Consider the following 57,671-nt stretch of genomic DNA (forward strand, 5'->3'; position numbering starts at 1 on the left):
AGCAGGTTTGGTATTTTATTTAAAAAAGCTGGAATTTTGGCTGCGACATCTGCAATACCAATCAGATCGGGTTGGTTCATCTGGCTCATGATCTTCCTATTTATTTTTCGTATCCACTACATGTGATTTATATGCAATAAACGCTTAACTATTATCTTTTAACGTTTAAAGTCTAGTGCAATCAACCTATTCTGACTAAATTTAGCAAAAAAAACCTAGTCACCGAAATGACTAGGTTTTTTTATCTTCCTACAATTGGGCGAATTATGACTCCGTTGCAGGATTTGCTTTTTTAGGTGGACGGCCACGTGGACGGCGTGGACGAGCAGCCTGCTTGTCGGCTTTCTCCGCCTCTGCTGCTTCAGTCGCTGTTTGATCTGCGGCAGGTGAATCCGCAGTTTCAGTGATAGGCGCTTTCTGTTCAGCTTGAGGCTTTTCTTCACGAGCTTCGCTGACTTCGGCCACTTCTGCAGCTGCTGGCGTGTCCGTCACTTCTTCAGCTGTTACGGCTTCTTCGGGCACTGACTCGACTGCTGTGTTTTCCGGGACTTCAGCAGTTACAGTCGCACTTGTTGGCGCTTTCGCCACATCGGCCTGAACTGTCTCAGCGCTGGTCACTTCAGCTTGCTCTGCTTTTACTGCCTCAGCCTCTTCAACAGATGCATCAGCCAGTTTTTTTGCCGACCCGGCCTGAGCTTGCTGCTTCGCCTGCTGTAAGGCTTGCTCTGCTGCAAGTTTAGCTAAACGACGGCGCTCTCGCGGGTCATTGGCTACACGCGCGGTTGGCGTAGGCGCTGGCGGTGTTAAATCCAGAACTGGTGCAGGCTCTGCTTCAGGCTGTGCCTTGGCAACTTCTACATCCCGGGTGACAGGCTTTTTCTCAGGCTCAGGCGCTGCTGCTTTGGCTACAGTCGCATTATATTCCTGCGTAAACTTCAGCAAGGCACGGTTAAAGGTGGGTAATAGACCAAACTGTTCAATCAGCACAGAACAGTCTTCACCATATACATGGCGAATCAGGCTGCCCACTGTAAACTGACCCAGAGTCGGAATTTGCGACGCAGTCAATTGTGGTGTTTTGGCCTGGTGAGATCGACCTTCACGCTGTTGACGACGGCGCTGACGCGGATCATTGCTGGCACGTGGCTTGGTCGACTGAGCTTCAGCCTTGACTTGTGGTTCTTCTGCTTCAGTTGTCTTCACCTCAGCCAAGAACTCTTTAGCCGGTGGAGCCTCTACAGGTGCATCAGCTGGCGCAGTCACTTCAGGAGCTGGTGTTGCAACCGGTGCTGCTGTGCCGTTTAATGCGACAATTTCACTGCTTGCCTGGTCAATATTCACCACCATAGCTGTCGGCATAATGTCCTGACGCGGTGCATCTATCATCTCAACCTGAGGCTGTTTCTGGTTGATAGCTGCTGCTTCAGGCACTACCGGTGTTTCCACTGCTGGTTCTTCATTCAGCACGCTTGGATCGCGGTGACGATTCGGGCGTTCCGGACGTTGCTGGTTGCGGCGGTCACGACGTGGCACATTCTGTTGCTGCTCATTGTTCTGAGCATCATGGCTCTGTGCAGTGTCGTTATGATGCTGACGGCGAGAATGACGTTTATGTTCACGTGCTTCTTGACGTTGCTCTTGACGTGATACCTGCACTACTTCTTCCACCACCTGATGAGAGGTGTTGGCGTGAGATGTCGATACAGTAGAATTTTCAGACTGAGTGTGTTCACGTGTGTCTTTATGACGGCTAGGGCGCTGCTTTTTATGCGGACGCTGTGATTTTTCTTCACGCTCTACCAGTTTTTCAGTCTGCTCAGGCTCTTGCTTGTGTGCCACGGTAGAGGGCGCAAGATACACATTACTTGATGTTGCTGGTGCCACGCTGGCTACTGGTTGCGCCGGAGCTGCTGCATTGACCCGGCCAAACTGACCACGGCTAACCGCACCGCCATTTACCATTTGCTCAATCGCGGCAGCAGCATTATTTGCTGTACGGGACTGATCTACAGTGGCTGCCTGTTTTTGTACAAACAGGTTTTCTAACCATGCACATGGGCTGCTTGATGCTACAGGAGCTGCTGCCTGAACAGGGGCCTGCTGTGCAACTTGCGGTTGAGCCGGCTGGTTTTGCTGATTACGACGTTTATTGTGATTGCGGCCGTTGTTTTGTTGTGGCTGTGCAGGCGCTGGTGCAGCATGTTGCGCATGCTGTTCTTCTTCTAGATGCCATTCAGAAGACTCATAACCTAACTCTTTCTCACTTGAACGAGTGGCTTCCGTACGCTCATAGCTGGTCGGCGCAAAGCCTTCAGCATTATACGTGATTTCATAATGCGGAGTTTCCAGGTGGGGGTGCGGCAGCACAGTCACCCGTACATTGGAGGTTTGTTCCAGATAAACTAGGCTGTGACGCTTTTCATTCAGCATGAAAGCCGCGATTTCAACCGGAACTTCAACCTGTACTTCACCATGACGTTCACGTAGGGCAATTTCTTCGACTTTACGCATGATTGACAGGGAAAGTGAGCGTAAATCACGTACCATACCGGTGCCATGACAGCGAGGGCAAACATAGCCAGTCGCTTCTTCCAAAGACGGACGCAAACGCTGACGGCTCATTTCCATCAGGCCGAAACGGGATAATTGACCGAACTGGATACGTGCGCGGTCACTTTGGGTCGCTTCGCGCAGTTTGGCTTCGACCATACGCTGGTTGCGGTCTTTGGTCATGTCGATAAAGTCGATCACGACTAAGCCGCCAATATCACGTAAACGTAATTGACGTGCGATTTCTTCAGCGGCTTCCAAGTTGGTGTTGAGTGCGGTGTCTTCAACGTCCTGACCACGGGTCGACTTTGCCGAGTTGATGTCAATTGACACCAGGGCTTCAGTCTGGTCAATCACGATTGAACCACCAGACGGAAGTTTGACTTCACGCTCATAAGCGGTCTGAATTTGGCTTTCAACACCGAAATGGGCAAATAAAGGCTCATTTAAGGTATAGGTTTTCAGCTTGTCAATTTGACGCGGCATGACGGCTTTTACAAAATTATAAGCTTCGTTATAGGCCTGCTCTGAGTCAATCAGGATTTCAGCAACATCATCACGTAAATAGTCACGAATGGCACGGGTTACGACACCAGCTTCTTGGTGCACCAGCATTGGGGATGGACCAGAATTGGCTGTGCTCTGGATTTGAGCCCAAAGATCCATCAAGTGTTGCAGATCAAGTTGTAACTCTTCCTGAGAACGGCCAATACCGGCAGTACGAACAATCACGCTCATACCACGCGGCACGTTCAGGGAAGCCAGCATTTCTTTGAGTTCTTCACGTACTGCACCTGAAATCTGACGGCTGATACCGCCACCTTTCGGGTTATTTGGCATCAGCACCAGATAACGACCCGCCAGTGAAATAAACGTAGAAAGGGCAGCGCCTTTATTGCCACGTTCTTCTTTTTCCACCTGAACCAGAAGTTCGGTGCCTTCAGTGATCAGTTCGCGGATGTTTGACGTTTGGCGAGGATCGGCTTTGTAATAAGAATTGGCGATTTCACGCATCGACAGGAAGCCTTGGCGACCTGCACCGTATTCAACGAATACAGCTTCTAAAGAAGGTTCAACGCGAGTCACGTGACCTTTATAGATATTAGATTTTTTTTGTTCACGGGTACGGTTTTCTAAGTCGAAATCGTAAAGACGCTGACCAGTGACAAGTGCAACGCGAATTTCCTCGGCATGTGTTGCATTAATCAACATACGTTTCATGGGTGTAACACCTTATAGTGATACACAGCAAAAAATCGCTAGACACGTAGCGAACATCACACATCACGGATCAACGGCCCAGATACTAAATGTAAAGACATTGTGGTCTGAGTCTTTTTTTACCGGCTGCTACCTGTATAGATCAGCTTCGGCTTTGATTCACGTATTGAGGATGACAATACGGCTTCAATCTTTAAATGATTAAAGTCACCTGAACGCTTCACTGGCGGACGAGCGGTGCATTGGATGTGAGTAACTTTCACTGTCACGTTGTTCGAAGATCAACCCTTCTCTGTAGATAGGGGGTCTTGATACGGAATTATCATCGTATCTTTACAAACGGTGCAGATCCAATGCATCAAACACTGTAGCCTGAAGTCGTTTCCAGGGTGCGACTAATCTGATGTGTATCAGTTTACGTTTAAAAACCAACTAGGTTGGCGACATATTTTTTCAGACAAACTGATTTATGTACCTGAGGTACAATTAAACGCAACAGTTTGCTTTGTTTGCCGATATAATAAGCCTTCGGCGTCGGCATAATTCTTTGGGGACCTTCCCGTATCATGTGAGTCTTTAATTGAATAATCAAATTCAGAAAAAAATCTGAAATGCTTCAATTTTTATTCACAAACGATGGTTTCCGTGCGCTGACTATATCAAACCTTGCATCATCTGCCTATGGGCTAAGCTTATGTTTCTTGTGTAAAGCATAATCTAAATGATCATTTTTTATTCAATTTAAGTCAATTTCAGGTCACAGTAACTGTATGAATTCTACGCAACAATGGCAAAGTGTCACTTGGTTTGAAGTGGATGAGCACCAGGATGGTCAGCGAATCGATAATTTCCTGTTTAGTCGTCTGAAAGGCGTGCCCAAAAGCCGTATCTATCGCTTGATTCGGGAAGGCCAGGTTCGTGTGAATAAAAAACGGATTAAGGCAGAAACCAAACTTTCGATTGGGGATCAAATTCGTGTAGCACCGATCCGTTATGAGCAGAAAGATGAAACTGCAGCGCCCGTCTCCGACAAGGTCGCTCAAGGTCTGTTGGCCCGTGTGATTTATGAAGATGAAGGCTTAATGGTGGTGAACAAGCCTTCCGGTATTGCCGTACATGGCGGTAGTGGTGTGGCCTATGGCCTGATAGAGGGGTTACGTGCTGCAACCGGGAAAAAATATCTGGAGCTGATTCATCGTATTGACCGTGACACTTCCGGCTTGGTGATGATTTCTAAAAAACGGAGCACTTTAAAAACCCTGCAAGACCTGCTGCGAGAACATAAAATTCACAAGACCTATGCTGCGGTGGTCAAAGGCCAGGTGAGTCTGGACAAGCAGTTGATTGATGCCCCTTTGTATCGTTATGAGCTGCCAAATGGCGAACGTCGCGTGCGGGTGTCTAAAGAAGGCAAAGAGTCCAAAACCCAGTGGAATGTGCAAGAGCGCTTTATGCATGCCACATTGGTCTATGCCTCTCCGCTGTCGGGGCGTACCCACCAGATCCGTGTGCATGGTTTTAGTATTGGTCATCCTTTGGTGGGGGATGAAAAATATGGTCACGAAACCGAATATAGAGGACCTAAACCACGCCGTTTGTGCTTGCATGCCATGCGTCTGGATATTCCAGGCTATCCGACAATTGAGGCGCCCTTGCCTGAAGATATGCAAAGTCTGGTGGCGCAGCTCAGAGTGCAGAAGGCGGATAAGCTGGTCACACTTGCCGAAGATGAAGAGTAATCTTTAGCTTTTTAATGAGTCTTCCTGATTTTGCTTTATTTGAGTGAGGAAAATTCCCTTCTTTATTAAAGGTAGAGATGATTCAAGACAATTTCTAAATCAATGAAGGGCGACATGGATGTCGCCGTTACTCTGTGGTACAAGGACGTGCCATCAGAGTAACAAAGGATTTTTGCTACTTTTCATCCTTGAAAAGTAGATAATACCTATACGAAAACAGCTGCTCACTGACATTAATTGTGGTAGTGAATTAAATTTAACTAACCTCTCCCAAACCCTCTCCTAGAAGGAGAGGGCTTAAAGATACTGAATCAAATATTAGGACCTTATATGAACTCACCTGTAAAACTGGTTATTTTTGATTGGGATGGCACCTTATTCGATTCAGTCGGTCAGATTGTGGCAAGTCTCCAGTTTGCAGCCCAGCAATTTAATCAGCCGCTGACCGATGCCGATGCCAAAAGTATTATCGGTCTGGGTTTGCCTGAAGTTGCCCAGCGTCTGTTTCCGACAGTGCCAGAATTACATAGCGATATTTTACAGGCTTATTCTGAACATTATGTGGCGAACTCTACTGAAGATTGCTGGTTCGCTGGTGTGGCGGAGATGTTACAAGAGCTGGCAGAGCAGGGCGTAAAACTGGCGGTCGCGACCGGAAAAAGCCGTAAAGGGCTGGATCGGGTCCTAAAGCAAACCGAGAGTGTCGAGCTGTTTGCAGTTACCCGCGCGGCCAGTGAAACCCGCTCCAAACCTGATCCGCTGATGCTGGCTGAGATTCTGTCTGAAACTGGTGTGGCGTCGCATGAGGCGATTATGGTGGGAGATACCTCCTATGACCTGGAGATGGCACAGAAGATTGCGATGCCGAGTGTGGGGGTGAGTTATGGCGTGCATACGCCTGAAACGCTGGCACAGTTTAATCCCTTGACCATCGTGCATGATATTCGCAGCCTGAATAGCTTTTTATTGGCTAAAGTTCAATGGAAAGAAGCGATTTAATCGCTTATCTTGAGATCGGTAAACTTGCAGGCACTCGGTTTGAAAAGAGTGCCTGTAAATGCACTCAACTGCCGGATATGTTCTTATCTTTTAGTCTAAAGCTGCAAACTTGATCAATTTAAGCGTAGAGCAATGTTGATGAATTTGCTGTGGATTTAGTCGAATTCATAACTTAAGTCGCTGTTTTATTTAAAATAATATTGGATTTATTAATAGTTAATAGCTATAGCGAAAAATAAAATAACTATTGGCATTCATCTCTTAATTTTCAGATTCTTAGATTGTATATGTTTATGTCTTATTCAGGACGGCCAATCCCAGCTCATTGTCAGGTCGTTTCCAGCTTGCTGAACGACTTCTTCTGGATGTAGGCATAAACTTCATTTTTGCAGTTTAAGGAAACACTGATGTCGAATTCTGCTGTTGTTGAATCAGTTGCACACGCCCTTCGTCGCGCTGAATTATCACAAACTGCGATCGCACCGATTCGCCCTGAACTTGGTGGTGAAAGTGCGGACGTGGATATTGCCTATGCCGTTCAAGAAGTCAATACAGCGCGTGCGTTGTCTGAAGGCCGCCGTCTGGTGGGTCGTAAAATCGGGCTGACATCTAAAGTGGTTCAGACACAACTCGGCGTAGATCAGCCTGACTTTGGCATGTTGTTTGCAGACATGGCCTATGGCGATGGTGAAGCAATTCCTGCCGGTCTGTTGATTCAGCCTAAAGTTGAAGCGGAAATTGCATTGGTGATCAAAGAAGATTTAACCAAAGAAAAACACACCTATGCAGACATTATCAGTGCAACTGATTATGCACTTCCTGCAGTTGAAGTGGTCGATAGCCGTATCGAGAACTGGAAAATCAGCCTGATTGATACCGTGGCAGATAATGCCTCTTCGGCTGCATTCGTTTTGGGTTCACGTCCGGTGAAGCTCGACAACCTTGACCTGGTGAACTGCAAGATGGTCATGACTCGCGGTGCTGAAGTGGTCTCACAAGGGGTGGGTAAAGCATGTTTGGCCAATCCTTTAAATGCAGCGGTCTGGCTTGCAGATGAGATGGTACGCCGTGGTCGCCCATTGCTTAAAGGTGACATCATTCTGACCGGTGCTTTAGGCCCAATGGTGGTTGCTCAGCCAGGCGATGAGTTCAAGGTTGAGATTGAAGGCTTTGGTTCAGTAACAGCTGCTTTTGCTGCTGAATAATGGAATTTTGAGAGTACATTCATGAAAAAGATTAAATGTGCAATGATCGGTCCCGGCAACATTGGTACGGACTTGCTTTATAAATTACAGCGTAGCGAATGGTTGGAGCCAGTGTGGATGGTGGGCATTGACCCAACGTCTGAAGGTCTGGCACGTGCAGCGAAAATGGGTTTAAAAACCACGGCTGAAGGGGTAAACGGTCTGCTGCCGCATGTTCTGGAAGATGACATCAAAATTGCCTTTGATGCGACTTCTGCATACGTTCACGCAGAAAACAGCCGCAAGCTGAATGAGCTGGGCGTATTGATGATTGATTTGACACCTGCAGCGATTGGTCCGTTCTGTGTGCCGCCTGTAAACTTAGAAGCGTTATTGGCTGCTGGCGAAGTGCCGAACGTAAACATGGTAACGTGTGGTGGTCAGGCGACCATTCCGATGGTCGCTGCGGTTTCCCGTGTTCAACCGGTTGAATATGGTGAGATCATTGCAACCGTATCCACCAAGTCGGTGGGTCCGGGTACACGTAAGAATATTGACGAATTTACCCGTACCACTGCCGGTGCAATCGAAAAAGTCGGTGGTGCAAAACAAGGCAAGGCGATCATCATCATTAACCCGGCTGAACCACCTTTAATGATGCGCGATACCGTACATTGCTTGGTTGAAGGTGAGCCGGATCAGGCGGCAATCACTGAATCAGTGCATGCCATGATCAAAGAAGTCCAAAAATATGTACCGGGCTACAAGCTGGTCAATGGTCCTGTGTTTGATGGCAACCGTGTGTCGATCTTCATGGAAGTCGAAGGTCTGGGTGACTTCTTGCCAAAATATGCGGGTAACCTGGACATCATGACTGCGGCGGCTGCACGTACTGCAGAAATGTTTGCTGAACACGTATTTGCAAAAGAACAGGCTTAAGGAGCAACCACATGTCTAAGATTATTGTTCATGATATGACTTTGCGTGATGGTATGCATCCACAGCGCCATCAAACCACTGTCGAGCAGATGATTGCGATTTCAACTGCACTTGATGAGGCGGGCGTACCGTTAATCGAGGTGACACATGGTGACGGGCTGGGTGGCTCATCAGTAAACTATGGTTTTGCTGCGGCAACAGATGAAGAATACCTGTCTGCTGTAGTGCCACGCATGAAGAATGCCAAAGTATCTGCATTGCTTTTGCCGGGTATCGGAACAGTTGACCATCTAAAAATGGCCCATGAGATTGGTGTATCAACCATCCGTGTGGCAACGCACTGTACGGAAGCGGATTGTTCTGAACAGCACATCACGGCTGCGCGTAAGCTGGAGATGGATACTGTAGGCTTCCTGATGCTGGCCCATATGGCAACTCCGGCTCAACTGCTTGAAGAAGCGAAGAAGATGGTGTCGTATGGTGCAAACTGTATCTATGTAACGGATTCTGCAGGTTATATGCTTCCTCATGATGTAACCGATCGCGTTGCATGCTTGCGTGATGCGCTTGATCCAAGTATTGAACTAGGTTTCCACGGTCATCACAACTTAGGCATGGGCGTGGCAAACACGGTTGCTGCGGTGGATGCCGGTGCAGTGCGTGTCGATTTGGCCTCTGCCGGTTTGGGCGCAGGTGCAGGAAATACACCTCTTGAACTGTTCATTGCCGTTGCCAACCGTATGGGGATGGACACCGGGGTTGACCTGTTTAAAGTACAAGACGTGGCAGAAGACCTAGTAATTCCAATGATGCACAACCCGATCCGTGCAGACCGCGATGCGGCAACACTGGGCTATGCAGGCGTTTACTCATCATTCCTATTGTTTGCGAAACGTGCAGAAGCCAAATATGGCGTATCTGCACGCGAAATTCTGCTGGAACTGGGCCGCCGTGGCACAGTCGGTGGTCAGGAAGACATGATTGAAGATCTGGCATTGACCATGTCCAAAGCCAAAGAAGCCGAAGCTTAATGTGTTTTTAACTGTCTAGCCTTTAAACCGCTGCGCAGTTATTTTCAGATCAACGTCCGATGTAGGTCATCGGGCGTTTTGTATTTTAAGAAGAGGAGCGCGAAGTAGAAGCGTTACTTGCTTAAATTTAAATTATAGCTAAAGCATATCGGGTTATAGCTGAAGTATATTAATATAATCAATTGCTTAGAAGAATTAATATGGGGATTTAAACTTAAAAGCGCTTAATTTTCTTGTTTTATATTTAAAAAACTAAAATTTTGTTAAAAATAAATGACAGAACAAGGGTTTAGAAAAAACCCCACGAATATCGAGCAAAATATCTTATTGTTTAAAGCTCTTAACCTGAGCGGAGGGTGAGTCAGGAAAAAACAAAAATAGGGTGCATGACTTAAATCTTAATACTCTGGTCGGATTCCGTTTCTGGCCATTGTTCAGCATGATGGCGCCCTAGCTTTATTTGATTATTGGGAATAAGTCATGCGTCGTCAAAATTTATGGATAGCAATGCTGGCTGCAACAGCAACTTTAGGAACCACTGCAACTCAGGCAGATTTTATTGACGACAGTCAGGTCCAGCTCAAATTTAAAAATTTTTACCTAGACCGCCAGATTAAAGACGATTCCGCTAAAAACTGGGGTTCGTGGTCTCAGGGGGTGATGCTGGATGCCAAATCTGGCTATCACGATATTGGCGGCGGTATTCAGGTTGGTGCAGACCTGTTGGTGCAGCATGCCTTTAAGCTGAATGGCCGTGACAGAAATCCAGACTTTATTTTGCCGCATGATGGTAAAGAGTCGAAAGACAATTTTGGTAAAGTCGGTGCCACCTTAAAAGCCAAAGTATCGCAAACTGAATTGAAAGTGGGTGAATTATTGCCGGTTTCTCCAGTCTTAGTGTTTGATCCATCGCGTCAGTTACTTACCACGTTTAGCGGTGCATGGTTAGAATCTAAGGACCTGAAAGATACCAAGTTAACGCTGGCCTATATTGACGGCATTAACAACCGTTATGACAACCAGTTTCGTGACTTGACCTTGTTTGCACCTGGGAAAACTTTACCGGATCAAACAAAAGGGCACTTTGATCAGGGCCCTACATCTGACGGAATGTGGATTGCAGGAGTAGACCATCAATTTACTCAGGAACTGGGTGCAAGCTATTGGTACGCAGATGTACAAGACATCTATCAGCAACATTTTGTGGGTTTAAACCATACTGCTGCTTTAGGTGAAAAAAGCAAACTGACCAGCCATGTACGTTACTTCGATAACTCGGATTCAGGTAACAAACTCTATGGTGAGATTGATAACCAGGCTTTATCAGTAGGCACTAAACTTAATCATGGTGCGCATACGGTTGGTTTGGGCTATCAGCAAATGCTGGGCGATTCAGCATTCCCGACATTAGGGGGATGGGTGCCACAGCCTTATCTGGTCAACTGGGGAGTTGCGACTTTTACCAATCCTGATGAAAAATCATTGGGTTTAACCTATGGTTATGATTTCTCTGAACTGGGTGCCAAGGGCTTGAATGCCACCGCCGTATATATGCTCGGGAAGGATGCAACTTACGGCACCAAAAAAGATCAGGATTCAGACGAGTTGAACCTGATTGTGAATTACACAGTGCCAGAGGGCAAATTAAAAGGCTTAGGCGTCCAGGCCATGTATATCGATGCTGATTTTGATTATAAGTCAGATTTGCAGGAATACCGTGTGGCGACCACCTATACCTATAAATTCTAAGCATTCAGCAGATTTAAACCGGCGATGCAACAGCATCGCCTTTTTAAGCCCTAAAGTCTGAGAAAACCTAAGGAATTAAAATAAAATATTTATGTAAAACAAATATTTAAATTATATTTTTTTTATAGCATACAATCGTAATTTTGTATCAGTTGACTCGGCTGCAGCGGTTAAGATAAGGGTGTAAAGAAGTCATTGTTAATGAGTCAACTTGGCGTTGACCTCTGTTATCAGATGGACACGCAAGCTAAAAACTGTAAGAGGAATCAACATGAGCACTGTTCAAATCCCAGAATACAAAACAGATCCATTTTTTGGTTTAGAAGACAAATGGATTGAAACGGCAGAAGGTGAGTTGACGCACTATCACGAGATTGGTGAAGGTACACCAATTCTGTTCCTGCACGGTTCAGGTACTGGTGTATCTGCGGCGGCAAACTGGTGGTTAAACCTTCCAGCCATTGGTGAGCAGGCACGTTGTATCGCCATTGATACCATTGGTTATGGTCAGACTGTGGTAGCGCCTGGTACGGCTTATGGTATTCGTGCCTGGGTTGATCATGCGGTGCGTACTTTAGATGCACTGGGTATTGAAAAAACCTGGTTGGTCGGTAACTCACTGGGTGGCTGGTTGGCTTTCCAGATGGCACTTGACTATCCAGAACGTGTTCTTGGTATTGTTTCTATGGGGACCGGCGGTGCGAAACAAACTGCTGCATTGAAGGCGCATGCAAATCCGGTGCTTACTGAAGAAGGGATCAAGAAAACTCTGTCGATGTTTGTCGTAAACAAAGACCTGATTACTGATGAACTGGTAAAAGTACGTTTTGCGTCTGCTGCAAATGACTATGCATCAAATCGTTTGATGGATGTGGTGGGTGCACGTGACCGTGACCGTTTTGAATTCCCACTTGATTTTGAAAAAATGAAAGAGATCACAGTTCCTGTGCTGTTGATCCACGGTACGCAAGACGTGGTAATTCCTGTATCACGGACCTGGGATATTCTGAATATTGTGCCAAATGCCGATGCCCACATTTTCAGCCAGTGCGGCCACTGGTCCCAGGTGGAAAAAGCAGAAGAGTTTAATACCATTATCAAAAACTACCTGCTGGCACACGGCGTAAAATAAGCCCGAGTAAAAATATAAAAAAAGGATGCCTTGCATCCTTTTTTTATGGCTAAACGATTTTATGGGGACAGCTAAAGCAGTCACCTTTCTCGTGTAGCAAGTTTGATAGTAAGCATCCGGCTAACACAGCCTTACCAAGCGATCCTATAAGCCTTAATTTAGTTCCCACCTAAAAACAAGTGGGGACTTAATCCATGAACATGGATATATATTCAGCAACACCTCCTGTTGCTAAAAAACGCAGAACATACAGCAAAGAATTCAAACTCAGTATTGTCAATGCCTGCAAAAATCCTAATACCTCGATCGCTTCGGTCGCACTGCAACATAGTATTAATGCCAACCTTGTCAGTCGTTGGATCAGGATCTTCAGCCATCATGAGGGTGCCGTGCAGGATCCTACTCATGTGAATCCAGCATTTATTGCTTTGCCTTACACTGCTGCAATCAGCCAACCTATTGATGAGAGGATCACGTTGTGTATCACCGTGCCTCATACGAATAATGATATTCAGCTAAAATGGCAGACATCAGAAATACCTGCCTTGGCAGAATTACTCAAGGCACTTGCAACATGATCCGCATTGATGAAATCTGGTTGTCTACTCAGCCCATGGACATGCGTGCAGGTATGGATACGACCATGGCTCAGGTGGTGAGAGCCTTTGGCTACATCAAACCGCATTGTGCTTACCTGTTCTGTAATAAACGTGGCCATCGCATGAAAGTACTGGTACATGATGGATTGGGCATCTGGCTGTGTGCCAGGCGGCTGGAACAGGGCAAATTTCACTGGGCTCAAGTTCACCAAGGTGAAAGCGTGGCCCTCAGCCCGGAACAGTTACAGGCACTGATCCAAGGTTTGCCCTGGCAGCGCATTGGACGACAGCAGGTGGTGACGATGCTTTAAACCAGGCTGTTCCATTCTGCTATTCTCCAAACGTTCTATTTCATTCTTCTCATGACCTCAGGCATACTGCGGTCATGAATACGCTGCCTGACTTAAGCCAACTGACCCATGAACAACTGCTGGAATTCACCAGGCAGTTGGCGCTGCAGCATCAGTCTCTAGCACAATCAAACCAGCAATTAGATGCCAGAGTTCAACATCTTGAAGTCACCAATCAGCAATTAGATTCTAAAGTTCAACATCTTTCTATTCTCAATCAAAAATACGAGCATGAACTCGCACTATTTAAACAGCACAAATTCGGCAGTAAAAACGAACATCTCACTGCAAAACAAATCCATCTTTGGGATGAAGCGGTCGAAGAAGATATTGCAGCCGTTGATCTGGAACTGGAACGGCTGAATGCAGATAAAACCGATGCAGCGACACACAAAGCCAAAGCAAATAAACCTAAACGTCGACTGCTGCCCGATCATCTACACACCATCCGTATTGAGCATGAACCTGCATCAACCCAATGCAGTTGTGGCTGCCAGTTACGTCGTATCGGCGAAGATATCAGTGAAAAACTGCATTTCAGACCGGCACAGTTCTACAAGGAACAGCATGTCCGTGGCAAATGGGTCTGTGATCAGTGTGACACCCTGACTCAGCAAGCGATGCCTGCCTATGTGATTGATAAAGGCATTGCTTCACCTGAACTGCTCAGCCATGTGCTGGTATCGAAGTATGCCGATCATTTACCGCTGTACCGTCAGCGTCTGATCTATCAGCGGGCGGGAATCGAGCTTTCTAGATCAACGTTATCTGACTGGATAGGTCGCTGCGGTGTAGAACTGGAGCCTCTGGCCAATGCCTTAAAAGAGGTGGTACTACAACAGCAGGTGCTGCATGCAGATGAAACACCGGTCACCATCATGCGGATGGGTGAGAATGATAAAAAACCGAAGAAAGGTTATGTCTGGGCCTATGCCACTACACAGTACAATCCAGTTCAGGCGGTGATCTATGACTTTCAGGATAGTCGTTCAGGCCAGCATGCTGCAGAGTTCTTGAAAGGCTGGCAGGGTTATCTAGTCTGTGATGATTACAGTGGTTATAAAGCACGCTTTAAATCAGGCCAGGTCATTGAGGTGGGCTGCATGGCCCATGCACGTCGTAAATTCCATGAACTGCATGTAACTGGGAAAAGTCAGGTCGCTGAACAGGCATTAGTGCTGATTCAGAAACTGTATGCGATAGAAGCAGAGCTCAGGAAAAAGACCGATGGTACAGCGGAAGACCGCCGCGAATACCGACAACAGCATAGTCAACCAGTGATGCAACAACTATATGAATGGCTCAACCAACATCATCTGACGGTGCCATCGAGTTCTCCCACCGCCAAGGCCATCAATTACACTCTGAAGCGTTGGCCAGCTTTAAGCCGCTATTTGGATGATGGCAATCTACCGATTTGCAATAATTGGGTAGAGAATCAAATGCGACCTTGGGCCTTAGGGCGCAAGAACTGGCTGTTTGCTGGCTCGCTGCGCAGCGGCCAGCGAGCGGCGAATATCATGACTTTAATCCAGTCAGCAAAGCTGAATGGCTTGGATCCGTATGCCTATTTAAGTGATGTGCTGAAAAGGCTGCCGACACATAAAGTGACCCAGATTGAAGAGTTACTGCCACACTGCTGGAAACCTAAATCGAATTAAAAATTGGTATGGGATTCAGCGGACGCTTACGTTTGATAGATATTTTTAATCTGTTTTAAGTCTAGATTGAGGCTTTTTTAGAAGAAAAAACACTTAAATTTTCATTAGACTTAAGTTGTAAAGCAGATGATTTTTGAGCGGCAGTTCCTCATCTGTAGCCCAGGTTGAGGCTGATTTTGAGGCACCAAAAAGCTGGTCGTTATGAAAAAACCAGAATACAAAGCGGGTTTTAATAAGAAAATAATAAAAGCAAATAGCACAGGTATGTATGGCGCAACCTGTGCTGTCAAAAAAGGGGGAAATTTATTTTTGTTCGTCGCGATTGATATTGAGATAGAACACGTGGGTCAGTAACTCCAGGAACTTGTCCACGGCCATTGAATTTCCAGCTTTGCGGTAACTCACGTATAAATCCAGATAAGGCAGTTCAACGTCAAGCGGACGAATGACCGTATTATTCATGGTCAACGGGGCAATATAGCCCGGTAAAATCGTGCAACCTAAGCCCATACCAATCGAGTTGATGTTGAACAGGATATTGTCAGCTTTTTGCACAATGTTGAATTCAAGATTGTTGGCCTTGGCAAAGTCTAAAATCGCATTGTGCAGGGTCAGTGACTGTTCGGCAGCAGGAATAATAAAGTCTATGCCATTCAACTCTTTAACCGGAATTCGTTCATGTTTGGCCAGTGGATGATCTTTAGGCAAAATAAAGATTAGCGGCTCACGCAGGACAAACTGGCTTTCAATTTCGTCGCTATGGAAGTTGTGACGGGTAAAGGTGAGATCTAGATCGCCTTTTTTCAGTAATCTCATTTGCTCGGTATTGTTCAGGCTGAGCAGTTCAATTTTCAGATCCGGGTTTTGGACACGCAGGTTGGGCAGAATATACGGAAAAATCTTCATTTCGGCCACCGGCACAAAGCCGATGCGCAGCATCTGCTGCTTGGCCTGCGACACCTGACGCGCCATGGCAACCGCTTTATCGGCCTGAGCTAGGGTCAGACGGGCCTGTTCCAGAAATACAGCACCTTCTTCTGTCAGCTCGACCTTGCGTTTGGTACGGTACAGCAGTTGTACGCCGACATCTTCTTCCAGATCCTTAATCTGCTGGCTGAGAGAGGGTTGCGCTGTATAAAGTTTGAGTGCTGCCTTACTAAAGTTCAGTTCTTCAGCAACAGTGATAAAGTAGCGAAGGTGTCTTAATTCCATGTCATCAGCCCAAAGAGTAATCCAAAAAATGTCTTACTATAATTTGATAGGAGTATAGTCCATAAACAACTATGTCGTGAAGATGATTTTGTCATTTAGGAACTAAATACCTTAGAGGGGTTGATTGGTGTTTTAATATAAAAATAAGCGTGGTCAATAATTGCTTAAACCTATTAATTAAAACAAAAAAAATATTTCCCCAAAATCCTGCAAAAATCCATTATCCATTCGAGTTGAGTCTATTTATTGTGTGTCCATAGTGGCCACAGGAGAGCTTTTCATGAGTGGAAAAATTGATGTGCGCGAAATCGACGCTTTGGTCGATGCACAAAATGGACGTATCACGCCATCGATCTATACTGATCCTGACATTTACGAATTAGAACTTGAACGTGTCTTCGGTCGTACATGGTTATTTCTATGCCATGAAAGCCAAATTCCTAAGGCTGGTGATTTCTTCAATACCTATATGGGTGAAGATCCAATTATTGTGGCACGCCAAAAAGACGGCTCAATCAAAGCATTTTTAAACCAGTGCCGTCACCGTTCGATGCGGGTCAGCTTCGCAGACTGCGGTAATACCCGTGCATTTACTTGCCCATACCACGGCTGGTCATACGGTATTGATGGTTCACTCAAAGATATCCCGCTTGAAGAACGTGCTTATCCACATGGGGCATGTAAAGAACAATGGGGTCTGGTTGAAGTCAATCGTGTGAAGTCTTACAAAGGCTTAGTCTTCGGTTGCTGGGATGAAACCACACCTGATTTAGAAGAATACATGGGCGACATCGCCTGGTATCTGGATGGTGTGGTAGATCGTCGTCCGGGCGGGACAGAAATCATCGGTGGTGTACACAAATGGGAAATCGACTGTAACTGGAAATTTGCAGCGGAACAGTTTGCTTCTGACCAATACCATGCTTTGTTCTCTCACGCTTCTGCGATTCAAGTTCTGGGGGCAAAACCGGATGATGAATCCTCGAAGAAACTCGGTGCTGCGCAAACAGCGCGTCCGGTGTGGGAAACCGCCAAAGACGCGATTCAATATGGTTCACGCGGTCATGGTTCAGGCTTCTTCTTTACTGAAAAGCCGGATGCCAACGTATGGGTGGATGGTGAGGTAGCGAACTATTTCCGTGAAACTTATGAAGAAGTCAAAGAGCGTTTAGGTGAAGTGCGTGCGCTGCGTCTTGCAGGTCACAACACCATGTTCCCGACATTATCTTGGTTAAACGGTACGGCAACACTGCGCGTATGGCACCCACGTGGTCCAAACAAAACTGAAGTTTGGGCATTCTGTATTGCGGATGCTGAAGCGTCGCAGGAAGTAAAAGAAGCTTTTGAACGTTCGGCAACGCGTGCCTTCGGTCCGGCCGGTTTCCTTGAGCAGGATGACTCGGAAAACTGGATCGAAATCCAGAAAGTGCTTCGGGGTTATAAAGCGCGTCAAAACCGCCTGATCATGGAAATGGGTAAAGGCAATGAGAAAGTTCGTGAAGATGATATTCCGGGCATTACCAACTACATTTTCTCAGAAACTGCAGCACGTGGCATGTACCGTCGCTGGGCAGATTTATTGATCCATGAAAAATGGGAAGACGTGGAAAAAGCCGCTGACGAATACGAGAAGGAGCTTGTGAAATGAGTCAAATCAGCTTAGAACTGCATCACCAGATCAGTCAGTTCCTGTATCGCGAAGCAAAATTGCTGGACGACTGGAAGTTCCGCGAATGGCTGGATGTATTGGCAGAAGATATTTCGTATACGCTGCGTACGACACCGAATGCGCAAACCCGTGACCGTCGCCGTTCGATTGAGCCGCCAACGACCTGGGTATTTAACGATTCTAAAGACCTGCTGGAACGCCGCGTTGCCCGTTTGGAAACCGGTATGGCCTGGGCGGAAGAACCTCCTTCACGTACTACACATATGGTGTCTAACATTATTGTGGAGCCGACTGAAGTTGACGGTGAATACGACGTGTATGTCACTTACCTGTTGTACCGCACCCAGAAAGAAAAAGATGTCACCATCTACTGCGGTAAGCGTCACGACAAAATCCGTCAGGTCGATTCCGAGCAAGGCTTCCAGATCTTCAACCGTAAGATCACACTGGACCAGGCGACTTATAATTCACACAACCTGAGCGTGTTCTTCTAATGAATAAGATTTTTGTTTGCCAAGTTGACGAACTGGACGAAGGCGAAGCGTTAAAAGTAGATTGTGGCGTAAACGGTATTGAAGCGCTGGCAGTATTCAATAACGGTGGTGAGTTTTTCGCCATGAATGACCGCTGTTCACATGGTAATGCCTCAATGTCTGAAGGTTATCTGGAAGATGACGGCACGGTGGAATGTCCACTTCATTCAGCGCGTTTCTGTCTAAAAACTGGTACAGCACTCTGCTTGCCAGCAACTGATCCGATTCAGACTTTCCCGGTAATTGTGGAAGATGGTCAGTTATTTGTTGAGATGGCAGGAGAGTAAGCATGGGTTGGCTACAAGGCGAAGTTGCACTGATCACGGGTGGCGGTTCAGGTCTCGGTTGGGCTCTGGTCGAACGTTTTCTGGAAGAGGGCGCACAAGTGGCGGTTCTTCAGCGCTCCCAGTCAAAAGTCGATGCGCTGAAAGCACACTTCGGAGATCGCGTGCTCGCAATCGCAGGTGATGTGGCCAGCTATGAAGACAACGTCCGTGCGGTGAATGCAACCGTAGCGCATTACGGAAAACTCGACTGTTTCGTGGGCAATGCCGGGATCTGGGATCATTATGCCGATATCGTCAATACTTCGGGCGAGCAGCTGGAAAAAGCCTTTGACGAAATCATGGGTATTAATACCAAATCTTTAATCCTAGGAGCGAAGGCTGCGCTGGATGCATTGATCGCTTCTGAAGGTTCTATCATATTTACTTTGTCTAATTCAGCACTGTACTCCGCTGGCGGAGGCCCTGTATATACTGCATCCAAGCATGCCGGTGTCGGGGTGATGAAGGAACTGGCTTATGAGCTTGCGCCTAAAGTACGAGTGAATGCGGTTGCACCCTCAGGTATGAATGTGAATATCAAAGGCGCGGCATCCTTGGGTCAGGATAATCTGGGCCTGCTGGATGCTCGCGACCCTGAGAAAATCGCACGTGGTATGCCACTGAATTTCTTGCCTGAACCGGAAGACATGACCGGTTCATACGTGCTCTTGGCATCGCGTCAAAATAACCGTCCACTGACCGGTGTTCTGATTAATGCAGAATGTGGTTTGGGAATTCGTGGCTTACGCCAGCCACGCGCCGGTTTCTTTGACGACTAAAAATCTAGTCTAGTCGAATGGACTTATCGGCAGCCTGTTCTGGGCTGCCTTCCTTATTCAGGAGTCTCTCATGGCCGTTAAACTCATTTGTGCATCGCACAGTCCGTTAATGGAATTTGCTTCACCGCAGGATCAATCCAAAGAGCAGAAAGTACGTGCTGCTTTTGAACAGTTGTCTGCTGAAGTAAAAGCCTATGATCCCACTCTCATTATCACATTTGGTCCAGACCATTTTAACGGTTTCTTCTATGACCTGATGCCAAGCTTCTGTGTGGGGATTCGTGCCAAAGCCGCAGGCGACTGGGATTATGGCAAAGACAATGACCATATTGATGTACCGGAAGATCGGGCACTGGCACTGGTTCGCTGGGTGCTGGATGAAGGGGTCGACGTTGCATACTCCTACCGTATGCAGGCGGACCACGGGGTGACTCAGCCATTACATTTCCTGTGTGCAGGCAAGCTTGATCGTTATCCAACAATTCCGATTTTTATTAATGGCGCTGCAGCACCGATGCCGACCACCAAGCGTACCATCGCTTTGGGCCGTGCAGTTGGCCAGTTTATCAAGTCCTTAAACCTTGAAAATGAGCGCGTACTGGTGCTGGGTACAGGGGGGCTGTCCCATGATCCACCGACACCACAAATGGGTTCAGTACCACCAGAAGTGGAAGAGTTTCTGATCGCCGGCCGTCACCCAACAGTTGAAGCCCGGGAGGCGCGTCAGGCAAAAATTATTGCTGTTGGTCAGAAACTCGCAGCAGGGGATACCTCGGTTGCAGTGCCACTCAGTCCGGAATGGGATGTCGCATTACTTGAAAAATTCAAGCAGGCCGACTTCGCTGCACTGGAAGCCATGACTGAAGCTGACATTCGCCGTGATGGTGGCCGTGGCGGTCAGGAAGTCCGTTCCTGGATGGCGGCTTTTGCTGCTTTAAGCGAAATAGGCGAATACGACATGACCACGCATTGCTATGAAGATATCAGTGAATGGATTGCGGGCTTTGGCATCGTATCTGCAGAGTTAAAAGGTTAATGACATGAGCAACATCGAAAGCATCGTGATTGTAGGCGCAGGCCAGGCAGGTGCAAGCGCGATTTTAGAACTGCGTGGCAACAAGTTTGAAGGCAACATCATTCTGATTGGTGATGAAATACATCTGCCTTATGAACGTCCACCACTGTCTAAAGACGTGATTCTAAAACCTGAAGAAACCAAAATTGAAATCCTGTCCGAAGAAAAACTGGCAGATTTGGGTGTCGAGCATATCCGCGGCAATGGCGTGGTGAAAATCAATGCTGAAGCGCACACGGTTGAGCTGCAAAATGGTGACGTTGTTGCTTATGACAAGCTCTTGCTGGCCACCGGTGGTGCAGCACGCCGTTTGCCAAACTTCGATGCCTTAGGCAAGCACGTCTACACTTTGCGTAATCTGGAAGATTCACAAGCGCTGGTGCCTGTATTACAGCCGGGTCGCCGTATCATCCTGATCGGTGGTGGCGTGATCGGTCTGGAACTGGCCTCCAGTGCTCGCTTCAAAGACTGCGAAGTGACTGTGATTGAAATGGGTCCAATGGTCATGGGGCGTTCATCTCCACGTATATTGAGCGAGTTTTTATTGGCCCAGCAGCGTCTGGCTGGGGTCAATGTGCGTCTTGAAACCAAGATTGCAGACTGCCGTCTTGAAGGTGAAGAAGTTGTCGTTACTCTTGAAGGTGGTGAAGAGCTGCGTGCTGATGCAGTTGTTTACGGTATCGGGATTGTGCCAAATGCACAGCTGGCGCTTGATGCCGGTTTAGCGGTGGATTGTGCGATTCAGGTGAATGAACACTGTCAAACGTCTCATCCTGATATTTATGCTGCAGGCGATGTAGCGACCCAGCTGCGTGACTGTGGCAATCATCGCCGTGTCGAAACCTGGGAAAATGCCAATCTGCAAGCCGGAATTTTTGCCCGTCATGTGATGGGGCTCGAGCAGCCAACCCCTAATCCGGCGTGGTTCTGGACCGATCAGCTCAATATCAACTACCAGTTCGTGGGTGATATGACAGCAAGCGAGTGGGTTGTACGTGGTGAAATGAATGCCGAGCAGGGGGCTGATTCATCCTTTGTATTGTTTGGTGTCACAGATGGCATCATCGTCGGTGGCATCACGGTGAATGCGGCCAAAGACATGCGTCATCTGAAAAAACTGATCAGCAAGCAGGCGGCTTTTGAGGCGGATAAATATCTGGATTTAAGCCAGGATTTGCGTAAGCTGGTGAAGTAAGCTGAATGTTTAACAAAGGCAGATCTTGGGGAACTGGGGTCTGCTTTTTTTATGGCTACTTTATTTATTGTTTTGGCATGACCACTATTTATATTGCGACGTTTAATTACTTTGTGCAGTTGTGTCTTACTTTTCAAAGATGAAAAGTAACAAAAATCTTTTGAGCGTTTGAGGATACTTCCTTGTATCCCAAACGCTCGAGCGGCATCCATGCCGCTTGTAATACTGCTAATCGTGGATTTGAACAGAACTTTTGGTTTAATTCTTTTTATTATATTTAATTGAGTCATTTATGAATTCAAATTCATCTTCTATGCTGGTGACGGCAAGTATATATGCGCTTTTGGTGCTGATCTGGGCAGCGACGCCGCTGGCGATTGTCTGGAGTGTGGCGGAGGTGCATCCGATGTGGGTGCTGATTATCCGCTATTTTGGTGCCTCCATCATTGCGCTGCTAGTGCTCAAGCTGATGCGCGGTCCATTACCTTTTGACCGGACCTCGATGCAAAGCTATCTGGCCGGAAGCTTGAATTTAATTGGCGCCCAGCTGTTTATTTATCTGGCTGCCAACTATTTAACCTCAGGTCTGATGGCCCTGATTTTTGGATTCTCACCGCTGATTGCCGGCTTGATCGGGCATGTGATTTTAAAAACCCATCGGCTGGTATGGCTGCAATGGCTGGGAATGGCGGTTGCGGTAGCTGGCCTGAGTTTTGTCTTTGCCGATTCGGCAGATTCAAAAATTAACCCGTGGGGCGTGGTCCTGATGCTGATCAGTATGGTGTCGTATATCAGTTCGATTTTCTGGGTCAAACAGATTAATGCACCGCTAAAACCAATGTCGCAAGCCACCGGTTCATTATTGGTGTCTGCGGCAGGTTCACTGTTGTTAATCCCGTTTATCTGGCAGCATTTTCCCACACAGATGCCAGGTACCCATGCCATGATCGGGTTCCTGTTTACCATGATCATGTCATCAATTGTGGCCATGCTGTGCTATTTCTGGCTGATCCGCCGTCTGGCTGCGTCTACCGTCTCTTTAAGTAATGTAATGACCCCGGTGATTGCCTTGGTGTTGGGAGCCACACTTAACAATGAAATTATTAGCAGTCATGCTTTCGCCGGAATTGCGGTGGTGATGTTGGGCATTGTCATGTATTTCTGGAAAGAATGGCGCGAACAGTATTTTTCCAGAACTTAGCGGCACAGCAAACAGGAAGGGCCTCAGCTGTTCTTTTTAGAACTTCAGTGGATCATCTCTCAATCTCACGACGCTACAACAATTTGTAAAACAACTGCTGCTTATAAACTGATTAAAATACTGGTACATAAGACAAGAAAAGCTGAATGCAGCTTGTTTAGGACAGTTTCAGGATGTCTGAATCAAATAAAGTTGTGGTCTATGCTGCCCTGTTTGGGAATCTGACGATTGCAGTGGTGAAGTTTATTGCAGCCTATATGACCAGCAGTTCAGCAATGCTGAGCGAAGCCATCCATTCCGTGGTGGATACTTTAAATGAAATTCTGCTGCTGTATGGCATGAAAACCTCCCAAAAACCGGCAGATGCCCAACATCCTTTTGGCTATGGTCGCGAGTTGTATTTCTGGGCATTTATTGTGGCTCTGATGGTCTTTGCCCTAGGCGCCATCGTTTCCATTTATCAGGGCATACAGCATATTTTACAGCCTGAGGAAATGCAGGACCCTGTCATTAACTATATTGTGCTGGGTATCGCAATTGTATGTGAAGGGTTTTCCTGGTGGATGGCTTTAAAAGCCTTTCGCAAGCAGAAAGGCAAGCTCGGATATTTTGCCGCATTCCGACGCAGTAAAGATCCCACCACTTTTACCGTATTATTTGAAGATACTGCTGCCTTGACCGGCTTATTGATTGCCCTGGTCGGAATTTTCCTGGCCCATCAACTGAATATTCCCGAGCTGGATGGTGCAGCATCAATTCTGATTGGCGTTGTACTGGCGATTTCAGCCTGGCTTTTGGCGCAGAAAACCAAAGGTCTGTTACTCGGCGAAGTTGCAGATCCCAAACTGCGAGACCATGTTTTAAAAGTAGCCCAGCAGGATCATGCCGTTCATAGCGCCAACGGTCTGCTGACTGAACAGATGGGCGCGCATCAGGTGATTGTATTTTTAAGTCTGGAATTTAAAGATGATCTGACTTCAGATGAAATTGAACACTGTGTCAATCGGATAGAAGCCCAGATCAAACAGTTACATCCTGAAATTATTGCCCTCTTTGTCAAGCCGCAAACCAAGGCAGTATGGCTGGAACGCACCCGGGGCCGGGTCTAAACACCCCGCTTATCAGGTGAGGCTTCAGCTTAAGTGGATAGCGCCTGTTTTAAAAGGATGGTTTAGGCGTTCAAGCTGGCTTTCTTTGAGAGCCAAAAGGCTGCTATATTTGAGCTGGGGTGTACATCAGGGCAGCATATCGAAAGTCTGTTTAATCCGACCAGTAACTACTCGCAAAGTTTCGAAGCTCTTCCTTTTTTTGTTTTTTTTGCTAAAAATAACAAAAACATAAATGAATACCCTGATCAGATTTCATAGTATGCTTAGATACGCAGGTATAGAAGTTGGTATGCTAATAACAAAGATACTTCGCTTGAGCGCCTCAAGTCGATGCTGTCTTGCATATAGCAAATAATAAATAGTGGATGTTTATGCAAGATTTTTTTAAAACTAAAAAGTTTCAGCTTGAGACCGAATCCAGTTGGAAGCATCTCTGGTCCAAGCCGGTATTTGACTATTTGCATTCAGCGCATTTTGATGGTCAACGGTTCAAAAATCTGGAGCCCTCTTCGCTTGAGCAGAGCCGCTTCGACTTGTATAAATGGTTATTTACCAGAAAGTCCAAAACCTGGGAAGTGAACCTGAAACAGGAGCAGGCCGACTTCCTGTCGCGTCCGCGTGCCTTGCCACATCACCGCCCCGATGCTTCTTTGGATGACTGGCAAATCTGGTTTATCGGCCATGCCACGGTCCTGATTCAGATTGGGCCTTATAACTTTCTGACCGATCCGGTCTGGTCAGAATATGCCAGCCCGTTTTCATCCCGCGGTCCACAACGGGTGATTCCTGCTGGGATTGCCCTGGATGAATTGCCTCCGATTGATGCGGTGCTGCTTAGCCATAACCATTATGATCATATGGATCTGGCCACACTTGGCTGGTTGCATCACAATTTTAAGATGCCGATCTATACCGGTCTGGGAAATGCCTGGTATCTGCCTAAAGACTATAATGTGATTGAAATGGACTGGTGGGAAAACAGCTTTTTCCAAAACATCCGGATTGTGTATACACCTGCGCAGCATGCCTCAGGACGCGGCACGCGTGATCAGAACTGTGCCTTATGGGGAGGATTTTCCTTGCTGCATGGTAAGGAACACTGTTTCTTTGCCGGCGACAGTGGCTATTCTTCGCATTTCAAGGAAATCCGCAAACGTCTGGGTGAACCGCGAATTGCATTATTGCCTATCGGGGCCTATGAGCCGCGTGAGCTGATGCGTTATATCCATATGAACCCCGAAGATGCCTTTCATGCCCATCAGGACCTGCATGCGCGCTGTTCTCTGGCCATTCATTACCGGACTTTCCAGTTGACCGATGAAGACCGTGACCAGCCTGAAAATGTTTTGCAGGATATTATCCAACATTCTTCCAAGCTGATTAACCCGTTTTACTGTATTCGTGAAGGCAAGCGCATTATTGTCTAGCTGCTGGATGCTGTTCTAGGACAATGAGAAGAATCAGCAGGGCAGGCTTCATGATCGGTGGGCTAAATCCTGCTGTCCGTGTGATAGGGGAGCTAAGCCCCATCAGCCAAAAAACATTCATCTCTCCAGAAAGTTCAAGCTGGAGTTTTCGCATAGCTCCCCCGATTCAGCCACCGTCCAACAATCCTGAGCCAAACCGTACAAAGTAGCTAAAAACTTAAGACTCATCCATCACATCTTCCAGAAAATGGCGCTTATTTTCACTAGAAGGTAGCAGGCAGGTATTGGTTTTTCCAAACCACTGATAACGGTTTAAAGCAACCTGACGATACAGAAAATCGCGTGCAACGCGTGGAATAATATACCCGATATTCATGAATGAAAAAGGCAAGCCGAGTTGCTGCATGACTTTTAGCACAGCAGTCGATTCGGTATAGAGCTGCCCCTCTTTAATGACGAGCAGCGTCGTATACTGCTCCGTTGACATCTGATAATGCTGAAGCAGGGCAGAGCCTAAGGGAGATTGTGCAGAGACCAATTTAAACTGGATTTTTCGGTCATATCGGATTAAAAAACGTGCCCAGCGCGTGCAGATGACACACACGGCATCAAATAAAATAATGTCGTATTCTTGAATGATGTCTTCTAGCGTCTTGCGCATGGTTATACTTGTTTTGTGATGGGCTGTTTTCATATTGCATGAACGACCAACAAAAAACCACCCGAAGGTGGTTTTTTAGGCTCTTCACTCAAGTTTTAGAGAAAACTTGGTAAGTTTTTCGCAGGATCACTTTCACGCGCGGCTTGTGCATCGGCCACAGTCATGCCCAATGCTTTGGCGACACCTTCACCGTATGCAGGTTCACATGCATAGCAATTACGGATATGGCGGTATTTGATGAAATCCAGTGCATCCCCCATCGCGCCGGCAGTGTTATTGAACAAGGCCTGTTTTTGTTCATCGTTCATCAAGTTGAACAGGGCTCGTGGCTGGCTGAAATAATCGTTGTCGTCTTGGCGATAATCCCAGAAATCCGCATCACCGGTAATTTTCAGTGGAGGTTCTCTGAACTCTGGTTGTTCCTGCCACTGGCTGAAACTGTTTGGCTCATAATGGGGCAATGAACCATAGTTGCCATCCATACGGCCCTGACCGTCACGGCGGTTCGAATGCACAGGACAACGCGCAGCATTGACCGGAATTTGTGAATGATTCACGCCAACACGGTAGCGCACAGCATCGGCATAGTTCACCAAACGGGCCTGTAACATGCGGTCCGGTGAATAGCTGATTCCTGGAACCAGATTACTTGGCGCAAATGCCGCCTGTTCCACATCCTGGAAATAGTTTTCAGGGTTGCGGTTCAACTCGAACTCACCCACTTCAATCAGTGGATAGTCGCCTTTTGGCCAGACTTTGGTCAGGTCAAATGGATGATAGGGGACTTTTTCTGCCTCTGTTTCCGGCATGATCTGCACGTACATTGTCCATTTCGGGAAATCACCACGCTCAATGGCATCAAATAGGTCGGTCTGGCTGCTTTCCCGGTCTTTGGCAATCAGCGCTGCTGCTTCCGCATCGGTCAGGTTTTGAATGCCTTGCTGGGTGCGCATGTGGAATTTCACCCAGAAGCGCTCATTTTGGGCATTAATAAAACTGTAGGTATGGCTGCCGAAACCGTGCATATGACGGTAGCCATCTGGAATGCCGCGATCTGACATCACAATCGTCACCTGATGCAGGGCTTCAGGCAATAAAGTCCAGAAATCCCAGTTATTGGTGGCACTGCGCTTGTTGGTTTTTGGATCGCGTTTAACCGCTTTGTTTAAGTCCGGGAATTTGCGAGGATCACGCAGGAAGAATACTGGGGTATTGTTGCCGACTAAGTCCCAGTTCCCTTCTTCCGTATAGAATTTCAGGGCAAAACCGCGAATATCACGTTCTGCATCAGCTGCGCCGCGTTCACCTGCTACGGTAGAAAAACGCGCGAACATCTCGGTTTTTTTGCCTACTGCAGAGAAGATCTTGGCACGGGTATAGCGGGTAATGTCATGGGTGACGGTAAAGGTACCGAAAGCGCCCGAACCTTTGGCATGCATACGACGCTCAGGAATCACTTCACGCACAAAATTTGCCAGTTTTTCATTCAGCCATAAATCTTGGGCAAGCACGGGGCCACGTGTACCAGCTGTCATGCTGTTCTGATTGTCTACAACAGGCGCACCAGCTTCAGTGGTAAGGTGCGTGACAGGACATTTTTTAGAGTCATCGCTCATTGTATATCTCCATTATTATCATCATATTTTGAGGACTGCGAGAAGAATCTATGCAGAGTATCACGCTCAATCCAATATGAACCGTTCTGTAAATTGATTTTAAAGTGGCGTTGCTATAGCGATGCGATCTTCAAAAACCGAAAAATTAAAAAATGCAAAAATGTCTAGAAGCAAAATAACATGAAAGTTGTGGTTATCTTATTGCTCTAAGCGGAGTGTTAGGCTCTGAGATTAATCAGAATTATGCATTTTGACAAATAGAATATTATGTTTGCATTAACCGTTTATTTCGATCATTCAAGTTTTTGTTATTTATTTAAAATTAAATGAATTCACGGGTCTGGCGAGTTGTAGTGGATGGCTCCGTTACAGCAGTCTTGGCCTAGGTCATTTGGCATATAAAAGCTATACAGCACATGCGCCTCACTGATTTTTCATAAAAATTTTTATTTTAAAAACTGCCTATGCTGGGGCGATTTATTGACTATACTGGGATGAAAACAGCCATAAAAATAAAACAGGAATTAGAGCAATGCAGACATGGACGACCCATCAAATTCACAACCAGTTTGATGAAAAGCAGGATTATAATTTATTTGAAACCGATATCGTATTACAGCAAATTTTACAGCGCTATGGCAGCCAAGATCAGGCCACCTTGTCTAAAATGGCACAAATGGCTGGTTCAGCCGAATATTATCAACATGCCGAACTGGCCAATCAACATCCTCCCATCTTGCATGCCTTTGATGCCCGTGGCCGTCGTAAAGATTTCATTGAATTTCATCCCTCCTGGCACAAATGGATGGGCTTGAACCGTCACTTCGATACACATGCCTATCCATTTAACCACCCGCAATCCTCATCCAGATGGGTGGAGTGGGCGGCTCGATTTTATCTGGCTGGACAGGTCGAGTGTGGCAACCTGTGCCCCAATTCCATGACGCTGGGCAGTATTCCGCTCATCCAGCGTGAACCTGAGCTATGGGCAAAGCTGGGTGAGCAACTGCTATCGACTGAATATGATGAGCGCGATGTACCGATTGCCCAGAAAAAATCAATTTGGCTAGGCATGGGCATGACCGAGAAGCAAGGTGGTTCAGATGTGCGGGCGAATCAGACCATTGCTGTGCCAATTGCGGAGCCGGGCCGTGGCAAAGCCTATGTGTTGACCGGACATAAATGGTTTTTTTCTGCGCCGATGTGTGATGCACATTTGGTGGTGGCGAAAACCGAGCAGGAAGGATTGGCCTGCTTCTTTGTACCACGCTGGCTGGACGATGGCACAAAAAATAATATTCATGTGCAGCGCTTAAAAGACAAAGTCGGCAATCGCAGTAATTCCAGCTCCGAGGTCGAATTTAATCAGGCCTGGGGCATAATGATTGGTGAAGCCGGGCGTGGGATTCCCACGATTATCGAAATGGCGAATTACACTCGGCTTACCTGTTCGGTGGGCAGTACGGCCATGCTGCGCCAAGCTCTGGTACAATGCCTTGCCTATACCCGTCAGCGTAAGGCTTTTGGCAAGCATTTGGTTGAACAGCCCTTGATGCGCGCCGTGTTGGCAGATTTGGCTTTAGAAACTGAAGCGGCCATGCAACTTAGTTTCCATTTGGCGCATTGTTATGAATCCGATGATGCCTTAGCACTGGCATGGAAACGCATCATGACACCGGCATCTAAATTCTGGATTTGCAAACGGGCTGTCGAGCTGACAGGCGAGGCGATGGAAGTCTTGGGCGGTAATGGTTATGTTGACGATGGTATTATGGCGCGCATCTTTAAAGAAGCCCCGGTAAATACCATTTGGGAAGGTTCAGGCAATGTCATGTGTCTGGATGTACTGCGTGCCATTGCACGTGAACCTGAGTCGATGGAAATGCTGTTTAAAGACTGGGCATCTACCGCTATGCACAATGAAATGCTAAAAACGGAACTGCAGTCTTTATTTAAACTCTTCCAGCAGCCGCCCGAAGAATTAAAGTTTATGGGACGCAGTCTGGTTAGCCGTCTGGTGATTTTGGCCCAAGCAGTGTTGCTGACACGTCATGCCCCGGACTATGTAGCTGATGGATTTATTCAAACCCGCTATAGCGGGTTTCATGGCCGTGTGGCGGGAATGATTGAGGCGAAGCAGGTGGATGTGGAACGGGTGTTGGGGCGGGTCTTGGCAGCTTAAGAACCTGTCTTCTATTTTCTGGATACTGTAATCCACCCAGCTTGGCTGAATAAAAAACCATTGTACAAAGTACAGAAAAGCGTATGATCAGCTTCTCTCAAGCTCATGGAAATGAGCGCCTACATGCAAGAAATAATGCAAGCTGAACGGGCTTGAATTTCAACCCCGTGAACCCATTAATCCTATAAGCAATAACTGAAATCCACAGGGGGTGCAGGTTGGTTCAACCGAAAACCTGAACCGAGGCTAAAACTCATCAACTGAAAAAGGACAGCGCGATGGCAAAGAAAAAAGCACTGCCAGAAGTGGTCATTCACAACTTCGTGGCGAAACACATGCATGAGGTCAACAAGAGTCAGGTCTTTGTAGACCGGAAGAAAAATGCGAAACGTGGCTACACCAAGCACAAACAAGGGCGATATCTACAAGATGATCGCCCTTTTTTATTACTGCATTTTTTGGCGGCTGGTGTTTAAGCCCCGACAATCCGGGTGGTTGCTTTCACCATATCCCCCAGACCATGGGTTTTAAAATAATATTCAATCCGGCTTTTCACCACCAGAGGATTATCCATTTTTAAGGCATGTGCCAGCATCTCTTGCGCATCGTTCATCGGTACATGACAGATCGCCTTGCGGACCCGCAAAATATTACTGGAACTCATCGACAGGGTATTAAAGCCCATTGCCATCAATAGAATTGCAGAAAGCGGATCTCCTGCCATTTCACCACAAATACTGACCGGCTTTTCATTACGATGACAGTCTTGAACCAGGCGGTCCAGCGCGCGTAAGACAGCAGGATGCAAATGAGAATAGACATTGGCCACCCGCGGATTATTACGGTCAACTGCCAGCAAGTACTGGGTCAGGTCATTGGAGCCGACCGAAAAAAAGTCCACCAGTTCCGAGAACTCATCAATCTGATATAAGATACTGGGCACTTCCACCATAATACCGATTTTGGGTTTGGTAATTTTGACCTGTTCTTCTTCCTGAACGGCATGATGGTCGCGTTCCAGCAAATATAAGGCTTCTTCGACTTCGCTGACACTGGTCACCATTGGCAGCAGAATATGCAGATTATTCAGCCCGATACTGGCTTTCAGCATGGCGCGAATCTGGGAAGAGAAAATCTCCGGATGATCGAGGGTAAAACGGATGCCACGCCAGCCCAAGGCTGAATTTTCTTCTTCAATGGAAAAATAAGGCAGATCCTTGTCGGCACCAATATCCAGGGTACGCATGACCACCGGTTTGTTGGCAAAATGGCTCAGCTGCTGGCGGTAAATGGCGCGCTGCTCTTCTTCACCAGGAAAGCGATCTCGCAGCATAAAAGGAATTTCAGAGCGATAAAGGCCAACGCCTTTGGCACCCCGTTGAACGCCACGAACCACATCAATCATCAGGCCGGTATTGACATACAGTTTCACCACAATGCCATCAGGGGTAATGGTATCCTTGGTTTCATACTGCCGCAGATCTTTGGCAATCAGTTCTTCTTCTTTTTGAATTTCTTTATAACGGGTACGCAGGCGGCGCGGCGGATTGATAAACACCCGGCCCTGATGTGCATCCACAATCATTTCTACATCATCAATGCTACTGATTGGCAGCTCGGTCACCCCGACCACGGTAGGAATGCCGAGGGCACGTGCCACAATGACCATATGCGAGTTCATGGCCCCTTCAGAGGTTACAATCGCTGCAATCTTATCGACCGGCAATTCGACCAGAGCAGCCGTCGAAATTTCTTCACCAATCAGGATACTTTCGTCGGTGAGTTCACGGTGGCTGGAATCCGCTTCCTGTAAGCGTGCCAGAATGCGCCGTCCCAGATCTTTCAGATCTGCAACCCGTTCCCGTAAATAGTCATCTTCCATCTGGGCGAACTGGGCCACATGGCTATCAATTACAATACGGACTGCGCCTTGTGCCCAGTTTCCATCACGAATTTCAGCTTTAATTTCAGCCGGCAGGGCATTTTCATCCAGCATGCGCAGGAACACACTAAACAGAGCGCGTTCTTCGGCCATCAGTGCATCCTGCATTTTTTCATCCAGCGCCTGAATTTCTTCACGCACTGAGTCTAGGGCATTGTCCAGAAGCTGTAATTCTTCACTAATATCGTCGGCTTCGCGATCTGGTACAGCGCCCAGATCGGCAGGCGGATAAAGAATAACAGCGCGGCCCAGTGCAATTCCGCCAGAGCCAGAGATTCCCTGAAAGGTTTTATAGGCAGGCAGATTGCTGGGCTTGCGAAAGACATCAATATTGCCAACCGCGTGGGCATGTGCAATCACGCCCGACAGCTGGGCACAAAGCGTAACCAGAAAAGATTCCGCTGCTTCAGAGAAATCCTGAGGTTCTTTGTTCTGGACCACCAGTACACCCATCACTTTGCGACGGTACATGACCGGCACGCCGAGAAAAGAGTTATAAATCTCTTCTCCGGTTGCGGGCAGGTACATAAAGCGTTCGTGTTTGGAGGCATTATCAAGGTTGACGATTTCTTCACGCTGCCCGACCAGACCCACCAGACCTTCACTGGTATGCAAGGAGACATGACCGACAGACTCAGAGTTTAGACCCTTAGAAGCCATCAATAGATAACGCTGGTTGCGTTCATCCAGTAGATAGATGGAGCAGACATCCACATGCATGGCGGCAGCCACATGATTGACCATAATCTCGAGAGATTCATGCAAACTGGCCGAGGCATTGATTTCTTGAACAATGCGTCTTAAAGTGTCCAGTTGCATATTTGACATCAGTTCTGCTCCGTCATACTCAGAATTTTAATCGGATACTTATTTATAACAATAGCCAGCCAAAAAATCTGCATATTGATGCGATTTTTTAAGGTTTTTGCTGTGGGAGCTGCTGGCACAACTCGATCATTGCCTTGCGATAAACATCACGTTTAAAATTCACGACCTGGCCCAATGGATACCAATAACTGACCCATTGCCACTGATCAAATTCTGGTGGGTCGGACAGGTTCAACTGAATGTGCTGTACCGGCGCCGTCAATTTGAGTAAAAACCACTTTTGCTTTTGACCGATACATACCGGATCTGAATCCGTACGTATATAGCGGTGTGGCAAACGATAACGCAACCAGCCTTTGGTTTGCGCAACTATTTGGACATGTTCAGGCAGTAAGCCAACTTCTTCTCTCAGCTCACGATAGAGTGCCTGCTCGGGGGTTTCTCCAAATTGGATCCCGCCTTGTGGAAATTGCCATGCATTATGACCAATGCGTTTTGCCCATAAAACCTGTCCAGCATCGTTTGCCAAAATGATCCCGACATTCGGTCGGAAACCTTCAGAGTCGATCATTTGGCTACCTAAAAAATTTGTTTAATTTATGCCTTTGCTTCTGGGGGATGTTTATTTCTTTATCCTGCACACAAAAAGCAAAGTTTAAAAATGTTAAAATTGTTATGATCTTAACGAATTTCTATCGACTAGCGGAGATAGATTTACAAATTTTTTCTTAAATTTCAGTTTTTACGAGTATTTTCATGAAATTGGCACTATTTGATCTCGATCACACCTTGTTAAATACTGATTCAGATCATTCTTGGGGAGAGTTTTTGGTTCATGAAGGTCTGGTTGATCCAGTTCAGCATCGCGCCATAAACGATAAATTTTATGAAGATTATAAAAAAGGCCAGCTGGACCCGATTGCCTATAACGAATTTGTATTCCAGTTTTTAACCCGACATGAGCAGGATTATCTGACCGAATTACATCAATTGTTCATGCAAAAAGTGATTCGCCCGCAAATGCGTCCGGAGGGTTTTAAAGCCATTCAGCGTCATAAGGAGGCCGGCCATGAAATTGTGGGAATCACCGCGACGTCGGACTTTATTACCGCGCCTATTTTCCAGGAGTTTGGTATTAGCGAGATTATTGCCACCAATGCTGAAAGGGTGGAGGGTAAATATACCGGCAAGGTGATTAATATTGCCTGCTATCAGCAAGGCAAGCTGGCACGTCTGGATCAGTGGCTGGCAGGCCGTCAGGTGCAAGAGTCGTGGGCCTATTCTGATTCGATTAATGACCGTTTCCTGCTGGAGTATGCTGACCATGCCATTGCTGTCAATCCGGATGACCGCCTGAAAGCGCTTGCCATTGAGCAAGGCTGGGACATTCAGGACTGGTCAATTTAATTTATTGTAGTGCTACAGCACAACGCCGGTTGTGCTTTTTTATGCCCACTAGGACGAAAGTCGCAGTACTTTTTAGGCTGCGCGTGCCGGAACAAACATGCTATGCTCAGGGACACAAAATAGCCATAACATGATAACAATAGCAAAAGCTGAGGTGCTGAATATGACTCTAGTTCGACCGCGTATGACACATTTATTTGCACAGTTAGGTCTGGATTCAAGTGAAGAAGGAATTGCCAAATTTATTCACGAGCACCAGTTACATAAAGATCTGACCTTACTGGAAGCTCCTTTCTGGAATGAAGCTCAACGTCAGTTTCTGACAGAAAAAATTGCATCAGATGGAGAATGGGCGATTGTAGTCGATCAGCTCAATGAATCCTTACATGAAACAACCCGTTAAGCCATTTTAAGGGCTTAGAAAGAAAAAAGAGGAAGACCTGGTATCTTCCTCTTTTTTTTAATTTTTACTAAAAAACTTCTGGTCTTGGACTAGATTAATGAGTGCGTTTCCAGATCGTGAGCTGCGCCAGACTATGCTGATATTTACGTGCAGTTTCACGAATGACAAAGGGCACATCCTGCGGTTCAGCCAGCAGCTCGAAATGTTCATTGAGAAGCGCCGAAATTCCTTCGAGTGTGGTTAAGGCTTTTCCATCTTGTACAAAACCACCCAGCCATTCACTGCGCGCCGTATGATCTTCCATCCAGGTATAGGGCGAACTCAGCATCAGGATTCCACCAATATTCAGGCGTTTATAAATCTCCTTCAGGAAGGCTTTGGGATGATGCAGGCGGTCCAGCAGATTGGCAGCCAGAATAAAATCATATTCTTTAAAATGCGGTTTCAGGTTACAGGCATCGGCTTGGAAGAATTCAACTCTGGATTTGTGCTGCGCCAGTCCTAGTTCCTTTAAGCTAAAGCTTTTATCCTCCATCAGGTCACCTTCGACTGGAATGCGGTAGTGCAGGCGATCTTCCTGAATCAGTTTTACGCCCATCTGGATAAACCGTGCGGAAAAGTCCAGCCCGGTGACCTGATCAAAGTCACGTGCCAGTTCAAAGCTGGCACGTCCGGTGGCACAGCCGACATCAAGTGCTTTGTGGCAGGGCGTGGCTTGGAAATAAGGACGCGCCAGATTGACCAGCGTCTGGGCAAAGTTGGAAACATTGAAATAATCAGCGCCATACTGGAATTCCAGATATTGCGAGACCAGCTGATCACTTTCATACTGCGACTGGAATTGTGGTAAGGCATCCGCGGCTGCCACATAACGAAAACCGGCATGCTGGAAAAAATGCCGTCTAAAGGCATAACGTGAACTGTGTAAGGCCTCATTTCCGGCTGAAATCCAGGAGCCGCCTTTAATCAGGTGATGCTGGCCATCAAAAGTAGGGGTACTAAAATCATCATAAAAAGGATGTACCTGAAAGCCTTCAAACGGATAAATGGCAGTTTCGGTCCATTGCCAGACATTGCCCTGAACATCATAAAAATCGCCCTGCTGAAACTGATCAACCGGGCAGGAGTGGGGTGCATATTTCAGTTCGATATTGGCCTGTGCCGGACTGGGTAGAGTCGGGTCCAGACCCGACACAGTATAGAGCCGATACCATTCATCCTCGCTGGGCAGACGAATCGGCTGATCGAGCTGCTGTGATTTCCACTGACAGAAAGCTTTGGCTTCATGATAATTTACCTCTACCGGCCAGTCCCAAGGCATGTGAACCTCTTCCAGCATCAGCCGCAGGAACCAGCCAAGTTCAGTCTTGACCCAAAAGGTGGGATAGGTCGCCTGAGAAAATTCTAACCATTGCTGTCCTTCTTCACTCCAGTAATCGGGATATTGATAGCCGTCTGCTTCGACAAACTCTAAGAATTCCTGATTCGACACCAGATATTGCGCCGCCTCAAAGGCTGGAATGTCGGCGTGATGATGGCCATATTCATTGTCCCAGCCATAAAAGGGGCTGTGAAAATCTTTATCTAAAATGACCGGTCCAGCAGGAACGGCCAGCAGGCGGTTTTCGGGAGCAATGCCGGTGATCACATTGGCACGCCACAACGGATGGTTTTGCACATAGTGTAATTGATGTTGGCGAATCAGCACCGATGAGGTTTCCAGATGAATACGCTCATGCTCAATCGCCATGATGATGGTCCACCAGGGATGTTGCCAGTTTAGGGGAAGCGCTAAGGGCGCATGCTCCAGAATATTCAGGATCAGGGCGCGAACCTGATGCCGGTAATCACGAACGGCCTGCACACTGGGCCAGTCATAATTCTGCTCATCCAGATCATCCCAGCTCATTTCATCGACCCCAATAGCGAAGAGACTTTCAAAGCGTGGATTCAGGCGTTCCTGGACAAGTTTGGCTAATAATAATTTATTAATGAAAAAAGTCGCCGTATGACCAAAATAAAAAATCAGCGGATGGCGTAAAGAGATGGGTTTACGATAATAGGCTTCATCATTTTTTAGACAGTCAAATAACTGCTCATAGGTATCGAAAGTATTCAGAAAATACTCACGCAAGACCTTGCGCGCGCTGTGCTCATCTTTAAAGTCAAGATGCGGCGTAGGTTTGAGGCTGGGCCTGAGAGACTGCCACAGCTCAGCCTCATCAGTTCTGTCTTGTGCCGTAGCAGATAAGGTTTTGGAATAAGAATGAAGCTGCATCCGGTCCGTCCCTTCAAATACATTTTAAGTATTCATTGTATTAAATGAATTTGTTTATCTTAAAAGTACTCTAAAGCCATCATGAGATGCGAGGTATTCGGTAACAAAATGCTGCATCGCCATAGATGCAGCAGAGCAGAGTCAGATTTAGAGCCCAGGATTTTGCATCAGCTGTACCAGGGCTTCCGCCGCTTTGGACTGGGTTCGGCCCGGATGCCAGACCATGCCCAGACTGCGGTTCATTTGCAGATTAATATCCAGTTGCTGCAAATCATGATTGACCAGGGTTTTCGGTAAAACTGACCAGCCCAGCCCGATGGATACCAGCATGCGGATCGATTCCAGTGGGTTGTTGCTCATGGTAACTTTAGGTTTGATACCGCGTTTTTCAAACTCGGCCAGCGTGATCTGCGAGGTATAGGTCTGTGAAGAGGGCAACAGGCTTGGGTAATTGAGTAAATCTTCCAGACTCAATTTTTTTTGCTGGGCCAGAGGATGAAACGGGGCTGCCACAAAAACCAGAGGATCATTCCAGATGGTGACATAGTTCAGGCGTTCATTGCCACGCGGCGGCAAGGTGAGAAAGGCCAGCTCCAGATCACCGGCAATCACCTGTTCATGCGCCTGTTCAGAATCGACAAAATGTACATCCAGAGTGACATCCGGATACTGTTGCACATAGTTACGTAAATGGCTCGGCAGATGATGCAGGCCAATATGATGGCTGGTGCCAATCTTTAATTTTCCCTGTATCTGACCCTGTTCATGGCTCAGGGTATAATGAATATCTCCCAGCTCGTTCAGCCAGTTTTTGACTTTAGGCAGCAGTGAATGGGCGGCATGGGTGGCCTGTACGCCGCGGCCAGCAGACTCAAACAGCTTGACCCCAAAATAGTCTTCCAGACTATGAATACGTTTGGTCACGGCAGGCTGGGTAATAAAAAGCTGATCTGCAGCTAGGGAAATTGAGCCGGTTTCCATAACTTTTACAAAGGCTTCAAAGGCTGTGAGATTCATTTTGATTACCTATAAAGAATTTTCATACTTAATTTTATTATTGTAATTATTTGGGAATAAATCAAAGTGAAATTATGTAAATTTAAAATTAATTGGCCAGCTTGTTCATATTTGAGTATTTTTTAATAAATAAAGTTTTTCTCAGCGCATTGGGACACGTCTGCAAGATTCATCTAATCCTCCCGATAAGAGACATCTGCCTGTGCATCCATCCACTGCTTTGTATTTCACAGAGAGATGATTTTTGAGATGATCCGGCTGAACTTTCAGAGTTATCGAGGAGCAGTTGATCTTCTTTAGCGGACGCTCTCTATGAACGTTGTCACGATTCAGGATCTGCCATGAGTCGTTGTGACCGTTGTTGCAGTAGTTGTGGGGGAGGTGGTGGCGATTGGCACCTCCAGTTCATAACTACTCTGGACTAGGCTTAAGCTTTAATGTCTTGCGTGGATGCCTGTTTCTGGCCTTTTCGATTCCATATCTGTTCATGAAAGAAGAAAGCAAAGGCTTGCACAGTCGGTTCAAGTAAGCTGAGAGTGATTGCCATCCATACATTGCCGGTGACTACATAAGTAACGAGCATGGCGACCGTAATGTGCATGAGGTAATAACTTAAGGTCTTTTTGAAAATACGCTGGTTGCTGTGGATAAAATGTTGAATGCGAGCCATAACGATCACCACTAAAGACTGGAGTTTATTAAATGATAATTATTACCATTTAAAAGGTAAAAAAGAAATTCTGATTGATGATTATTGGTTTATTGAATGATGGTTCTTACAGAGGATAAAAGGTGGCAGAAAACAGCTAGATTCATACGGAAAATAGAAAGCAAACTAGGGGGAGAATAAGAGTATAAAGGCAGGGAAACTCCTGAAAACCTACTTAAAATCTTTGCGTTTAAGCAGATCAGGCGCTGAGTAAAACAGGTTTAAAATATTCCAAAAGGTTTTTTAATTAATAAAAACGATAAATTAGATTTATGTAAAAACGTGGTTATAATCAATATCAATGAAAGAATTACCCAGTCCAGTGGAGCACATCGACATGGCAGGCGACAACCAAAAAGCAAAGACTTTGTATGACAAATTGTGGGATGACCATTTAGTAAAACAACGAGATGATGGCTCTGCATTACTGTATATCGACCGCCATTTATTGCATGAAGTGACTTCTCCACAGGCATTTGAAGGCTTGCAGCTTGCGGGCCGTAAGCCTTGGCGTTTAAGTGCCAACGTGGCGACTCCTGACCATAACGTTCCGACCTCAACCAAAGAACGTTCTGAAGGAATTGCCGGGATTGAAGATGATACTTCACGTATTCAGGTCCAAACCTTGGATGATAACTGTAAGACCTTTAATGTGGTGCAGTTTGATATTAACGATATTCGCCAAGGGATTGCTCACGTTGTCGGTCCAGAACAGGGATTGACCTTGCCGGGGATGACGGTGGTCTGTGGTGACTCGCATACTGCAACACATGGCGCATTCGGCTGTTTGGCTCATGGCATTGGAACTTCAGAAGTTGAACATGTATTGGCTACCCAGTGCTTGGTTCAAAAGAAAATGAAGAACATGCTGGTCCGCGTGGACGGCAAGTTGGGTCAGGGCGTTACCCCGAAAGACGTGGTCTTGGCCATTATTGGTAAAATTGGGACCGCGGGCGGTACGGGTCACGCGATTGAATTTGGCGGTCAAGTGTTCCGTGATATGTCCATGGAAGGTCGTATGACAGTCTGTAACATGGCCATTGAAGGCGGGGCGCGTGTGGGTATGGTGGCTGTCGATGACAAAACGATTGAATATGTGAAAGGCCGTCCTTATGCACCGAAAGGCGAACAGTGGGATGCTGCAGTTGCGTATTGGAATACCTTGCATTCTGATGAAGGTGCGCACTTTGACACAGTAGTCGTGTTACAAGGCGAAGAGATTGAACCACAAGTATCATGGGGAACTTCTCCTGAAATGGTGATTCCTGTGTCTGCTGCTGTTCCAACGTTGGAACAGGCCAGAGATGAGGTGCAACGCAATGACTGGACCCGTGCATATAACTATATGGGTTTAACCGCAGGTCAAGCCTTGGCGGATATTCAATTAGACCGTGTGTTTATTGGTTCTTGTACCAACTCGCGTATTGAAGATATTCGTGCAGCCGCTGAAGTTGCGAAAGGCAAAAGAGTGGCCAGTAGCATTAAACAGGCCATGGTGGTTCCTGGTTCTGGTTTGGTCAAAGCCCAAGCTGAAGCTGAAGGTTTGGACAAAATCTTGATTGAAGCGGGCTTTGAATGGCGCGAACCGGGGTGTTCAATGTGTTTGGCAATGAATGCTGACAAATTGCAACCGGGTGAACATTGTGCGTCCACCTCTAACCGTAACTTCGAAGGTCGTCAGGGCAATGGCGGTCGTACTCATCTGGTGAGTCCAGCGATGGCCGCTGCTGCCGCCATTGCCGGTCACTTTGTGGATGTGCGTTCATTCTAATTTAAGTCCTCATTCCAACCTTCCCTGAGGGAGAACGAATACCCTCTTAGGTGAGGAGAGGATGAGGGAGAGGTTACGGATTCATTGGGAAATAATCATGAAAAAATATACCGTTGAACAAGGTATCGTTGCACCATTAGACCGTGCCAATGTGGATACCGATTTAATCATTCCAAAGCAGTTTTTGAAATCGATCAAACGTACAGGTTTTGGCGATAACTTATTTGATGAATTACGTTATCTGGATGAAGGCTATCCGGGTCAAGACAATTCAAAACGTCCTATCAATCCAGATTTTGTGTTGAACCAGCCGCGTTATCAAGGTGCAACGATCTTAATTTCTCGGGCTAACTTTGGGTGTGGTTCAAGTCGTGAACATGCACCCTGGGCTTTGGAAGAGTATGGTTTCCGCACCGTGATTGCACCAAGCTATGCTGATATTTTCTTTAATAACAGCTTTAAAAATGGCATGTTGCCGGTCATTTTGTCTGAAGAAATTGTAGATCAGTTATTTAAAGAATGTGCGGCGAGTGAAGGTTATCGGTTGACCATTGATCTGGAAGCGCAGGAAGTTCGTACCCCAGCGGGTGAGGCTTTTAAATTTGAAGTCGATCCATTCCGCAAGCATTGTTTGTTGAATGGTTTGGATGATATTGGTTTAACTTTACAGGCAGCAGATGATATTCGTGCCTATGAAGAAAAAACCAAGCAATCACGTCCATGGGTATTTGCTGAAATTCAGCCATAAAACAGTAAAAATTATCATGGCATGACTGCTTGACCCTTGCTAATATCAAAAGATTATTGAGTTTTTTTGATGGGTAAGACAGATCTTATGGCAAATGATTGGAAACAGTGGCTTGCTTTAACTGCAGTATCGATGCTGTTGGGCGCGTGTCAAAGTATCGATACCCTGAAACTCAAGCATGGACAGGATAATACGCCAAATCCATCCCATGCCCGGATTTACTGTGCTGGAACATCGGACTGTCAGTTTGAGCGTTGGAATGAAACCCCGATTGTCCATGCCGGCAATGGCCGAATCAGTGCCGAAGCGATGAAGCAGAATCTGGTGCGCTTGCAGGCCGAAAACCTGAAGCAGGCGAACCCGATTTATTTATCGGTACCGGCAGGACAGCATGAACTGGTGGTACGTTTTTATCCGATTAGCAAGGATAAGGCCGAAACCCTGCACCTGTTCCAGCGTTTCAAGGCCAACCAGAACTATACCTTTAAAATGTATCGTGAGCGTAAAGCACATAATAAAAGTTTATTAAATGCCTCTGCACCAGATCCGCTTTGTGTGGATTTACTACAGGAGCAGAAAACCATTCGTCGTTTTTGCAAACCTTATAACGCAGTCACCGGGATTGCAGAGTTTGTAGAAAGAAAAATTTAACCCCTCAGGCACCTGCCTGACCCTATAAATGGAAAATCTCATGTCTAAACAAATTTTGATTTTAGCTGGTGACGGTATTGGTCCTGAAATCGTAAAAGCCGCAGAGCAAGTGCTGACACGAGTTAATGAAAAATTTAATCTGGGTTTAACATGGGAACAGGGCTTACTCGGTGGTGCTGCGATTGATGCGCATGGTTCGCCTTATCCGGAAGTAACCTCTGAGCAGGCCAAAAAAGCCGATGCGATTTTGCTGGGTGCAGTGGGTGGTCCTCAATGGGATAACATTGAACGCTCGATCCGTCCTGAACGTGGCCTGTTAAAATTACGCAGTGAACTGAATTTATTTGCCAACCTGCGTCCAGCGATTCTTTATCCGCAACTGGCTGATGCTTCAAGTTTAAAGCCTGAGATTGTGGCAGGTCTGGATATTCTGATCGTACGCGAATTAACAGGTGGTATTTACTTCGGTCAGCCACGTGGTATCCGTGAATTGGAAAATGGCGAGAAGCAGGGTTATAACACTGATGTCTATTCAGAATCTGAAATCAAGCGTATTGCCAAAGTTGCATTTGAAATGGCCAGTTTACGTGGTGGTAAAGTGTGTTCGGTAGATAAAGCCAACGTGCTGGAAGTCACCGAGCTTTGGAAGCAAACTGTCACGGCATTGAAAGAAGAACACTATCCAAATATCAACCTTTCACATATGTATGTCGATAATGCCGCCATGCAACTGGTACGTGCGCCAAAACAGTTTGATGTGATCGTGACCGGGAACCTGTTTGGTGACATCCTGTCTGATGAAGCCGCGATGCTGACCGGTTCAATTGGTATGCTGCCATCGGCGTCCTTGGATGAAAACGGCAAAGGCATGTATGAGCCTTGTCATGGTTCGGCGCCTGATATTGCGGGTCAGAATATTGCTAACCCCTTAGCGACTATTCTGTCTGTAGCGATGATGCTACGGTACACCTTCCGTGCAGAAGAGGCGGCAAAAGCCATTGAAGACGCGGTTGGTAATGTACTGGATCAAGGTCTGCGTACGACTGATATTATGTCTGAAGGCATGCAGAAAGTGGGTACAGTGGAAATGGGCCAGGCTGTCGTCGCTGCATTGAACTAAATCAGATAAGGTGAAAAAACGCAGCTTGAGCTGCGTTTTTTATGTACTCAGATTTAACCTGTCAGCAGGTGCGGCCAGTAGTACGAACCGCAGTGGCAATATTGTTTTTAAGCAGAAAGCTGATCTTGCATTGCAGATTGACATCATAACCAGTCACAGGGCTGATATTGGTCGGTATTGGGACAGCGCCTGTGCCTGCTGCTGGAAACTGGGCAATGGGCAAAGGAATCGTGAGGGGACGCTGTACAATATAGCTGAGTTGTTGCTCGCTCAGATGCGGCCCGCTGATCTGCTGATAGCCTAAACGTTTCAAGTCCAGATTCTGGTCAATCAGTTCGCTACTTTGCCCAATAAAGCTCTGTAGATAAGCTTCCCGATCCACTTGAGAGCTGCTGAGAGTAGAAGTGCAGGCGCTCAAGGAGAATAGCAGAGCAGTGAATAATCCAAGCGAGCTGGCTGCCTTTGGATAAGCAAATAACATAATTTCACTCCCATCAGGGCGATATGAAAATTATAGTAAAGTTGGGAAGTGATATTGTTGTAATTTGGCAGACGGCCAATTGCATCATCTGGCGTTTAGGCAAATGCTGAGCTGGCTTTAGAGCGATCAGGGCCAACTATTGGTTTTATAGTTTTTAAATGGGTGGAGATTTAATAGAAAGCATTGAGGTGCTCTAGAGATTCGGCAAAATTTTTCAGATATAACAGGTATAAAAAGAGTCATCAGGGACAAAAAAAGCCACTAAAAAGTGGCTTTTTGCTTCCGCTCAAACTTAGCGTGCACGATAAGTGATACGACCCTTAGTCAAATCATAAGGAGTCATTTCTACCTTCACACTATCGCCAGTCAAAATACGAATATAGTGTTTACGCATTTTACCTGAAATGTGGGCAATCACTTCGTGACCGTTCTCTAAACGTACACGGAACATAGTATTAGGAAGCGTCTCGGTGACAACGCCTTCGAACTCGATGAGTTCCTCTTTATTGGCCATAGCCTACCTGAATGAATAAATTGGAAAGGCGCAAATTATAGGCGATTTTTTTGCGAAAAGCAAGATGAAACGGGCGGTAGACTGATCATCTGTCAGTAAAACAAGCAAAGCGGTGTACAAAAGTTTTAACTAAAAAAATGCGAGTTTGTGTTGTCAGTTTGGTCAATCGCAGTTAATCTAATTTTAATCTTTTTAAGTATAAATGAAGTACATACAAGGAAGGTTTTTGAGTGAGTCAGCTAACGGATGCATCCGTCGTATTGCGTTTAGGTTATCAGGCAATTCGTCGTGCAGGGTTACCTACAGAAGAGCTTCTGAGCAAAGCCGGAGTGGCTTTAAATCAGGTGGAGGCCAATGATCGTACTCCATTAAGTGCTCAGTATGCCTTCTGGGTTGCCGCAGAAGAAGTCAGTAAGGATCCAGATATCGGCTTACATCTGGGTGAGCATTTACCGCTTTATCGAGGGCAAGTGATTGAACATCTGTTTATCTCTTCTGAAAACTTTGGCGAAGGGCTTAAGCGGGCATTGGCCTATCAGCGTCTGATCAGTGATGCCTTTGATGCTAAACTGGTCATTGAGGATGATCGCTGCTATCTGAGTAATGGAGAACAGCGTTTTCCAGAAAGTCTGGTTAACCGGCATTTTACCGAATGTGCGATGTCAGGCGTGCTGCGCTTTTTTAAATTTATTACAGAAGGACGCTTTGAACCGATTTATATCGACTTTAACTTTTCCAGAGGAGCAACCGATGATGAATATTTCCGTGTTTATGAATGTCCGGTCAGCCTAGGACAAAAAGAGACCCGATTATATTTTGATCCCAGTATTCTCGATTATCCACTGTGGCAGGCAGAACCGGAACTGTTACAGCTGCATGAGCAGTTAGCAATTGAAAAGTTGCAGGAACTGGCACGCTATGATCTGGTGGGGGAAGTACGCCGTGCGATTGGTTCCACCCTGGAAAGTGGCGAAACCACTTTGGAAACGGTGGCGGCACAGCTGAATATTACGCCACGCCGTTTGCGAACCCAGCTCAGTGAAGCCAATACCAGCTTTCAGCAGATTCTTTCAGATTATCGCTGTCGTCTGGCCAAACGTTTGCTCGCTGGCACCAATGAAAGTGTTGAACGGATTGTCTATCTGACCGGATTTTCAGAGCCGAGTACATTCTATCGGGCTTTTAAACGCTGGACCAATGAGACCCCAGTAGAATATCGCAAGCGCAAACAGCGTTAAGTTACCTCCCTAAGTCCCTCCTAACATGAGGGATTTTTATTCCTTTATTTTGACCGGCATGCAGTTGCTGATAGGAAGGATTAGGGAAGGTCAAAATTTTTAAGATTATTCTGGCAGGTTAAGCCAATGCGGCCCTAAAGGAACCTGGGGCAAATTAAACTGTTGCGGATATTCAGCCTGGATAAAATATAGACCATCCGGGGCAGCGGTAATCCCAGCAGCTTTACGGTCTTCAGCTGCGAAAATGCTATCAATATGGTCAATATCATACATGCCCTGACCAATTTCCAGTAAACAGCCCATGATATTACGCACCATATGGTGCAGGAAGCCATCGGCTTGAATGTCGAGCACCAGATATTGACCATGCCGGATCAGACGGCAATGACTGACATGGCGGACTGGCTGCCTGGATTGACAGGCGGCGGCACGAAAGCTTTCAAAATTATGCGTGCCTTCAAACTTCGTTGCAGCCTGTACCATCTTGTCTACATCCAGCGCATCGTAAATATGGGTCACCTGCTTATGCAGCAAGGCTGGACGTATGGGATGATTGTAGACAATATAACGATAACGGCGGGCTTGGGCCTTAAAGCGCGCATGAAAATTTTCATCCATTTCTTTGATCCACTGGATCGAAATATCTTTCGGAAGCTGGCTGTTACAGCCACGTAGCCAGCCATGAAGAGAGCGTATTGCACAGCTATCAAAATGCGCAACCAGATTTGTGGCATGTACTCCGGCATCTGTGCGACCCGCACCATGCAAAGTGACAGGTTCATTGGCGACTTTCGAGAGTACTTTTTCAATAGTTTCCTGCACACTAGCTACGCCCGGCTGCTGCGTTTGCCACCCCCGATAGTTGGCTCCAGAAAACTCAATCCCGACTGCAAAACGTTGCATATAGACCTCAAACCCTGACTAATCGTACCAATGGCGATGCCATTGTTCTACAGTATCGTATTGTAAATACATTTTCAGGGCTTTTGCATACAGATCGGCATGTCCATAACTGTCATTGAGTAAAATCTGGCATTCATGGACCCATTCGGCAATGGCATAGCGCTGGTCGGTCGCGCCAAATGGGACCTGGGTGGTGAGTACCGAAATACAGCCTTGTGCATAAAGTTGATCAATAAGCGTAACCAGAGCCTGGTTTACGGCCAGGTTGCCTGTTCCAAAGCCCTGCAGAAACAGAAAATGCGGAGGCCATTGCAGAAGGTTACGCAGATTAGCTAACTGCTGACTTAAATCAATCGGCTGCATCATGATGCTCATGCAGTTAAAGCCGGCAGCTTTTTCAATATCCTGAAGGGTGACCCGATACACTTGCTGTGAAGGCTGAAGGGGAATATGCGACTTTAAGCCGGTAAACGCATTCAGTTCAGTGGTATGTTGTTTTAATGCTGTTTGCGCGTGCAGCAGTTGTTGGTGAAAGGCCAGATAAACGCCCGGGGGGGACTGAAGCACTGACTCTAAGGCAAATCTCAGGTTGTCTAAAGCATCACTAAATTCGCGGATCGCATCTCCCTGAACATTGAGCAGGGGATACTGGCTGCCGGTCAATATCACATGCGCAGACTGGGCCAGACAATGGGCCAGCACAGCACTGGCATAACTGAGCGTGTCTGTGCCATGAATGATGATAAAATACCGGATTTCCTGTAATTGCAGCTCTTGAATGAACTGTACCAGTTGCAGCCAGTCTGCGGCTGTACAGGCGCTACTGTCTTTAATGACGGGTGCACGATAGCATTGTACAGCATAGTCTTGATGCAGTAGATGCTCAAGCTTAGGCAGGAAAAGCTCAGCCGACATGGGAGCAAGCGGATCGCCCACACATCCGAAAGTACCGCCCATATAAATTAATGCAATATTATTTTTCATCATAAAAAAAGCAGCCAAATCTGACTGCTTTAGTGTAAATCGAAATATTTTAAGAAGCGATTCTATTCAGTAACTGCTCAGCCTGCTGCTGCTGTTCAGGACTGTATTCATTTTCAGATTCTGCAATGACTTCACGTGCGGCTGCATAAGCGCCTAATTGAATATATTGCTCGGCAAGTTCGAGGTTCAACTCGGCTTCATTCACCTCACTTAATTCCGGAAACGATTGTACCAGTGGATCACCTTGATCTGTTGCTGCTGGAGCAGGAGGAGCAGGAATTTCAAAATTAACTACTGTCGCAGCCGGTACTGGCTTTTCAGTTTCAGGGTTATCGAATTTAAAGTCCAGTCCAGAAGTTTCCGCAGGTACTTCGCTTGCAACAGGAGTCGTCAGATTTGACAGGTCAAATTCAACCTGCGCTTCAGTGGTTTTTTCAGCTTCTGTCGCAGGTGTATCCAATGAGAAAGAGAAATCTAAAGGTTGAATCTCTTCATTCGATGGCGTAACCACTGTCGGCTCTACATTTGCCGCAGGTTCAAGCTCTAATTTAAAGTCCAGACCGGGTGCTGGTTCGCTTGCTGCTTCTGGTGTGCTCTTAATATCTTCAACTGGAGCCGCATCTTGAAAGTTAAAATCTAAGCTATTGGCTGCTGGTGCAGATGTGTCTTCTACTGGCAGGGTTTTAGTCGCAGCACTAGCAGGTTCAAAGTTAAATTCCAGAGGTTGGATGTCGGGTACAGGTTCAGAGGCGACGGCCGGTTTACCTGGCTGTAATTCCTGCTGTAACTGTTCAAATGCCTGCTCATTAGAGGGTGTTGGAGCAACCAGACTATCAAAGGCACTCTGAGCCGCTGCATTATCCTGTGCTGTCACAGTTTGTGGCTGTACGCTTTGAAAATCAATAGTTTCTTGAACAGCATTTGCTGCTTTTGCATATTCACTTTGCTTAGCTTCAGCTTGGGTTAAAATATCATCCAGCTCTAAAGAGCGAATATGGTTAATCAGTTGAGAAATCGCAAATTCATCTTTTTGCAAGATATGAATATCAAGCAACAGTAAATACAGTTCATGTTGGGAATTATCCCGATTTAAAGCCTGATTAATGTTAGCTTCGGCTGAAAAGAAATTCCGTTCCTGAATCAGGGTTTCAATCTTTTTACGGGTATCGTCAGAGAGCGGTGTAACCGTCTTTTTCGCGGTTGCTGGCTCTACCACCTTGGTTTTTTGCGGGGTCACTTTAGAAGCTGTAGTTGGCTTCTTTGCCTTCACCGTTTTGGTTTTTGCCTGATCTGCTGCCTGAGCATCTTGCCGTTTTTTGAAAACCAGCAAAACAATGATCAATATTACTAATGGAATCACATAAATCAGCATGTTATTACCCCTTAAAGAATAGAAGAGCGTTGGTGTTCGCCTATTCCAAATAAATCTTCATGTATAACTTTTTAATGAGTTGGCTTCTTATCTACCTGTTGTGCTTTCAGCTGTTGTTGCAGTTGAGCAAGACGGGCATTTAATAATTGAATTTTGTGATCCTTCTGATTGAGAGCCAATTCTAGTTCAGTTACGTTTCTCTGTAATTTAACGGTTTTTTCTCGGGCTGTCATAACTTTTAATGACAACTCTTTTGAAGTTTGCTGTTGTTCTGTGTTCTGATTTGCAGAAACATGGCTGGAATTGTTCTGGTTCTCAGCCACCAAGCTCATTTCTGCCTCATTCAGACGGTATTTGGTTTTCGCAGCAGGGCGTGTAGGAGCCTCAACCTGCTTGTGCTTTGCCACTTTCACTGCCGACACTGTGCCAATACCATCCAGATTCAAGGCTGCACCTTTACGCAGGCGATTCACATTGCCACCGATAAAGGCGTGGTCATTACGCTCTTTCACTTGTTGCATGATTTCATGTACAGGACGTTGCTGTTCCTGAGCAATCCGTGAGGCAATGCTCCAGAGCGATTCATTGGATTGCACCACATAGCTGGCAACCTGAGAGGCTGTTGTTTTAGGCGGGGCTTTGGCTTGAGTAGGTGCTGCTTGTGCCTGTTTTTGTGCCAACTCTTTTTGATATTTCTGGACCAGCGGGTCTAGTGATGCCTGAGATTGGGTGGTATCTGTTTGTGCTAAAGCCTGTGCTGGAGTAGCTCTGCCATCAGAATCCACTACAGGTTGAGTTGCGACCTTCTGCGACTCAGTAGTGACTGTCTGCTCAGGCTGAACCGCATGAGGCATTGTAATTGCTTTGGGAATCGAGCTGCTCGATAGAGGTGGAGGTGTCGTTGATTGTACTACCAGAGATTTTTCTGCAGGAAGGGCAGTTTGGGCTCTTTGCGGCGCGGGATGATGCTGGGTACTCACCGGCAAGTTCAAGGCAATATCTTTTTCGCTGGCGACCACAACCGGGGACAGCGTATGCTCATTTTGTTTCAGGCTGGCTTGCAATAAATCTGTTTTGGTCTGCAGCGAGGTCCGGATATGCTGCAAACGGGCTGCATTTCCTTGCTTGATCTTGACAATAATATTCAGCTCACGATCGGTCACCGGACGTGATGAGGTGATGGTAATGACCCCGGTTCCGTTGCTATTACGGCGAGTAAAGAAATTCAGATGACCTGGTGGCTGATGTACAGCGCCCATGGCGATCAGATCTTCTGGTGTAGCCAGACTGACTTCAAGCGGAGTATTGATATCAGATTGTCGGAAGATCATTTCTGCATACAGCAGCTCCCCAGGTGCGGACTGGACTTGTACGGGATCCACATTAATCGCATAACTGGTCTGTGAAGCAATAATGGCTAAAATGGCAAGTTTTAATTTGTTATATACAGTCATCTTAATCGTGAGCTCAGTCATTATCGCATAGCGAAAAATCATAGATTAACGGGATGTTTGTTTTTTGTAAAATGTTTACATAATACTTACACAAAAAAGCCGATCAATAAAGACCGGCTTTTAGAATTTACGACTTAAATGCGATTATGCATTTTTATAGTCAATCAGAATACGCAACATACGACGTAAAGGCTCAGCAGCACCCCACAGCAATTGGTCGCCTACAGTGAACGCGCCAAGATATTCTTTGCCCATGTTTAGCTTGCGCAGACGGCCAACCGGAACACTCAAGGTACCAGTGACAGCCACAGGGGTAAGGTCGCTCATTGATGCTTCACGTGTATTTGGCACAACTTTCGCCCAGTCATTTGATTGACGGATGATGTCTTCCACTTCGTTTAATGGCACATCTTTTTTCAGCTTGATCGTCAATGCCTGGGAGTGACAGCGCATAGCACCGACACGAACACAGTGGCCATCAATCGGAACAATTTGCTGGTTAGCCAGAATCTTGTTAGTTTCTACCTGGCCTTTCCATTCCTCTTTCGACTGACCGCTTTCCAGCTGTTTGTCGATATATGGAATCAGGGAACCCGCCAGAGGCACACCGAAGTTAGCAGACGGGAAGCCTTCCCCACGTTGCAATTCTGCGATTTTTGAATCAATATCCAGAATTGGTGAGCGTGGGTCATCCAGCAACTCTTTGGTATTATTGTATAAATAACCCATGCCGGTGATCAGTTCACGCATATTCTGCGCGCCTGCACCAGATGCAGCCTGATAGGTCATTGAGGTTGCCCATTCCACCAGATTGTTCTGGAACAGACCGCCTATGCCCATCAGCATCAGGGAAACAGTACAGTTACCACCCACAAATACTTTGGTGCCCTTGACTAGACCGTCTTTGATGACATTCATATTGACAGGATCAAGCACGATGATGGCTTCATCTGCCATACGTAAGGTAGATGCTGCATCAATCCAGTAACCATTCCAGCCTTCGGCTTTCAGTTTCGGGAAAACCTCAGAGGTGTAGTCGCCACCCTGACAGGTAATAATGACATCCATCTGCTTCAGACTGTTAATGTCTGTTGCATCCATAAGTGCTGGGGCAGTTTTACCGCCAAATGCAGGTGCTTCACCACCTGCATTACTGGTGGAGAAATAGAATGGCTCAAAATGAGCAAAATCATTCTCATCAACCATACGTTGCATAAGGACGGAACCGACCATCCCGCGCCAACCGACCAGACCTACTTTCATGTCACTTTGCCTCGGTGCGTTAAAAAATTCAGAAGATGTTCGAGTGTATCAAAACGGGATTCAACTGCAATAGCTACACAATCAAAACATCAATATTCTTGAGAAAAATATCTGCTTTATGATACATACAAAACTGATAAAGTCAGTTTTCTTTAAGAAAAAATAATAACTTAGTACAGAGTAAATTTTTATGATGTGGATTATCCAGAGTGTCGCTATTGTCGTTATTTGGCTCAGTTTCTGGTCACTTATTCCACGAGATGAGTGGTGGATACGTGGCGCAGACTTTCCACGCCTGCAAATTCTGGTCTTGGGCTTCATTGCTTTTATTCTGTTTTTAGCGGTCGATCATCCCTGGAGTTGGGTGAGCCAGCTTATTTTTGTCGGGCTGATTGCAGCCTTGGCCTATCAGCTAAAAATGGTACTGCCTTATACCTTTGTCTGGAAAAAGCAGGTGAAACAGGTCAGACAGGATCAGCTGGATCCCCAGCGCCAGATTTCCCTGATCGTTTCCAATGTACTGACCACCAATACCAAATACCATCTGCTCATTGAGAAAATTCAGACTTTGCAACCAGATCTGGTATTAACTCTGGAAACGGATCAGGTCTGGCAAGATGCACTCGCTATAATTGAGCAGGATTATCCTTATCGGGTACCTGTGCCGTTGGATAATCTGTACGGCATGCATCTATATAGCAAGCTCAAGCTCAGTAATACTGAGGTCAAATTTATTCTGAGCGATGATATTCCTTCAATTCACACAACAGCGACTTTGCGTTCTGGCCAGACCGTGCAGCTGTACTGTTTGCATCCCAAGCCGCCCAGCCCGACTGAAGCCAAGGATTCCACTTTACGCGATGCGGAATTATTAATTGTCGGGGACCAGATCAAGGATCTGGATGAAAGCTGTATAGTCATGGGTGACCTGAATGATGTAGCTTGGTCCAGAACCACACGTTTATTCCAGCGTATCAGTGGCTTACTTGATCCGCGTGTCGGGCGGCATTATATCAATACTTTCCATGCGGATTATCCTTTATTACGCTGGTCACTTGACCATGTGTTTCATAGTCGTGATTTTGCTTTGGTGCATATGGAGCGTTTAGCCCATATAGGCTCAGACCACTTTCCGATTTATCTGATTTTACAAACGGGACGGATATTTGAGCATTTACAGGAAGAGCTGGAGCAAACCGATGAGGATGAGCAGGAAGCACATGAAGCAATTACGGAAGGCATTGAAAAAGCTGAAAAAGAAGAAAAACCTGTCACTGATGAGGTGGCGGTGGCTTATAAAGAGGGAGCTAAATATCCCTAGTTTTATGGGAAAAGTGTAGGATATGGCTTACAGCAGTTGACGCTTCTTGCGAATAGGCAGCTAGGGAGGAATCTCGTATTCTGGACTCATCAGCACAGGGAGTCGAGAAAGGATATTCTCATAAGGAAGACGAAGCTGAATGAAATCATTATGGAGATGATGCTGAAAGGGAAATCAAAAAACAAAAAAACCAACATGTGAAAGCACAACCTCATTAACCCGGGTTTTACAGGATGTAAAACCCGGGTTAAATATTTTTCTTTTATATTCAATTGAAAATTAAAATAATTTTTATAGCAAATAAACCCGGGAAAACACGAAAATGGCAGTTGCGATGTCGATATCTTTGTATTTGATCGGGAGTTTAGTAAATAGATTCGTAGCCTTCCGGGCGGGTCTTAAAGCGACGGTGAAACCACATATATTGAGTGGGAGCAATTCTCAGCTGCTTTTCAATAATCTGATTGACGCGGGTAGCATCATCGACTTCATTTTCACTGGGCAGATTAGCGACCACCGGTTCAATCAGGACATGGTAATGCGGATCTTTAATATCGCCACTACGATAAAAATATAAGGGAATAGGGACGGCTTTAGAGATTTTGAGCAAGCGACGGTGGGCGGTAACTGTTGCCGCGGGAATGCCAAAAAATGGTGCCATAACGCCTTGTTTCAAGCCAAAATCCTGATCTGGGCTATACCAGATGGCATGGCCATTTTTAAGATGACGGATTAAGCCGCGCATGTCATCATGGTCAATCTGGTGGGCATAAATGGTGGCCCGGCAACGATAAATCAGCATATCGAGCAAAGGATTATTTTGGGGACGATAGACCACATCTGGTTCAAAATATTGAGCACACAGATAGCCACCAGCATCCAGTAAAGTCGAGTGGGTACCTAAGAGCAAGACCCCTTTGCCTTCTGCCTGGGCATTTTGGATATGTTCCAGGCCTTGAATAGACACCCGGCCCTCAAACCATTTCGGACAGTACCAGGCATTCAGGGTTTCAAATACCCCAATCATTTGGTCAACAAAAACCTGACGTGCATGTTCTTGGACCTGTTCAGGTGTCCATTCAGGAAAACACACTTCCAGATTACGGACCGTGGTTTCACGGCGCGATTTTAATCTGTTAAACGCCAGGCCGCCCAGAAAAGTGGCCACACGATGCTGAATGGCCCACGGTAAAATGGCCAATATCATCAGAAAAACAATGCCAATCCAGATGGTCCAGTATTGAGGCAGTAAAAATGACCATTGAAATTCACCGGGCTGGTACTGGGGCTTTTGACTCATAATGCGATGTTGGAAGCTAAATTGTTTGCAGTGTAGCAGAAGCGCTTTTTGAAATAAAAAGTGCATCAATAAAAAAGCATCTGTACGAATACAGATGCTTAGTTGTGGATTGTGAGGAAAATTAACCCTTGGTCATATTTTCTAGTTCATCCCAACGTTCCATTTTTTCCAGCAAGATCTCGTCAATTGTGCCGAGACGTTCAGAGGCTTTGGTTGCAGCCGCTGCGTCGGTGACAAACCAGGAACCATCGGCCAGTTTTTCAGAAAGCTCAGCTTGCTCTTTTTCCAGCGCTTCAATTTCAGCCGGCAACATTTCCAGTTCACGCTGATCTTTGTAGCTGAGTTTTTTCTTCGCTACAGAGGGCGCCGGTGCTGCTGCGGCTTCTGCCTTCGCCTGGGCTTTTTTCACTGCCATTTTCTGGTCAACCACGGTTTGATCCGGACGCTGTTCCAGATAATCCTGATAGCCGCCGATATACTCATCAATATTGCCTTTTCCGTCAAAGACCCAGGTCGAGGTCACCACGTTGTCCATAAAGGCACGGTCATGCGAAATCAGTAGCAGGGTGCCTTTGTATTCGGCCAGCATTTCTTCCAGAAGTTCCAGCGTCACCATATCCAGGTCGTTGGTGGGTTCGTCCATCACGATCAGGTTGGATGGTTTTAACAACAGTTTGGCCAGCAGAATACGGTTACGTTCACCGCCAGACAGGGCTTTTACCGGGGTGCGGGCACGTTCCGGCGAGAACAGGAAGTCTTGCAAATAGCTGTAGATATGACGGCGGTTACCATTGACATCGACATGGTCTGAACCTTCAGAGACGTTGTCTTTGACCGACTTTTCCAGATCCAGCACATTTCTTAACTGGTCAAAATAGGCAATTTCTAGCTGAGTACCGGTTTTTACTGTACCTCCATGTTCCAGCTGACCCAAAATGGCTTTGATCAGGGTGGTTTTTCCGACACCGTTGTCGCCCACCAGGCCAATGCGGTCACCACGCATCACCAGTGCCGAGAAATCATTAATAATTGGGGCATTGTCACCAAATTTTACGCTGAGATGTTCAATTTCAAACACCACTTTACCTGAGCGTTGCGCTTCCTGAGTCGACATGCTGGCTTTGCCTTGCTGGAAGCGACGGGCTTTGGATTCTTCCCGTAGGGCTTTTAAGGCACGGACACGACCTTCATTGCGAGTACGGCGCGCTTTAATACCCTGGCGAATCCAGGCTTCCTCTTCAGCCAGCTTTTTCTCGAACAGTGCATTTTGCTTTTCTTCAGCTTCCAATTGCTGGGCTTTTAGATCCAGATAGCGCGAATAGTTGCCTTCATAGCTGCACAAAATACCGCGGTCAAGCTCGACAATACGGGTTGCAATGCTATCGACAAAAGCACGGTCATGTGAAATAAACAGCAAGGTCAGGTTATTCTGCTCTAGCAAGAATTTTTCCAGCCATTCAATACTCTCGACATCCAGATGGTTGGTTGGTTCGTCGAGTAGCAATACATCTGGCTGCGTTAGCAGGGCACGTGCCAGCAGGACGCGGCGTTTACGGCCACCGGACAAGTTGGCCAGGTCGGCTTCCGGATCCAGTCCCATTTTACTGAGGATTGAGTTGACTTTGGTTTCCAGGGCCCAGCCATCCAGCAGATCCATCTGGTGTTGTAAGTTACCCATGCGGTCACAGGCTTCCATATCACCGAGCACACATGCTTCGCTGGCTTCATGATAAGCACGCAGGACTTCTGCAGCTTTACCAGCACCGTCTGCGACGATATCTGCGACCTTGCCAGAATCCATCGGCACGTCTTGGGCCAGCATGGAAATGGTGATGCCATTTTGTAAGGAAACTTCACCAGCATCCGGGAGTAAGCTTCCTTCAATCAGTTTAAGTAAGGTAGACTTACCTTCACCATTACGGCCAATCAAACACACCCGTTCGCCGCGTTCCAAGTTAAAATTCGCGCCGTCGAGCAAGGCAGGTCCGCCAAATGCCAGTTGGACATCCCTTAAGGTAATATAGGCCATAATGTTTCCTGAAATCCCAAATGAGGACTTAAAATGACTAAACAACAAAATCTAAATGATCAGGCGTCATTTTCCGCACCCATTGAAGATTTGCAAGTGCGAATTGCATTTTTAGATGATTTAGTTGAACAACTGAATCAGCAGGTGAGCCTGCAGAATCTGGAAATTATCGATTTGAAAAAACAAATGCAGCTGTTATATCAACGTGTTGAGTCTGCTGACCTGTCTGAAGGAATTGATGCTTTTGACCCGATTAGCAACCGTCCACCACATTATTAATTTGCAAGTGATTGTGAAAAAAGAAACCCTGCTGATCGTAAGGGTTTCTTTTTTAGAAAGCTTGCAGCGCATCAGCCTCGGCACCTATCGATAATTTTTGCCGCTTTTTAGATGATTTTTCAGATATATCCACCTTCGTCCACGTAGAAAACTGTTTGACCTTTCACGCGCTTCCTACTCTAATAGAGTATTTCAGGTTTATGCTTAATCTTGCCTTATGCGCCAAAAAGTTGTCCTTCTCGATCTTGAAAATAACTTTCCTACAGCCCAGCTGCTACGTAATATCGTCGAGCATTATCCGAGTTTATATCTGTTTAACTGTGCAGGAAAATTCGAATTTGCTCTGGAAGATCTTACCGAGCTTGCCAGTTGGATTAGCAGTGGACAGATTGTGATTCTGGATACGCCAGAAGCACCACATAAAGAATATGAATATGCCGTGATCGTCGGGCAGTTGATGGCCTTGTTGGAAGCCGATACGCAAGTTGAGCTGATTTCGGCTATGGACAGTAGTGAGCTGCTGATGGACATGCTGCAAGCCTCAGAAATTCCGTGTAGCCTGATCCAGATTCAGCCGGATGATGCCGCTTCTGCCCAAGATAAACCGAAGATCCAATTGCCCAGCATTCAGACCATCAAAGCCAAGCCTGCTTTGCAGCTGGTCAAAAAATATTGCGATGCCTTGGGCAAGATGAGTGGCAAACCGGGGACACTGGAAAGCTTGAAAAACTCGGTCAGCCATATCCTGCAAGTGCTGCCAGCTCAGGCACAGCATGTCATTGGAATGCTGATTAACCTGAAAATTGTCAAACGCTATGACGAGCAGGTCAGCTTCCGTAAAAAGGTATTAAAACAATGGGTGCAACTGGATCTGGAAGAGCAGGGGACTGTTGAAAAGCTCTCGCTGGATCAGGCGCTGTCACAGCTTCATAAGGAAGAGCCAGTGACTGAAGCTGCTCAATCTTCTATTCAGTCGGTCCAGCAGGAATTGTTTAAAAACTTCAGTAAATTTGATCCTGTACAGCTGGAAGTGGCACGTAAACTGCGCGCATTGCAGGGTGATAAGCCCAAAGATATTTATGCACTGCGTGACTTGCTGGAGCAGTTATTTCCGAAGTCCGATGTGCGCCTTTTACTTAAAGAGTTGATTGAAAAGGGATATGTTTATTGGAATGGGCACGAAGTATTATATAGCCATGAGATGTTTCTAAATTAGAATCAGTTTATAAGAGCATATGAAAAAAATACTGTTAGTGTCGACTTGCTGGCAATGATGGGCTTTCAGGCAACAACACAGTAAAGACCTTCCGCCTAGCAGAGTGGCCAAGCTGGCTTTACAGCAGATTGACTCAGATAAAGCCGAGTTTAAAGCGCTATTCGTGGGCAAATTATGATTAAAAAATCAGCCTAAACAGTTCAACTCTTTCACTAATGTTTTGAAATCCTGGTTAAAAGCGTGGCCTATCTCTATCCAGCGGACAATTGGTCAGTTAAAGCAGGATCGGCTACTTCATAGCCAG

The 57,671-nt window shown here is 46.4% G+C and carries 50 protein-coding genes (1 of these 50 only partly in view); 31 read left to right on the top strand and 19 right to left on the bottom strand.

Annotation, left to right across the window (positions count from 1 at the left end):
* Both E5Y90_RS01590 and E5Y90_RS01595 read right to left on the bottom strand, forming a co-directional pair.
* Window positions 1-89: the 5' portion of a long-chain-acyl-CoA synthetase gene (locus E5Y90_RS01590; protein WP_174659213.1), read on the bottom strand. It extends 1,753 nt beyond the left edge of the window; 89 of the gene's 1,842 nt are visible here — the first part of the coding sequence; it begins with the start codon at window positions 87-89; its stop codon lies off the left edge, out of view.
* A gap of 175 nt (window positions 90-264) precedes the next feature.
* A complete protein-coding gene (locus E5Y90_RS01595) occupies window positions 265-3,771 on the bottom strand; it encodes an Rne/Rng family ribonuclease (RefSeq protein WP_174659214.1) in 3,507 nt (1,168 codons plus the stop codon).
* A gap of 770 nt (window positions 3,772-4,541) precedes the next feature.
* On the opposite strand from E5Y90_RS01595, the gene E5Y90_RS01600 reads away from it, so the two are divergent.
* The 10 genes from E5Y90_RS01600 to tnpC all read left to right on the top strand — a co-directional run bounded on the left by E5Y90_RS01600 (window position 4,542) and on the right by tnpC (window position 15,154).
* Entirely contained in the window at window positions 4,542-5,510 is a 969-nt protein-coding gene (locus E5Y90_RS01600) for an RluA family pseudouridine synthase (RefSeq protein ID WP_174659215.1), read from the top strand.
* A gap of 330 nt (window positions 5,511-5,840) precedes the next feature.
* Window positions 5,841-6,509, top strand: a complete 669-nt coding sequence (locus tag E5Y90_RS01605) for an HAD-IA family hydrolase (RefSeq protein ID WP_151205423.1) — start codon at window positions 5,841-5,843, stop codon at window positions 6,507-6,509.
* A 407-nt stretch (window positions 6,510-6,916) separates the two neighbouring features.
* Window positions 6,917-7,714, top strand: a complete 798-nt coding sequence (locus E5Y90_RS01610) for a 2-keto-4-pentenoate hydratase (protein ID WP_151207100.1) — start codon at window positions 6,917-6,919, stop codon at window positions 7,712-7,714.
* A gap of 21 nt (window positions 7,715-7,735) precedes the next feature.
* Window positions 7,736-8,632: an acetaldehyde dehydrogenase (acetylating) gene (locus E5Y90_RS01615; protein WP_174659216.1), complete on the top strand. Its 897-nt coding sequence runs from the start codon at window positions 7,736-7,738 to the stop codon at window positions 8,630-8,632.
* A gap of 11 nt (window positions 8,633-8,643) precedes the next feature.
* Window positions 8,644-9,663 (top strand): 4-hydroxy-2-oxovalerate aldolase, encoded by a 1,020-nt coding sequence (gene dmpG, locus E5Y90_RS01620; protein WP_174659217.1) that lies wholly within the window; start codon window positions 8,644-8,646, stop codon window positions 9,661-9,663.
* A 480-nt stretch (window positions 9,664-10,143) separates the two neighbouring features.
* Complete coding sequence (locus tag E5Y90_RS01625) at window positions 10,144-11,412, top strand: OprD family outer membrane porin (RefSeq protein WP_174659218.1); 1,269 nt, start codon at window positions 10,144-10,146, stop codon at window positions 11,410-11,412.
* A 271-nt stretch (window positions 11,413-11,683) separates the two neighbouring features.
* On the top strand, window positions 11,684-12,544 hold the full coding sequence (locus E5Y90_RS01630; RefSeq protein WP_151205557.1) for an alpha/beta fold hydrolase: 861 nt from the start codon (window positions 11,684-11,686) through the stop codon (window positions 12,542-12,544).
* A gap of 194 nt (window positions 12,545-12,738) precedes the next feature.
* Window positions 12,739-13,122, top strand: a complete 384-nt coding sequence (locus E5Y90_RS01635) for a transposase (protein WP_001055589.1) — start codon at window positions 12,739-12,741, stop codon at window positions 13,120-13,122.
* Window positions 13,119-13,454: an IS66 family insertion sequence element accessory protein TnpB gene (gene tnpB, locus E5Y90_RS01640; protein ID WP_004733288.1), complete on the top strand. Its 336-nt coding sequence runs from the start codon at window positions 13,119-13,121 to the stop codon at window positions 13,452-13,454. Before E5Y90_RS01635 ends, tnpB begins: the two co-directional genes overlap by 4 nt.
* Window positions 13,455-13,528: 74 nt before the next feature.
* Window positions 13,529-15,154, top strand: coding sequence for an IS66 family transposase (gene tnpC, locus E5Y90_RS01645; RefSeq protein WP_160255506.1), 1,626 nt, complete (start codon window positions 13,529-13,531; stop codon window positions 15,152-15,154).
* Between the two features lie 303 nt (window positions 15,155-15,457).
* On the opposite strand, the gene hcaR is transcribed toward tnpC, so the two are convergent.
* Window positions 15,458-16,366, bottom strand: a complete 909-nt coding sequence (hcaR, locus tag E5Y90_RS01650) for a DNA-binding transcriptional regulator HcaR (RefSeq protein ID WP_174659219.1) — start codon at window positions 16,364-16,366, stop codon at window positions 15,458-15,460.
* Window positions 16,367-16,646: 280 nt separating this feature from the next.
* Between hcaR and hcaE the strand changes: the two genes are divergently transcribed.
* From hcaE to E5Y90_RS01695, 9 genes are all read left to right on the top strand, one after another.
* Window positions 16,647-18,014 carry a 3-phenylpropionate/cinnamic acid dioxygenase subunit alpha gene (gene hcaE / locus E5Y90_RS01655; RefSeq protein WP_151205625.1) on the top strand — a complete coding sequence of 456 codons (1,368 nt, stop codon included), beginning with the start codon at window positions 16,647-16,649 and terminating at the stop codon, window positions 18,012-18,014.
* The gene (hcaF, locus tag E5Y90_RS01660; RefSeq protein WP_151207093.1) at window positions 18,011-18,529 is read left to right on the top strand and encodes a 3-phenylpropionate/cinnamic acid dioxygenase subunit beta; all 519 of its coding nucleotides are present in this window, start codon (window positions 18,011-18,013) and stop codon (window positions 18,527-18,529) included. Before hcaE ends, hcaF begins: the two co-directional genes overlap by 4 nt.
* On the top strand, window positions 18,529-18,855 hold the full coding sequence (gene hcaC / locus E5Y90_RS01665) for a 3-phenylpropionate/cinnamic acid dioxygenase ferredoxin subunit (RefSeq protein WP_151205623.1): 327 nt from the start codon (window positions 18,529-18,531) through the stop codon (window positions 18,853-18,855). Before hcaF ends, hcaC begins: the two co-directional genes overlap by 1 nt.
* Window positions 18,856-18,857: 2 nt before the next feature.
* Window positions 18,858-19,673, top strand: a complete 816-nt coding sequence (gene hcaB, locus E5Y90_RS01670) for a 3-phenylpropionate-dihydrodiol/cinnamic acid-dihydrodiol dehydrogenase (RefSeq protein ID WP_174659220.1) — start codon at window positions 18,858-18,860, stop codon at window positions 19,671-19,673.
* Window positions 19,674-19,743: 70 nt separating this feature from the next.
* Window positions 19,744-20,709 (top strand): 3-carboxyethylcatechol 2,3-dioxygenase, encoded by a 966-nt coding sequence (locus E5Y90_RS01675; RefSeq protein ID WP_174659221.1) that lies wholly within the window; start codon window positions 19,744-19,746, stop codon window positions 20,707-20,709.
* Between the two features lie 4 nt (window positions 20,710-20,713).
* A complete protein-coding gene (gene hcaD / locus E5Y90_RS01680) occupies window positions 20,714-21,943 on the top strand; it encodes a 3-phenylpropionate/cinnamic acid dioxygenase ferredoxin--NAD(+) reductase subunit (RefSeq protein ID WP_174659222.1) in 1,230 nt (409 codons plus the stop codon).
* 292 nt (window positions 21,944-22,235) lie between these two features.
* On the top strand, window positions 22,236-23,144 hold the full coding sequence (locus E5Y90_RS01685) for a DMT family transporter (RefSeq protein WP_151204028.1): 909 nt from the start codon (window positions 22,236-22,238) through the stop codon (window positions 23,142-23,144).
* A gap of 173 nt (window positions 23,145-23,317) precedes the next feature.
* Window positions 23,318-24,253 carry a cation diffusion facilitator family transporter gene (locus E5Y90_RS01690; protein ID WP_151204027.1) on the top strand — a complete coding sequence of 312 codons (936 nt, stop codon included), beginning with the start codon at window positions 23,318-23,320 and terminating at the stop codon, window positions 24,251-24,253.
* Between the two features lie 371 nt (window positions 24,254-24,624).
* Entirely contained in the window at window positions 24,625-25,680 is a 1,056-nt protein-coding gene (locus E5Y90_RS01695) for an MBL fold metallo-hydrolase (protein ID WP_151204026.1), read from the top strand.
* A 217-nt stretch (window positions 25,681-25,897) separates the two neighbouring features.
* Here the strand turns inward: E5Y90_RS01695 and E5Y90_RS01700 are convergent, their stop codons facing one another.
* Entirely contained in the window at window positions 25,898-26,341 is a 444-nt protein-coding gene (locus tag E5Y90_RS01700; protein WP_151204025.1) for a thiol-disulfide oxidoreductase DCC family protein, read from the bottom strand.
* A 95-nt stretch (window positions 26,342-26,436) separates the two neighbouring features.
* Window positions 26,437-27,957 carry a catalase gene (locus E5Y90_RS01705; RefSeq protein ID WP_174659223.1) on the bottom strand — a complete coding sequence of 507 codons (1,521 nt, stop codon included), beginning with the start codon at window positions 27,955-27,957 and terminating at the stop codon, window positions 26,437-26,439.
* A gap of 532 nt (window positions 27,958-28,489) precedes the next feature.
* Between E5Y90_RS01705 and E5Y90_RS01710 the strand changes: the two genes are divergently transcribed.
* Together E5Y90_RS01710 and E5Y90_RS01715 are read left to right on the top strand one after the other, a co-directional pair.
* Window positions 28,490-30,139: an acyl-CoA dehydrogenase family protein gene (locus E5Y90_RS01710; protein ID WP_174659224.1), complete on the top strand. Its 1,650-nt coding sequence runs from the start codon at window positions 28,490-28,492 to the stop codon at window positions 30,137-30,139.
* 278 nt (window positions 30,140-30,417) lie between these two features.
* Window positions 30,418-30,615, top strand: a complete 198-nt coding sequence (locus tag E5Y90_RS01715; RefSeq protein ID WP_174659225.1) for a DUF7230 family protein — start codon at window positions 30,418-30,420, stop codon at window positions 30,613-30,615.
* Here the strand turns inward: E5Y90_RS01715 and ptsP are convergent.
* Window positions 30,612-32,909 (bottom strand): phosphoenolpyruvate--protein phosphotransferase, encoded by a 2,298-nt coding sequence (gene ptsP, locus E5Y90_RS01720; RefSeq protein ID WP_174659226.1) that lies wholly within the window; start codon window positions 32,907-32,909, stop codon window positions 30,612-30,614. The genes E5Y90_RS01715 and ptsP overlap by 4 nt on opposite strands.
* 88 nt (window positions 32,910-32,997) lie before the next feature.
* Window positions 32,998-33,480, bottom strand: coding sequence for an RNA pyrophosphohydrolase (locus E5Y90_RS01725; RefSeq protein WP_151204020.1), 483 nt, complete (start codon window positions 33,478-33,480; stop codon window positions 32,998-33,000).
* Window positions 33,481-33,665: 185 nt separating this feature from the next.
* On the opposite strand from E5Y90_RS01725, the gene E5Y90_RS01730 reads away from it, so the two are divergent.
* Both E5Y90_RS01730 and E5Y90_RS01735 read left to right on the top strand, forming a co-directional pair.
* On the top strand, window positions 33,666-34,316 hold the full coding sequence (locus tag E5Y90_RS01730; RefSeq protein WP_174659227.1) for an HAD family hydrolase: 651 nt from the start codon (window positions 33,666-33,668) through the stop codon (window positions 34,314-34,316).
* Window positions 34,317-34,479: 163 nt separating this feature from the next.
* A complete protein-coding gene (locus E5Y90_RS01735) occupies window positions 34,480-34,719 on the top strand; it encodes a DUF2789 domain-containing protein (RefSeq protein ID WP_151204018.1) in 240 nt (79 codons plus the stop codon).
* A 94-nt stretch (window positions 34,720-34,813) separates the two neighbouring features.
* Here the strand turns inward: E5Y90_RS01735 and ovoA are convergent, their stop codons facing one another.
* From ovoA to E5Y90_RS01750, 3 genes are all read right to left on the bottom strand, one after another.
* Complete coding sequence (ovoA, locus tag E5Y90_RS01740; protein WP_174659228.1) at window positions 34,814-36,997, bottom strand: 5-histidylcysteine sulfoxide synthase; 2,184 nt, start codon at window positions 36,995-36,997, stop codon at window positions 34,814-34,816.
* 147 nt (window positions 36,998-37,144) lie between these two features.
* On the bottom strand, window positions 37,145-38,014 hold the full coding sequence (locus tag E5Y90_RS01745) for a LysR family transcriptional regulator (protein WP_174659229.1): 870 nt from the start codon (window positions 38,012-38,014) through the stop codon (window positions 37,145-37,147).
* Window positions 38,015-38,441: 427 nt separating this feature from the next.
* On the bottom strand, window positions 38,442-38,690 hold the full coding sequence (locus tag E5Y90_RS01750; RefSeq protein ID WP_174660537.1) for a DUF2061 domain-containing protein: 249 nt from the start codon (window positions 38,688-38,690) through the stop codon (window positions 38,442-38,444).
* Window positions 38,691-39,060: 370 nt separating this feature from the next.
* Between E5Y90_RS01750 and leuC the strand changes: the two genes are divergently transcribed.
* The 4 genes from leuC (at window position 39,061) to leuB (ending at window position 43,013) form a co-directional block, all read left to right on the top strand.
* Entirely contained in the window at window positions 39,061-40,494 is a 1,434-nt protein-coding gene (leuC, locus tag E5Y90_RS01755) for a 3-isopropylmalate dehydratase large subunit (protein WP_174659230.1), read from the top strand.
* 97 nt (window positions 40,495-40,591) lie between these two features.
* The gene (gene leuD / locus E5Y90_RS01760) at window positions 40,592-41,242 is read left to right on the top strand and encodes a 3-isopropylmalate dehydratase small subunit (protein WP_151207065.1); all 651 of its coding nucleotides are present in this window, start codon (window positions 40,592-40,594) and stop codon (window positions 41,240-41,242) included.
* 87 nt (window positions 41,243-41,329) lie between these two features.
* Window positions 41,330-41,893 carry a hypothetical protein gene (locus E5Y90_RS01765; RefSeq protein ID WP_151204013.1) on the top strand — a complete coding sequence of 188 codons (564 nt, stop codon included), beginning with the start codon at window positions 41,330-41,332 and terminating at the stop codon, window positions 41,891-41,893.
* A 40-nt stretch (window positions 41,894-41,933) separates the two neighbouring features.
* Window positions 41,934-43,013 carry a 3-isopropylmalate dehydrogenase gene (gene leuB / locus E5Y90_RS01770; RefSeq protein ID WP_151204012.1) on the top strand — a complete coding sequence of 360 codons (1,080 nt, stop codon included), beginning with the start codon at window positions 41,934-41,936 and terminating at the stop codon, window positions 43,011-43,013.
* Window positions 43,014-43,074: 61 nt separating this feature from the next.
* Here the strand turns inward: leuB and E5Y90_RS01775 are convergent, their stop codons facing one another.
* Window positions 43,075-43,494 carry a hypothetical protein gene (locus E5Y90_RS01775; RefSeq protein ID WP_174659231.1) on the bottom strand — a complete coding sequence of 140 codons (420 nt, stop codon included), beginning with the start codon at window positions 43,492-43,494 and terminating at the stop codon, window positions 43,075-43,077.
* A gap of 292 nt (window positions 43,495-43,786) precedes the next feature.
* Window positions 43,787-44,008, bottom strand: coding sequence for a translation initiation factor IF-1 (gene infA / locus E5Y90_RS01780; protein WP_001284370.1), 222 nt, complete (start codon window positions 44,006-44,008; stop codon window positions 43,787-43,789).
* A 230-nt stretch (window positions 44,009-44,238) separates the two neighbouring features.
* Between infA and E5Y90_RS01785 the strand changes: the two genes are divergently transcribed.
* Window positions 44,239-45,246 carry an AraC family transcriptional regulator gene (locus tag E5Y90_RS01785; RefSeq protein WP_151204010.1) on the top strand — a complete coding sequence of 336 codons (1,008 nt, stop codon included), beginning with the start codon at window positions 44,239-44,241 and terminating at the stop codon, window positions 45,244-45,246.
* A 105-nt stretch (window positions 45,247-45,351) separates the two neighbouring features.
* On the opposite strand, the gene truA is transcribed toward E5Y90_RS01785, so the two are convergent.
* From truA to asd, 5 genes are all read right to left on the bottom strand, one after another.
* On the bottom strand, window positions 45,352-46,149 hold the full coding sequence (truA, locus tag E5Y90_RS01790; protein WP_174659232.1) for a tRNA pseudouridine(38-40) synthase TruA: 798 nt from the start codon (window positions 46,147-46,149) through the stop codon (window positions 45,352-45,354).
* An 18-nt stretch (window positions 46,150-46,167) separates the two neighbouring features.
* On the bottom strand, window positions 46,168-47,133 hold the full coding sequence (locus E5Y90_RS01795; protein ID WP_174660538.1) for an asparaginase domain-containing protein: 966 nt from the start codon (window positions 47,131-47,133) through the stop codon (window positions 46,168-46,170).
* Window positions 47,134-47,182: 49 nt separating this feature from the next.
* Window positions 47,183-48,505, bottom strand: a complete 1,323-nt coding sequence (locus E5Y90_RS01800) for a fimbrial protein FimV (RefSeq protein WP_174659233.1) — start codon at window positions 48,503-48,505, stop codon at window positions 47,183-47,185.
* 71 nt (window positions 48,506-48,576) lie between these two features.
* Window positions 48,577-49,980 carry a FimV family protein gene (locus tag E5Y90_RS01805; protein ID WP_174659234.1) on the bottom strand — a complete coding sequence of 468 codons (1,404 nt, stop codon included), beginning with the start codon at window positions 49,978-49,980 and terminating at the stop codon, window positions 48,577-48,579.
* A 123-nt stretch (window positions 49,981-50,103) separates the two neighbouring features.
* Window positions 50,104-51,222, bottom strand: coding sequence for an aspartate-semialdehyde dehydrogenase (gene asd / locus E5Y90_RS01810; protein WP_174659235.1), 1,119 nt, complete (start codon window positions 51,220-51,222; stop codon window positions 50,104-50,106).
* A 190-nt stretch (window positions 51,223-51,412) separates the two neighbouring features.
* On the opposite strand from asd, the gene E5Y90_RS01815 reads away from it, so the two are divergent.
* The gene (locus E5Y90_RS01815) at window positions 51,413-52,543 is read left to right on the top strand and encodes an endonuclease/exonuclease/phosphatase family protein (RefSeq protein ID WP_373688377.1); all 1,131 of its coding nucleotides are present in this window, start codon (window positions 51,413-51,415) and stop codon (window positions 52,541-52,543) included.
* 364 nt (window positions 52,544-52,907) lie between these two features.
* On the opposite strand, the gene E5Y90_RS01820 is transcribed toward E5Y90_RS01815, so the two are convergent.
* Entirely contained in the window at window positions 52,908-53,843 is a 936-nt protein-coding gene (locus tag E5Y90_RS01820) for a lauroyl acyltransferase (RefSeq protein ID WP_174659236.1), read from the bottom strand.
* A gap of 121 nt (window positions 53,844-53,964) precedes the next feature.
* On the bottom strand, window positions 53,965-55,872 hold the full coding sequence (locus E5Y90_RS01825) for an ATP-binding cassette domain-containing protein (protein WP_174659237.1): 1,908 nt from the start codon (window positions 55,870-55,872) through the stop codon (window positions 53,965-53,967).
* A gap of 33 nt (window positions 55,873-55,905) precedes the next feature.
* Here E5Y90_RS01825 and E5Y90_RS01830 point away from each other — a divergent pair, with 33 nt between their 5' ends.
* Window positions 55,906-56,151 (top strand): SlyX family protein, encoded by a 246-nt coding sequence (locus E5Y90_RS01830; RefSeq protein WP_151207047.1) that lies wholly within the window; start codon window positions 55,906-55,908, stop codon window positions 56,149-56,151.
* Window positions 56,152-56,368: 217 nt separating this feature from the next.
* Window positions 56,369-57,367, top strand: coding sequence for a hypothetical protein (locus E5Y90_RS01835; RefSeq protein ID WP_174659238.1), 999 nt, complete (start codon window positions 56,369-56,371; stop codon window positions 57,365-57,367).
* Window positions 57,368-57,671: the final 304 nt, after the last annotated feature.

The organism is Acinetobacter sp. 10FS3-1, assembly GCF_013343215.1.
Lineage (GTDB): Bacteria > Pseudomonadota > Gammaproteobacteria > Pseudomonadales > Moraxellaceae > Acinetobacter > Acinetobacter lwoffii_C.

Excerpts from the sequence above, each read along its gene's own strand:
- E5Y90_RS01690 (WP_151204027.1), top strand. The coding sequence starts at position 23,318 with ATGTCTGAATCAAATAAAGTTGTGGTCTATGCTGCCCTGTTTGGGAAT.
- E5Y90_RS01800 (WP_174659233.1), bottom strand. The coding sequence starts at position 48,505 with ATGCTGATTTATGTGATTCCATTAGTAATATTGATCATTGTTTTGCTG.
- E5Y90_RS01605 (WP_151205423.1), top strand. The coding sequence starts at position 5,841 with ATGAACTCACCTGTAAAACTGGTTATTTTTGATTGGGATGGCACCTTA.
- E5Y90_RS01735 (WP_151204018.1), top strand. The coding sequence starts at position 34,480 with ATGACTCTAGTTCGACCGCGTATGACACATTTATTTGCACAGTTAGGT.
- leuC (WP_174659230.1), top strand. The coding sequence starts at position 39,061 with ATGGCAGGCGACAACCAAAAAGCAAAGACTTTGTATGACAAATTGTGG.
- E5Y90_RS01635 (WP_001055589.1), top strand. The coding sequence starts at position 12,739 with ATGAACATGGATATATATTCAGCAACACCTCCTGTTGCTAAAAAACGC.
- E5Y90_RS01600 (WP_174659215.1), top strand. The coding sequence starts at position 4,542 with ATGAATTCTACGCAACAATGGCAAAGTGTCACTTGGTTTGAAGTGGAT.
- leuB (WP_151204012.1), top strand. The coding sequence starts at position 41,934 with ATGTCTAAACAAATTTTGATTTTAGCTGGTGACGGTATTGGTCCTGAA.
- E5Y90_RS01745 (WP_174659229.1), bottom strand. The coding sequence starts at position 38,014 with ATGAATCTCACAGCCTTTGAAGCCTTTGTAAAAGTTATGGAAACCGGC.
- tnpC (WP_160255506.1), top strand. The coding sequence starts at position 13,529 with ATGAATACGCTGCCTGACTTAAGCCAACTGACCCATGAACAACTGCTG.
- E5Y90_RS01700 (WP_151204025.1), bottom strand. The coding sequence starts at position 26,341 with ATGCGCAAGACGCTAGAAGACATCATTCAAGAATACGACATTATTTTA.
- E5Y90_RS01775 (WP_174659231.1), bottom strand. The coding sequence starts at position 43,494 with ATGTTATTTGCTTATCCAAAGGCAGCCAGCTCGCTTGGATTATTCACT.
- E5Y90_RS01805 (WP_174659234.1), bottom strand. The coding sequence starts at position 49,980 with ATGACTGAGCTCACGATTAAGATGACTGTATATAACAAATTAAAACTT.
- E5Y90_RS01830 (WP_151207047.1), top strand. The coding sequence starts at position 55,906 with ATGACTAAACAACAAAATCTAAATGATCAGGCGTCATTTTCCGCACCC.
- E5Y90_RS01630 (WP_151205557.1), top strand. The coding sequence starts at position 11,684 with ATGAGCACTGTTCAAATCCCAGAATACAAAACAGATCCATTTTTTGGT.
- E5Y90_RS01675 (WP_174659221.1), top strand. The coding sequence starts at position 19,744 with ATGGCCGTTAAACTCATTTGTGCATCGCACAGTCCGTTAATGGAATTT.
- E5Y90_RS01835 (WP_174659238.1), top strand. The coding sequence starts at position 56,369 with ATGCGCCAAAAAGTTGTCCTTCTCGATCTTGAAAATAACTTTCCTACA.
- asd (WP_174659235.1), bottom strand. The coding sequence starts at position 51,222 with ATGAAAGTAGGTCTGGTCGGTTGGCGCGGGATGGTCGGTTCCGTCCTT.
- ovoA (WP_174659228.1), bottom strand. The coding sequence starts at position 36,997 with ATGCAGCTTCATTCTTATTCCAAAACCTTATCTGCTACGGCACAAGAC.
- leuD (WP_151207065.1), top strand. The coding sequence starts at position 40,592 with ATGAAAAAATATACCGTTGAACAAGGTATCGTTGCACCATTAGACCGT.
- E5Y90_RS01695 (WP_151204026.1), top strand. The coding sequence starts at position 24,625 with ATGCAAGATTTTTTTAAAACTAAAAAGTTTCAGCTTGAGACCGAATCC.
- hcaF (WP_151207093.1), top strand. The coding sequence starts at position 18,011 with ATGAGTCAAATCAGCTTAGAACTGCATCACCAGATCAGTCAGTTCCTG.
- E5Y90_RS01685 (WP_151204028.1), top strand. The coding sequence starts at position 22,236 with ATGAATTCAAATTCATCTTCTATGCTGGTGACGGCAAGTATATATGCG.
- E5Y90_RS01595 (WP_174659214.1), bottom strand. The coding sequence starts at position 3,771 with ATGAAACGTATGTTGATTAATGCAACACATGCCGAGGAAATTCGCGTT.
- tnpB (WP_004733288.1), top strand. The coding sequence starts at position 13,119 with ATGATCCGCATTGATGAAATCTGGTTGTCTACTCAGCCCATGGACATG.
- E5Y90_RS01705 (WP_174659223.1), bottom strand. The coding sequence starts at position 27,957 with ATGAGCGATGACTCTAAAAAATGTCCTGTCACGCACCTTACCACTGAA.
- truA (WP_174659232.1), bottom strand. The coding sequence starts at position 46,149 with ATGCAACGTTTTGCAGTCGGGATTGAGTTTTCTGGAGCCAACTATCGG.
- E5Y90_RS01610 (WP_151207100.1), top strand. The coding sequence starts at position 6,917 with ATGTCGAATTCTGCTGTTGTTGAATCAGTTGCACACGCCCTTCGTCGC.
- E5Y90_RS01710 (WP_174659224.1), top strand. The coding sequence starts at position 28,490 with ATGCAGACATGGACGACCCATCAAATTCACAACCAGTTTGATGAAAAG.
- infA (WP_001284370.1), bottom strand. The coding sequence starts at position 44,008 with ATGGCCAATAAAGAGGAACTCATCGAGTTCGAAGGCGTTGTCACCGAG.
- E5Y90_RS01765 (WP_151204013.1), top strand. The coding sequence starts at position 41,330 with ATGGCAAATGATTGGAAACAGTGGCTTGCTTTAACTGCAGTATCGATG.
- E5Y90_RS01615 (WP_174659216.1), top strand. The coding sequence starts at position 7,736 with ATGAAAAAGATTAAATGTGCAATGATCGGTCCCGGCAACATTGGTACG.
- E5Y90_RS01625 (WP_174659218.1), top strand. The coding sequence starts at position 10,144 with ATGCGTCGTCAAAATTTATGGATAGCAATGCTGGCTGCAACAGCAACT.
- E5Y90_RS01820 (WP_174659236.1), bottom strand. The coding sequence starts at position 53,843 with ATGAGTCAAAAGCCCCAGTACCAGCCCGGTGAATTTCAATGGTCATTT.
- hcaR (WP_174659219.1), bottom strand. The coding sequence starts at position 16,366 with ATGGAATTAAGACACCTTCGCTACTTTATCACTGTTGCTGAAGAACTG.
- ptsP (WP_174659226.1), bottom strand. The coding sequence starts at position 32,909 with ATGTCAAATATGCAACTGGACACTTTAAGACGCATTGTTCAAGAAATC.
- E5Y90_RS01725 (WP_151204020.1), bottom strand. The coding sequence starts at position 33,480 with ATGATCGACTCTGAAGGTTTCCGACCGAATGTCGGGATCATTTTGGCA.
- E5Y90_RS01795 (WP_174660538.1), bottom strand. The coding sequence starts at position 47,133 with ATGAAAAATAATATTGCATTAATTTATATGGGCGGTACTTTCGGATGT.
- hcaD (WP_174659222.1), top strand. The coding sequence starts at position 20,714 with ATGAGCAACATCGAAAGCATCGTGATTGTAGGCGCAGGCCAGGCAGGT.
- hcaB (WP_174659220.1), top strand. The coding sequence starts at position 18,858 with ATGGGTTGGCTACAAGGCGAAGTTGCACTGATCACGGGTGGCGGTTCA.
- E5Y90_RS01815 (WP_373688377.1), top strand. The coding sequence starts at position 51,413 with ATGATGTGGATTATCCAGAGTGTCGCTATTGTCGTTATTTGGCTCAGT.
- hcaE (WP_151205625.1), top strand. The coding sequence starts at position 16,647 with ATGAGTGGAAAAATTGATGTGCGCGAAATCGACGCTTTGGTCGATGCA.
- dmpG (WP_174659217.1), top strand. The coding sequence starts at position 8,644 with ATGTCTAAGATTATTGTTCATGATATGACTTTGCGTGATGGTATGCAT.
- E5Y90_RS01715 (WP_174659225.1), top strand. The coding sequence starts at position 30,418 with ATGGCAAAGAAAAAAGCACTGCCAGAAGTGGTCATTCACAACTTCGTG.
- E5Y90_RS01825 (WP_174659237.1), bottom strand. The coding sequence starts at position 55,872 with ATGGCCTATATTACCTTAAGGGATGTCCAACTGGCATTTGGCGGACCT.
- E5Y90_RS01730 (WP_174659227.1), top strand. The coding sequence starts at position 33,666 with ATGAAATTGGCACTATTTGATCTCGATCACACCTTGTTAAATACTGAT.
- hcaC (WP_151205623.1), top strand. The coding sequence starts at position 18,529 with ATGAATAAGATTTTTGTTTGCCAAGTTGACGAACTGGACGAAGGCGAA.